This is a genomic window from Haloarcula rubripromontorii, from assembly GCF_001280425.1.
Lineage (GTDB): Archaea > Halobacteriota > Halobacteria > Halobacteriales > Haloarculaceae > Haloarcula > Haloarcula rubripromontorii.
Map to the genome: position 1 here is coordinate 664,952 of NZ_LIUF01000001.1, position 52,622 is coordinate 717,573.

64 protein-coding genes (2 of these 64 running past the window's edge) are annotated in these 52,622 nt (G+C 65.1%); 25 read left to right on the forward strand and 39 right to left on the reverse strand.

What is annotated here, in order from left to right:
- The 4 genes from AMS69_RS03410 to AMS69_RS03425 form a co-directional block, all read left to right on the forward strand.
- A protein-coding gene (locus tag AMS69_RS03410; protein ID WP_053966683.1) for a LolA family protein crosses the window boundary here: on the forward strand, positions 1 to 134 show its final stretch. Its footprint begins 1,051 nt before the window's first position; the window shows 134 of its 1,185 coding nt (coding positions 1,052-1,185); its start codon lies off the left edge, out of view; it ends in the stop codon at positions 132 to 134.
- A gap of 363 nt (positions 135 to 497) precedes the next feature.
- Positions 498 to 869, forward strand: a complete 372-nt coding sequence (locus tag AMS69_RS03415) for an ArsR/SmtB family transcription factor (protein WP_044952077.1) — start codon at positions 498 to 500, stop codon at positions 867 to 869.
- A 1-nt stretch (position 870) separates the two neighbouring features.
- Complete coding sequence (locus AMS69_RS03420; RefSeq protein WP_053966684.1) at positions 871 to 1,182, forward strand: DUF7521 family protein; 312 nt, start codon at positions 871 to 873, stop codon at positions 1,180 to 1,182.
- A gap of 66 nt (positions 1,183 to 1,248) precedes the next feature.
- Complete coding sequence (locus tag AMS69_RS03425) at positions 1,249 to 1,698, forward strand: hypothetical protein (protein WP_053966685.1); 450 nt, start codon at positions 1,249 to 1,251, stop codon at positions 1,696 to 1,698.
- Here AMS69_RS03425 and AMS69_RS03430 read toward each other — a convergent pair whose 3' ends face one another.
- On the reverse strand, positions 1,699 to 1,899 hold the full coding sequence (locus AMS69_RS03430; RefSeq protein ID WP_053966686.1) for a hypothetical protein: 201 nt from the start codon (positions 1,897 to 1,899) through the stop codon (positions 1,699 to 1,701).
- Positions 1,900 to 1,963: 64 nt separating this feature from the next.
- Positions 1,964 to 2,470 carry a hypothetical protein gene (locus AMS69_RS03435; RefSeq protein WP_053966687.1) on the reverse strand — a complete coding sequence of 169 codons (507 nt, stop codon included), beginning with the start codon at positions 2,468 to 2,470 and terminating at the stop codon, positions 1,964 to 1,966.
- Positions 2,471 to 2,686: 216 nt separating this feature from the next.
- On the opposite strand from AMS69_RS03435, the gene AMS69_RS03440 reads away from it, so the two are divergent.
- A complete protein-coding gene (locus AMS69_RS03440; RefSeq protein WP_053966688.1) occupies positions 2,687 to 3,547 on the forward strand; it encodes a hypothetical protein in 861 nt (286 codons plus the stop codon).
- Here AMS69_RS03440 and AMS69_RS03445 read toward each other — a convergent pair.
- Positions 3,544 to 4,812, reverse strand: coding sequence for an HAD family hydrolase (locus AMS69_RS03445; RefSeq protein WP_080508792.1), 1,269 nt, complete (start codon positions 4,810 to 4,812; stop codon positions 3,544 to 3,546). The two genes, AMS69_RS03440 and AMS69_RS03445, sit on opposite strands and share 4 nt — an antisense overlap.
- 140 nt (positions 4,813 to 4,952) lie before the next feature.
- Positions 4,953 to 5,096, reverse strand: a complete 144-nt coding sequence (locus AMS69_RS20485; protein WP_170082702.1) for a hypothetical protein — start codon at positions 5,094 to 5,096, stop codon at positions 4,953 to 4,955.
- 134 nt (positions 5,097 to 5,230) lie between these two features.
- Here AMS69_RS20485 and mutL point away from each other — a divergent pair, with 134 nt between their 5' ends.
- The 4 genes from mutL to ygfZ all read left to right on the forward strand — a co-directional run bounded on the left by mutL (position 5,231) and on the right by ygfZ (position 10,826).
- On the forward strand, positions 5,231 to 7,384 hold the full coding sequence (mutL, locus tag AMS69_RS03450) for a DNA mismatch repair endonuclease MutL (protein ID WP_053966689.1): 2,154 nt from the start codon (positions 5,231 to 5,233) through the stop codon (positions 7,382 to 7,384).
- A gap of 80 nt (positions 7,385 to 7,464) precedes the next feature.
- A complete protein-coding gene (locus tag AMS69_RS03455; RefSeq protein WP_053966690.1) occupies positions 7,465 to 8,409 on the forward strand; it encodes a sugar kinase in 945 nt (314 codons plus the stop codon).
- Positions 8,410 to 8,460: 51 nt separating this feature from the next.
- Positions 8,461 to 9,702: a carboxypeptidase regulatory-like domain-containing protein gene (locus AMS69_RS03460; protein WP_202904510.1), complete on the forward strand. Its 1,242-nt coding sequence runs from the start codon at positions 8,461 to 8,463 to the stop codon at positions 9,700 to 9,702.
- A gap of 38 nt (positions 9,703 to 9,740) precedes the next feature.
- Complete coding sequence (gene ygfZ / locus AMS69_RS03465; protein ID WP_053966691.1) at positions 9,741 to 10,826, forward strand: CAF17-like 4Fe-4S cluster assembly/insertion protein YgfZ; 1,086 nt, start codon at positions 9,741 to 9,743, stop codon at positions 10,824 to 10,826.
- A 6-nt stretch (positions 10,827 to 10,832) separates the two neighbouring features.
- Here the strand turns inward: ygfZ and AMS69_RS03470 are convergent, their stop codons facing one another.
- The 5 genes from AMS69_RS03470 to AMS69_RS03490 all read right to left on the reverse strand — a co-directional run bounded on the left by AMS69_RS03470 (position 10,833) and on the right by AMS69_RS03490 (position 13,833).
- Positions 10,833 to 11,435, reverse strand: a complete 603-nt coding sequence (locus tag AMS69_RS03470; protein ID WP_053966692.1) for an IMPACT family protein — start codon at positions 11,433 to 11,435, stop codon at positions 10,833 to 10,835.
- A 66-nt stretch (positions 11,436 to 11,501) separates the two neighbouring features.
- On the reverse strand, positions 11,502 to 11,837 hold the full coding sequence (locus AMS69_RS03475; RefSeq protein WP_053966693.1) for a 2Fe-2S iron-sulfur cluster binding domain-containing protein: 336 nt from the start codon (positions 11,835 to 11,837) through the stop codon (positions 11,502 to 11,504).
- Positions 11,837 to 12,340, reverse strand: a complete 504-nt coding sequence (locus AMS69_RS03480) for an ACT domain-containing protein (protein WP_053966694.1) — start codon at positions 12,338 to 12,340, stop codon at positions 11,837 to 11,839. The genes AMS69_RS03475 and AMS69_RS03480 overlap by 1 nt, the downstream gene beginning before the upstream one ends.
- A gap of 75 nt (positions 12,341 to 12,415) precedes the next feature.
- Entirely contained in the window at positions 12,416 to 13,003 is a 588-nt protein-coding gene (hisB, locus tag AMS69_RS03485; protein ID WP_053966695.1) for an imidazoleglycerol-phosphate dehydratase HisB, read from the reverse strand.
- Between the two features lie 68 nt (positions 13,004 to 13,071).
- Complete coding sequence (locus AMS69_RS03490; protein ID WP_053966696.1) at positions 13,072 to 13,833, reverse strand: alpha/beta fold hydrolase; 762 nt, start codon at positions 13,831 to 13,833, stop codon at positions 13,072 to 13,074.
- 82 nt (positions 13,834 to 13,915) lie between these two features.
- Between AMS69_RS03490 and AMS69_RS03495 the strand changes: the two genes are divergently transcribed.
- Entirely contained in the window at positions 13,916 to 15,778 is a 1,863-nt protein-coding gene (locus AMS69_RS03495) for a cation:proton antiporter domain-containing protein (RefSeq protein WP_053966697.1), read from the forward strand.
- An 18-nt stretch (positions 15,779 to 15,796) separates the two neighbouring features.
- Here the strand turns inward: AMS69_RS03495 and AMS69_RS03500 are convergent, their stop codons facing one another.
- The 4 genes from AMS69_RS03500 to AMS69_RS03515 form a co-directional block, all read right to left on the reverse strand.
- On the reverse strand, positions 15,797 to 15,988 hold the full coding sequence (locus AMS69_RS03500; protein WP_053966698.1) for a DUF7511 domain-containing protein: 192 nt from the start codon (positions 15,986 to 15,988) through the stop codon (positions 15,797 to 15,799).
- 336 nt (positions 15,989 to 16,324) lie between these two features.
- On the reverse strand, positions 16,325 to 19,108 hold the full coding sequence (gene alaS, locus AMS69_RS03505) for an alanine--tRNA ligase (RefSeq protein WP_053966699.1): 2,784 nt from the start codon (positions 19,106 to 19,108) through the stop codon (positions 16,325 to 16,327).
- A 65-nt stretch (positions 19,109 to 19,173) separates the two neighbouring features.
- Complete coding sequence (locus AMS69_RS03510) at positions 19,174 to 19,806, reverse strand: archaellin/type IV pilin N-terminal domain-containing protein (RefSeq protein ID WP_053966700.1); 633 nt, start codon at positions 19,804 to 19,806, stop codon at positions 19,174 to 19,176.
- Between the two features lie 92 nt (positions 19,807 to 19,898).
- Positions 19,899 to 20,876 (reverse strand): replication factor C small subunit, encoded by a 978-nt coding sequence (locus tag AMS69_RS03515; RefSeq protein ID WP_053966701.1) that lies wholly within the window; start codon positions 20,874 to 20,876, stop codon positions 19,899 to 19,901.
- A gap of 186 nt (positions 20,877 to 21,062) precedes the next feature.
- Between AMS69_RS03515 and samp2 the strand changes: the two genes are divergently transcribed.
- Positions 21,063 to 21,263, forward strand: coding sequence for a ubiquitin-like small modifier protein SAMP2 (gene samp2, locus AMS69_RS03520; RefSeq protein WP_053966702.1), 201 nt, complete (start codon positions 21,063 to 21,065; stop codon positions 21,261 to 21,263).
- Between the two features lie 29 nt (positions 21,264 to 21,292).
- Positions 21,293 to 21,676, forward strand: coding sequence for a GNAT family N-acetyltransferase (locus AMS69_RS03525; protein WP_053966703.1), 384 nt, complete (start codon positions 21,293 to 21,295; stop codon positions 21,674 to 21,676).
- An 11-nt stretch (positions 21,677 to 21,687) separates the two neighbouring features.
- Here the strand turns inward: AMS69_RS03525 and AMS69_RS03530 are convergent, their stop codons facing one another.
- The 5 genes from AMS69_RS03530 to larB all read right to left on the reverse strand — a co-directional run bounded on the left by AMS69_RS03530 (position 21,688) and on the right by larB (position 25,074).
- On the reverse strand, positions 21,688 to 22,140 hold the full coding sequence (locus AMS69_RS03530) for a pyridoxamine 5'-phosphate oxidase family protein (RefSeq protein WP_053966704.1): 453 nt from the start codon (positions 22,138 to 22,140) through the stop codon (positions 21,688 to 21,690).
- A 24-nt stretch (positions 22,141 to 22,164) separates the two neighbouring features.
- Entirely contained in the window at positions 22,165 to 23,562 is a 1,398-nt protein-coding gene (locus AMS69_RS03535; RefSeq protein ID WP_053966705.1) for a phosphoglucomutase, read from the reverse strand.
- Positions 23,563 to 23,745: 183 nt separating this feature from the next.
- Positions 23,746 to 24,030, reverse strand: a complete 285-nt coding sequence (locus AMS69_RS03540) for a GIY-YIG nuclease family protein (RefSeq protein WP_053966706.1) — start codon at positions 24,028 to 24,030, stop codon at positions 23,746 to 23,748.
- A gap of 27 nt (positions 24,031 to 24,057) precedes the next feature.
- Positions 24,058 to 24,207, reverse strand: a complete 150-nt coding sequence (locus AMS69_RS21240) for a DUF7563 family protein (protein ID WP_420182198.1) — start codon at positions 24,205 to 24,207, stop codon at positions 24,058 to 24,060.
- Between the two features lie 102 nt (positions 24,208 to 24,309).
- The gene (larB, locus tag AMS69_RS03545; RefSeq protein ID WP_053966707.1) at positions 24,310 to 25,074 is read right to left on the reverse strand and encodes a nickel pincer cofactor biosynthesis protein LarB; all 765 of its coding nucleotides are present in this window, start codon (positions 25,072 to 25,074) and stop codon (positions 24,310 to 24,312) included.
- 288 nt (positions 25,075 to 25,362) lie between these two features.
- On the opposite strand from larB, the gene AMS69_RS03550 reads away from it, so the two are divergent.
- Complete coding sequence (locus AMS69_RS03550) at positions 25,363 to 25,530, forward strand: hypothetical protein (protein WP_004517708.1); 168 nt, start codon at positions 25,363 to 25,365, stop codon at positions 25,528 to 25,530.
- 48 nt (positions 25,531 to 25,578) lie between these two features.
- Here the strand turns inward: AMS69_RS03550 and rpiA are convergent, their stop codons facing one another.
- Positions 25,579 to 26,265, reverse strand: coding sequence for a ribose-5-phosphate isomerase RpiA (rpiA, locus tag AMS69_RS03555; RefSeq protein WP_053966708.1), 687 nt, complete (start codon positions 26,263 to 26,265; stop codon positions 25,579 to 25,581).
- A 58-nt stretch (positions 26,266 to 26,323) separates the two neighbouring features.
- Between rpiA and AMS69_RS03560 the strand changes: the two genes are divergently transcribed.
- Both AMS69_RS03560 and glmM read left to right on the forward strand, forming a co-directional pair.
- A complete protein-coding gene (locus tag AMS69_RS03560; protein WP_238378339.1) occupies positions 26,324 to 26,500 on the forward strand; it encodes a hypothetical protein in 177 nt (58 codons plus the stop codon).
- 63 nt (positions 26,501 to 26,563) lie between these two features.
- Complete coding sequence (gene glmM, locus AMS69_RS03565; protein ID WP_053966710.1) at positions 26,564 to 27,880, forward strand: phosphoglucosamine mutase; 1,317 nt, start codon at positions 26,564 to 26,566, stop codon at positions 27,878 to 27,880.
- 106 nt (positions 27,881 to 27,986) lie between these two features.
- Here glmM and AMS69_RS21245 read toward each other — a convergent pair whose 3' ends face one another.
- The 8 genes from AMS69_RS21245 to AMS69_RS03600 all read right to left on the reverse strand — a co-directional run bounded on the left by AMS69_RS21245 (position 27,987) and on the right by AMS69_RS03600 (position 35,672).
- Positions 27,987 to 28,145, reverse strand: a complete 159-nt coding sequence (locus tag AMS69_RS21245) for a DUF7563 family protein (RefSeq protein ID WP_044952319.1) — start codon at positions 28,143 to 28,145, stop codon at positions 27,987 to 27,989.
- Positions 28,146 to 28,351: 206 nt separating this feature from the next.
- Positions 28,352 to 28,936 (reverse strand): DUF7090 family protein, encoded by a 585-nt coding sequence (locus AMS69_RS03570; RefSeq protein WP_053966711.1) that lies wholly within the window; start codon positions 28,934 to 28,936, stop codon positions 28,352 to 28,354.
- Positions 28,937 to 28,982: 46 nt separating this feature from the next.
- Positions 28,983 to 29,420, reverse strand: coding sequence for a DUF2391 family protein (locus AMS69_RS03575; RefSeq protein ID WP_053966712.1), 438 nt, complete (start codon positions 29,418 to 29,420; stop codon positions 28,983 to 28,985).
- 262 nt (positions 29,421 to 29,682) lie between these two features.
- A complete protein-coding gene (upp, locus tag AMS69_RS03580; RefSeq protein WP_053966713.1) occupies positions 29,683 to 30,360 on the reverse strand; it encodes a uracil phosphoribosyltransferase in 678 nt (225 codons plus the stop codon).
- A gap of 113 nt (positions 30,361 to 30,473) precedes the next feature.
- Entirely contained in the window at positions 30,474 to 33,185 is a 2,712-nt protein-coding gene (locus AMS69_RS03585) for a TRAP transporter permease (protein ID WP_053966714.1), read from the reverse strand.
- Entirely contained in the window at positions 33,182 to 33,670 is a 489-nt protein-coding gene (locus AMS69_RS03590) for a DUF1850 domain-containing protein (protein WP_053966715.1), read from the reverse strand. The genes AMS69_RS03585 and AMS69_RS03590 overlap by 4 nt, the downstream gene beginning before the upstream one ends.
- Before the next feature lie 61 nt (positions 33,671 to 33,731).
- Positions 33,732 to 34,778: a TAXI family TRAP transporter solute-binding subunit gene (locus AMS69_RS03595; RefSeq protein WP_053966716.1), complete on the reverse strand. Its 1,047-nt coding sequence runs from the start codon at positions 34,776 to 34,778 to the stop codon at positions 33,732 to 33,734.
- A gap of 201 nt (positions 34,779 to 34,979) precedes the next feature.
- Positions 34,980 to 35,672 carry a type 1 glutamine amidotransferase domain-containing protein gene (locus AMS69_RS03600; protein WP_053966717.1) on the reverse strand — a complete coding sequence of 231 codons (693 nt, stop codon included), beginning with the start codon at positions 35,670 to 35,672 and terminating at the stop codon, positions 34,980 to 34,982.
- Positions 35,673 to 35,922: 250 nt separating this feature from the next.
- Between AMS69_RS03600 and AMS69_RS03605 the strand changes: the two genes are divergently transcribed.
- Complete coding sequence (locus tag AMS69_RS03605; protein ID WP_053966718.1) at positions 35,923 to 36,621, forward strand: DUF5828 family protein; 699 nt, start codon at positions 35,923 to 35,925, stop codon at positions 36,619 to 36,621.
- Between the two features lie 79 nt (positions 36,622 to 36,700).
- Here the strand turns inward: AMS69_RS03605 and AMS69_RS03610 are convergent, their stop codons facing one another.
- Positions 36,701 to 36,982, reverse strand: coding sequence for a hypothetical protein (locus AMS69_RS03610; protein WP_053966719.1), 282 nt, complete (start codon positions 36,980 to 36,982; stop codon positions 36,701 to 36,703).
- Positions 36,983 to 37,109: 127 nt separating this feature from the next.
- Between AMS69_RS03610 and AMS69_RS03615 the strand changes: the two genes are divergently transcribed.
- On the forward strand, positions 37,110 to 38,309 hold the full coding sequence (locus AMS69_RS03615) for an inorganic phosphate transporter (RefSeq protein WP_053966720.1): 1,200 nt from the start codon (positions 37,110 to 37,112) through the stop codon (positions 38,307 to 38,309).
- A 5-nt stretch (positions 38,310 to 38,314) separates the two neighbouring features.
- Here AMS69_RS03615 and AMS69_RS03620 read toward each other — a convergent pair whose 3' ends face one another.
- Positions 38,315 to 38,530 carry a hypothetical protein gene (locus tag AMS69_RS03620; protein ID WP_053966721.1) on the reverse strand — a complete coding sequence of 72 codons (216 nt, stop codon included), beginning with the start codon at positions 38,528 to 38,530 and terminating at the stop codon, positions 38,315 to 38,317.
- Between the two features lie 176 nt (positions 38,531 to 38,706).
- Between AMS69_RS03620 and AMS69_RS03625 the strand changes: the two genes are divergently transcribed.
- Both AMS69_RS03625 and AMS69_RS03630 read left to right on the forward strand, forming a co-directional pair.
- Positions 38,707 to 39,390 (forward strand): hypothetical protein, encoded by a 684-nt coding sequence (locus tag AMS69_RS03625; protein ID WP_053966722.1) that lies wholly within the window; start codon positions 38,707 to 38,709, stop codon positions 39,388 to 39,390.
- Complete coding sequence (locus tag AMS69_RS03630; RefSeq protein ID WP_053966723.1) at positions 39,387 to 39,983, forward strand: DUF6517 family protein; 597 nt, start codon at positions 39,387 to 39,389, stop codon at positions 39,981 to 39,983. The genes AMS69_RS03625 and AMS69_RS03630 overlap by 4 nt, the downstream gene beginning before the upstream one ends.
- Positions 39,984 to 40,025: 42 nt before the next feature.
- Here the strand turns inward: AMS69_RS03630 and AMS69_RS03635 are convergent, their stop codons facing one another.
- The 3 genes from AMS69_RS03635 to AMS69_RS03645 form a co-directional block, all read right to left on the reverse strand.
- Positions 40,026 to 41,921: a carbon starvation CstA family protein gene (locus AMS69_RS03635; RefSeq protein ID WP_053966724.1), complete on the reverse strand. Its 1,896-nt coding sequence runs from the start codon at positions 41,919 to 41,921 to the stop codon at positions 40,026 to 40,028.
- A gap of 172 nt (positions 41,922 to 42,093) precedes the next feature.
- Positions 42,094 to 43,068, reverse strand: coding sequence for an ArsA family ATPase (locus AMS69_RS03640; RefSeq protein WP_053966725.1), 975 nt, complete (start codon positions 43,066 to 43,068; stop codon positions 42,094 to 42,096).
- The gene (locus tag AMS69_RS03645; RefSeq protein ID WP_004959670.1) at positions 43,068 to 43,364 is read right to left on the reverse strand and encodes a hypothetical protein; all 297 of its coding nucleotides are present in this window, start codon (positions 43,362 to 43,364) and stop codon (positions 43,068 to 43,070) included. Before AMS69_RS03645 ends, AMS69_RS03640 begins: the two co-directional genes overlap by 1 nt.
- 145 nt (positions 43,365 to 43,509) lie before the next feature.
- Between AMS69_RS03645 and AMS69_RS03650 the strand changes: the two genes are divergently transcribed.
- Complete coding sequence (locus AMS69_RS03650; protein ID WP_053966726.1) at positions 43,510 to 44,784, forward strand: CobW family GTP-binding protein; 1,275 nt, start codon at positions 43,510 to 43,512, stop codon at positions 44,782 to 44,784.
- Here AMS69_RS03650 and AMS69_RS03655 read toward each other — a convergent pair.
- The 3 genes from AMS69_RS03655 to AMS69_RS03665 form a co-directional block, all read right to left on the reverse strand.
- Positions 44,781 to 44,987 carry a hypothetical protein gene (locus AMS69_RS03655; protein ID WP_053966727.1) on the reverse strand — a complete coding sequence of 69 codons (207 nt, stop codon included), beginning with the start codon at positions 44,985 to 44,987 and terminating at the stop codon, positions 44,781 to 44,783. The genes AMS69_RS03650 and AMS69_RS03655 overlap by 4 nt on opposite strands.
- Before the next feature lie 100 nt (positions 44,988 to 45,087).
- On the reverse strand, positions 45,088 to 45,501 hold the full coding sequence (locus tag AMS69_RS03660) for an SRPBCC family protein (RefSeq protein ID WP_053966728.1): 414 nt from the start codon (positions 45,499 to 45,501) through the stop codon (positions 45,088 to 45,090).
- Between the two features lie 30 nt (positions 45,502 to 45,531).
- The gene (locus AMS69_RS03665) at positions 45,532 to 45,846 is read right to left on the reverse strand and encodes a hypothetical protein (protein WP_053966729.1); all 315 of its coding nucleotides are present in this window, start codon (positions 45,844 to 45,846) and stop codon (positions 45,532 to 45,534) included.
- A gap of 59 nt (positions 45,847 to 45,905) precedes the next feature.
- On the opposite strand from AMS69_RS03665, the gene AMS69_RS03670 reads away from it, so the two are divergent.
- Complete coding sequence (locus AMS69_RS03670; RefSeq protein WP_053966730.1) at positions 45,906 to 46,118, forward strand: hypothetical protein; 213 nt, start codon at positions 45,906 to 45,908, stop codon at positions 46,116 to 46,118.
- Between the two features lie 28 nt (positions 46,119 to 46,146).
- On the opposite strand, the gene AMS69_RS03675 is transcribed toward AMS69_RS03670, so the two are convergent.
- Positions 46,147 to 46,518, reverse strand: coding sequence for a cupin domain-containing protein (locus tag AMS69_RS03675; RefSeq protein WP_053966731.1), 372 nt, complete (start codon positions 46,516 to 46,518; stop codon positions 46,147 to 46,149).
- 50 nt (positions 46,519 to 46,568) lie between these two features.
- Positions 46,569 to 47,954: a hemolysin family protein gene (locus AMS69_RS03680; protein ID WP_053966732.1), complete on the reverse strand. Its 1,386-nt coding sequence runs from the start codon at positions 47,952 to 47,954 to the stop codon at positions 46,569 to 46,571.
- 98 nt (positions 47,955 to 48,052) lie between these two features.
- Between AMS69_RS03680 and AMS69_RS03685 the strand changes: the two genes are divergently transcribed.
- From AMS69_RS03685 to AMS69_RS03695, 3 genes are read left to right on the forward strand one after another with little or no spacing between them, the layout of a single operon-like run.
- Positions 48,053 to 48,331, forward strand: a complete 279-nt coding sequence (locus tag AMS69_RS03685; protein ID WP_053966733.1) for a glutathione S-transferase N-terminal domain-containing protein — start codon at positions 48,053 to 48,055, stop codon at positions 48,329 to 48,331.
- Positions 48,331 to 48,840, forward strand: a complete 510-nt coding sequence (locus tag AMS69_RS03690; protein ID WP_053966734.1) for a redoxin domain-containing protein — start codon at positions 48,331 to 48,333, stop codon at positions 48,838 to 48,840. Before AMS69_RS03685 ends, AMS69_RS03690 begins: the two co-directional genes overlap by 1 nt.
- Positions 48,841 to 48,842: 2 nt before the next feature.
- Positions 48,843 to 49,427 carry an L-threonylcarbamoyladenylate synthase gene (locus tag AMS69_RS03695; protein ID WP_053966735.1) on the forward strand — a complete coding sequence of 195 codons (585 nt, stop codon included), beginning with the start codon at positions 48,843 to 48,845 and terminating at the stop codon, positions 49,425 to 49,427.
- A gap of 30 nt (positions 49,428 to 49,457) precedes the next feature.
- On the opposite strand, the gene AMS69_RS03700 is transcribed toward AMS69_RS03695, so the two are convergent.
- A complete protein-coding gene (locus AMS69_RS03700) occupies positions 49,458 to 50,120 on the reverse strand; it encodes a CRISPR-associated protein Cas4 (RefSeq protein WP_053966736.1) in 663 nt (220 codons plus the stop codon).
- A 116-nt stretch (positions 50,121 to 50,236) separates the two neighbouring features.
- Positions 50,237 to 50,857, reverse strand: coding sequence for a hypothetical protein (locus AMS69_RS03705; RefSeq protein ID WP_053966737.1), 621 nt, complete (start codon positions 50,855 to 50,857; stop codon positions 50,237 to 50,239).
- Positions 50,858 to 51,001: 144 nt separating this feature from the next.
- Between AMS69_RS03705 and AMS69_RS03710 the strand changes: the two genes are divergently transcribed.
- Positions 51,002 to 52,622, forward strand: the 5' portion of a protein-coding gene (locus AMS69_RS03710) for a (Fe-S)-binding protein (RefSeq protein WP_053966738.1). It continues 470 nt past the right edge of the window; 1,621 of the gene's 2,091 nt are visible here — the first part of the coding sequence; it begins with the start codon at positions 51,002 to 51,004; its stop codon lies off the right edge, out of view.

A 52,622-nucleotide genomic window follows, 5' to 3' on the forward strand; every position in this document is an offset into this window, starting at 1 on the left:
AGATTAGCTACGGGCTGACAACATCGGTGTCGTGGAACTGTGAGCGCTACCGGTACACGATTCGTGGTGAGGGGGTGGCCGCCGACCGACTCGTCACGGTCGGCCAGTCAATCGGCTGTCCCAGCAGTGGGTGAAAGACCCACGCTGTCATATCAAGCCGCCGTTTTCTGGGTCAGAAGTTCGACTACACGTTATATTATGGAACCACGCCTCACTACAAGTGCAGCGGCCCTAACAACACCGTGCCACCAACGCCCTCCGGCGATAGCCGCTGTCTGTCCACCACACTGCCTAGGGTTCCCCGGGGTGCCACCCTGGGGAGGAATGTGGGCCACGCCGCCCGTGAACTGGTCCCCTCCCTCGCCCCACCTTCGCCCGAAGGAACTGCCCTGGTCGCGTCGGTCTCCGCTGACGCTGTGCCCTTCTCTGACGCGGCTGACTTCTGACTCGGAAACTGACGGGACCTTTTATTCAGGGACGGGACGTTGGGCCAGTACGTGAGTGAGGACCCGGCCGTGGGCGACATCCTCGACCTGCTCAGTGACGAGTATGCCCGGGACATCCTCGCAGCAACGAGTGTCAAACCCATGTCCGCGAAACAGCTCGCCGACCAGTGTGAGATGTCACAACCGACCGTGTACAGACGGGTCGAGTGGCTTCAGGAGTACGGCCTCATCGAGGAACAGACCCAGATAGAGACGGGCGGCAACGACTACAGCGTCTTCGCTGCTACGCTCTCAGAGTTCTCACTGGCGCTTGCTGACGGTGACTTCGAAACCGAAATCGAGCGGACCGAACCCCCGGCGTTCCCGGGACAGGACGAACAGGACACCGCAGATCGATTCACAAAAATGTGGGAGAATCTCTGATATGGTCGCCATCGAGACACTGATGAACTGGCTCATCACCGCCCTTGCGTTTGGCTCGACAGTACTGGGTGGGTACGTCGGCTATCAGGCCTACCGGGGGTATCGACGGCACAACAGCCGCGCGATGCAGTACCTCTCGGTCGGGCTGTTCTGCCTCACGGCGGTGGCCTTCGTCGTCGCGTTCGTCGGCTCAGTCTTCCTTCGCCAGGGCCTGCTTCCCAGCCAGTTCCAGCAGCCGCTGACGCTCGTCACTCGCGCCTTCCAGTTCGTTGGTGTGCTCTTTATCGCGTACTCGCTTCACTATCGGGAGTGAGGCTCCGAGTGGTCTGCCCGGTCTGACGACGAACATCTCAAGTCCGTCCGGTCAGAAGCTGTACTCATGGCGCAAACGTCGGAGGAACGACCGACGGTCCGCATCGACGGGGCCGACCCACTACTGGTCCCCTGGGACGTGGCACCCGCACAGCTCCCGTTCGAGGTCATCCGTGGGCCGGTCGCGTTCGAGTGTGCCTCCGGCGACCGGATCGAACGGAAGTACACCGGCGTCGCCGTGTTCGACCTGCTGGAGGCGGCGGCGATGCCGGGCGATACAACCCACGTCCAGTTCGAATCGGCGAACGGCGATCTGGCGTGTATCCCACTCGTCGATCTTAACAGCGCAGTACTCGCGCTGGGCGACGGCCCCGGAACTGATCCGGAGCGACCGCGGTTCGTCTCGCCCCGCGTGCTCGGTCCGCGTACCGTGAAGAACGTCTGCCGGCTGCGGCCGCGTACGCTCGCTGCCGATGCCGACCGCGAGGCCTACGAGCGGCTGCCCCTGGACGAGTGACTACTCGAGCAGGCCGATGTCCTTCGCGAGTCGGTCGGCGAGTTCCTCCAGTACGTCGGGGTCGACTTCGGCGACTGGCTCACCGTCGTGGAGTTGCTCGTTGTGGCGTGCGACGGCGTCCTCGACGTCCTCGAACGAGACCGATGTCCGCGTCCCGCACTCCTCGCACACGACCGGGATTTCGGGCTGGTCGGCTGTCATTGGCGGCAGTTCAGTTCCCTCCCCGATAAACGGACCGGAGCGGTCGCCAGAGACGCACCCACACTCACTCCAGAACGCTTTTCGGCCGTTTGAGATAGAACGCCTGCTCAGTGACGCGTTCGTACACGGTATACAGCGTCTCGACGGCGGCCGGGTCGGGGTCGAACCGCAGATGCGGGGCCATATGGTATGCCTTGCAACTGGTCAAGAAGAAGTACAGCGTCCGGTGGTGAGCCGGTGTCGCGTCCACAACACCCATTGACTGCTCGCCCAGGTCACCCGAAAAATCGTTGAGCAGGGCCGCAATATCATCGTGCAACTGCTCATCCGGTCGGGTGAGCGGCGCACCGAGTGTCTGCTGCAGGAATTCGCTGGTCGCCCGCAGGAACGGGTTCGAGTCCATACCCGTCGGGTCCACAGCACTGAACGCGTCGTACAGGTCAAGCAGCGCCGTCAGCTCGTCGGCGGTCAGCGCAATCGGTTTGACGGGGTCGCCCTGCGGGAGCGAGTAGTCCGGGAAGGAGTACGACCCCGGGTCCGGGACCTGCCCGAACACGTTATCGAGACTCATGGTAGCAGTTCGGCCGGGAGACGCCTAACTGTTGGGTAGAGGGCGAGACACCAGAGCGGCCCCACCAGAACGCATATGCTATCGTGTGCAGACATCTGAGCCGATGCCCTCCACCAGTCGCACGACTACTGCACAGCAACGGCTCGGCCCGGGAGCACTACGTGTGCCACGGTCAGTGTCAAACGAGCATTCGTGTCCAGCGAGGGCACGCGACTGATGCCGACGTTTACCGCCCGACTGGCCGACGGCTGGAAGAGAACAGGCGAGAACATGTCGCTCATCCTAGTTCCAATACTGCTTGGGGTCATGCAGACGGACAGTATCCGGCAAATACTCGCCTACGACGGGGTTCACATCGGCGTCAAGTTCGGTGTCCCTGCGTCCGTTGTGACTATCTGGCAGTTCGTGAGTCTACCCGGCAGCGGTGTCACGGCAAATACTGGCCTCCCACTGTCGGCCGCGTTTGCGATGATAATCATACCGGGTGTGATATTGCTACGTGCCGGGCTGAGTGCGGGGTACTTCGGGACAATCGCCGCAGAACTCCTCGATCGTCACGAGGGCTTTGCGATGAGTGCGCTGACCTACTTTGTCCCGTTTCTGGTGATAACTGCCCTCCCGTACGTTGTTCTCGTCCCACTGGCACTGGGGCTGTTTGGCTTCGGGAGCCTCGGTGACGAGGGCGCTGTACTCCTTTTGATTCCAGCGTTCATCGCCGCCGGGTACCTGTTCTGGGCCACGCCGTATTTGATTGTCCTGCGCCGGACTGGGCTGGTGGCAGCGGCCAGGGGATCGTACAAACTGGCCGTCGACGGTGGGGCGTATCTCTCCTACACAATCGGCTACGTGGCGTTCGTTTTCTTCGCCTCAGTGATTACGACCGCTGTCGTGGTCAACGTTCCCGCGGTCGGCATCCCTTTCGGAATCCTGGCTGGGGGATTTGTAGGACTGACCCTCAACATCACGACGATGCGGTTCGTCGCTGACATCGACCCGGAATCGCCGTGCGCTGGCGAATGGCCGGCCCAGCACCGCAGCGATGGGGCTGCCGTTAGCAAGGAAGAAGCTGCACCTTAGCCCCCCTGCTCGTCCAGTTGCTCGATGAGGCTGATCCCGTAGACAGTCCGCAGGACCGTGCTGGCGTCGCCGGCCTCGTACACCAGATCGTCGCGCGAACTGACGTGATCGAGTACGTCGGGCGAGGAATGTGCGGGGGCGGCGGCGATACCGGCGTCGTTGTCGTCGATCCAGCGCATCACCCGCAGGTCGCTCTTGCTGTCGCCCATCACGAGCGCGAACGGGTCGTCGATGCCGAGCACGTCGAAGGCCTCCTCGACGCCGGCGGACTTGTCCAGTTCGAGGCTCACGAGTTCGGCCGCATCGCCCTCGTAATAGCCGAGGTCGACGCGTTCGAGGACCTCGCGGAACGCCGCAGGCGCGTCGTCGATGTCGGCATCGGTCGACAGGTCGCCCGCCTCCAAGACGTCGAGAATCTCCGGGTCACGGCTGAAGTAGGCCCGTGCGTACGCTGCCGGGTCCGACACGTCAGCATCGACCTGCCCCGCGATAGCGTCCCCGACCAGCCCACAGAGGTACCGCAGGGACTCGTCGATGATTTCCACGGCGTTGTCGCTGCCGACCTCGGCGTTGGGCTTGAGCGTGACGTTGAACTCGTTGCCCTGGAGGTGACAGCGCTTGCCGACGGCCTCGGGAGCCTCAGAGAGGACACGGCGGCGGACCGACTCGAACACGTCCACGACCGTGCCGTCGAGGCGTTCATACAGGAGTCGCTTCGTGTCCGCGCCGTGTTTGGGCGTGAACACGCCGTTGCCGGACTCGTAGACGATGCTCATCCCCCCGGAGGAGACGAGGTCGTTGCCAAGGCCCTGTATCATGAACCCCTTGACGTTCTCTAAGGTCTGGCCGGTGCAGACGACGATGGGGACGCCTGCTTCGTGGAACTGTGTCAGGAGGTACAGCGTGTCGCGTGGGATTTCGTTGTCGGTGTCGCCAGCCGACCGGAGCGTCTCGTCGACGTCCAGCACGAGGACGTTCACCGACCGGTCGTACTTCGAATAGAGGTCGAGCGCGGTGAAGGCCTCGTCGCGGGTCAGCCGGGCCGCGATTTCCGCGTAGGTCTCGCCGGTCCCGGAGAATTCCTCGGTGATGTCGGCCTTGAGATCGTCGAGGCGGTCACTGGCTGTCTCCCACTGTTCCAGCGCGACGGTCGAACTGAGCGGGGGGAACAGGTCGACGAACTCCTGATAGCCCCGCAACGTTGTCGTGTCTACGCTCTTGTAGAGGCGGTATAGTTGGTCGTATTGTTCCATGTCGAGATCCACAGGATAGTGGCGACTGACGGCGAGCGTACTTTAGCTATCGGGTTTGCGATACCCACACATGACCAAATTGCGTGTTTGCGGGTCTCGGACACGGCAAAAAAGGGCTGGTTTGCCAACACCGCTGCCGAGGAGAACCCCTGCTATGCCTCGTCGCCGCCGTCGGTCAGCACCTCGGTGTCAGATGCCTCCTCGTTGAGGAAGGACGGGAGTTCCTCCTCGTCCTCATCAGTTGCCTCGTCGTCCGCCGTCGCTTCGGTCCAGGAGCGTTCTGTGTGGTGGCACATGGGTCGTCACCATCCGACGGTCAGGACTGGTTTGTGTTAACTATTTTCATGATTGGACTGATAGGCGCGGCGAAGGCAGACAGTATCAAGTCACTTCGCCCGTTAGCCGGTGACAATCACATGCGGAGGCACGTATGACCGATATCCAGCGACTCGACGACCAGACCGTCGAACGCATCGCGGCCGGCGAGGTGGTCGAGCGGCCGGCCTCCGTCGTCAAGGAACTGGTCGAGAACGCCATCGACGCCGACGCGAACCGGGTCGAGGTGGTCGTCGAAGCCGGGGGGACCGACGGGATTCGCGTCACGGACGACGGCGTCGGGATGGACCGCGAGGCTGTCGAGACAGCCGTCGAGCAACACACCACCTCGAAGATCCGCGATATCGCGGATCTGGAGGGCGGCGTGGGAACGCTGGGGTTCCGCGGCGAGGCGCTCCACGCTATCGGCGCAGTGTCCCGACTGACGATCCGGACCCGGCCACGCGGGGGCGACGTAGGCACCGAACTGGTGCTTGAAGGCGGCGACGTTACCTCAGTCGGCCCCGCCGGCTGTCCGGAGGGGACGACGATAGCGGTCGAGGACCTCTTCTACAACGTACCGGCCCGCCGGAAGTACCTCAAACAGGAGTCGACGGAGTTCGCCCACGTCAACACCGTCGTCGCCAGTTACGCGCTGGCGAACCCGGACGTGGCCGTCTCGCTGACCCACGGCGACCGCGAAACGTTCTCGACGACCGGCCAAGGTAACTTGCGCGAGACAGTGATGGCTGTCTACGGCCGGGAAGTGGCCGAGTCGATGATTTCGGTCGGTGCGGGTTCGGGAGCGAACGGGGGTGGCGACGAGACGGACAGTTTCCCCAACGGGCCACTCGACGGCGTGCACGGCCTCGTGTCACACCCCGAGACGAACCGCGCCGGCCGCGAGTACCTCTCGACGTACGTCAACGGTCGCTACGTCAGGGCCGGCACCGTTCGTGACGCCGTCATCGATGCCTACGGGACCCAGATCGCGCCGGACCGCTACCCCTTCGCCGTCCTCTTTCTGGACGTGCCCGCGGGTGACGTGGACGTGAACGTCCATCCCCGGAAAATGGAGGTCCGATTCGCCGACGACGAGGGTGTCCGCGAGCAGGTCCGGACCGCTGTCGAGGACGCGCTGTTACGAGAAGGACTGCTGCGCTCGACAGCGCCGCGTGGCCGGTCAGCACCCGAGCAGACGGAGATAACGCCGGAGTCGGACGGAGCGAGCAGTGGCGAGCGCCAGCCGTCGCGTCCGGACGGCCGGGACACCGCGGACGAAACAGCACCGTCAGCGCGGACGGACAGCACAACAGCGGAGAGCAGTGCTGATACGACGGGACGGGTGTCGGATGCTGAGTCCACAGAGCAGTCTGACGGTGCCCAGTCGGAGACAGGGGGTCAGCAGGCCGCCGACACGACCGCAGCAGATCAGTCAGTCGATACGAAACGCCCCTCTGTGGCCGAGGCGAACGAAGATGCGTCGGGCAACTCCGAGAAGCGGCAAGCAGAGGGTAGCGTTTCGAGTGGAGATAGCACCGGTGCGCGCCGCGAATCGTCCACAGCGGGTCGGACGGAGACGGAGCGCGGGGACCGGAAGTTCACCGGCGGACAGGAGCAGGCACGCCTCGGCGACGACCCGGAGGCGACCCACGAATCGCTGCCTTCGATGCGGATTCTCGGGCAGTTAGCCGACACCTACGTCGTCGCGGAGACGGACGACGGCCTCGTACTGGTCGACCAGCACGCGGCAGACGAGCGGGTCAACTACGAACGGCTCAAGGCCAAATTCGAGGGCGAGACCACGACGCAGGCACTCGCTACCCCAGTCGAACTCGAACTGACCGCCCGTGAAGCGGAGGTGTTCGACCGGCGCAGCGACGCGCTTGCGAGTCTGGGGTTCCACACGGCGCGGACGGGTGAACGGAGCGTCGAGGTCCGAACCCTCCCGGGCGTCATCGCCGATGCGGCCGGTCCGGACATCGTCAGGGATGTACTGGGCGCGTTTGTCGCCGGCGACGACGAAGCGGCGGCGACGGTCGAGGCTGCGGCCGACGAACTGCTCGGCGACCTGGCGTGTTACCCCTCGGTGACCGGGAACACGTCGCTGACCGAGGGGTCGGTCAGGGAGCTACTCGCCGCCCTGGACGACTGTGAGAACCCCTATGCGTGTCCCCACGGGCGGCCGACGGTCATTCACATCGACCGGCAGGAACTCGAAGACCGGTTCGAGCGTGATTACCCGGGCCACGGCGGGCGGCGGCGATAGCGACGGACTCCGGTCTGATCCCCGCCACAGCAGTCGATACAGCCGATTAAACTAAACCTTCGTCTCCCGATGCAAGCGGTATGTCACTCGTAACGTTCGGCGAGACTGCTCTCAGATTTGCACCGCCAGACGGACAGCGGTTCGAAACGGCCCGCGAGGCGTCGATTCGCGTCGACGGGACAGCAAGCGGGGTTGCGGCGACGGCCGGCCGGCTCGGGGCCGACGCACGCTGGCTCTCGAAGGTCCCAGACACGCCGCTCGGGCGACGCGTCGTCGCGGAACTCCACGAATTCGGTCTGGAGACAGACATTGTCTGGGCAGACCCGGACGCCGGACGGCAAGGGCTCACGTTCCACGAGGACGCCGACCCGCCCCGTGCCGAGCGGCTGCTACAGGACCGCGGCGACACCGCGATGGCGACACTGACACCCGGCGAGTTGCCGATGGGCGAGATACAGAACGCAGACGTAGTGTTCACCACGGGCGCAACCCTCTCACTGTCCGACACAGCCGCCGACACGACGGGGGCGTTGCTCAGAGCGGCCGCAGGGATGCGAGCATTCGATCTCGATTTCCATCCCGGGCTATGGGACGCCGAGGATGCCCGCGACGCACTTGCGGACTTGCTGCCGGCCGTCGATACCCTCTTTGCCGCCGAAGAGCAGGTGTCTGCGGTGTTTGACACGACGGGGAGTCCGCGCGAAGTCGTGCACACGCTCGCAACAGAGTACGATCTCACCCGGGTGATTCTCACACGGAGCGAGTACGGTGCGGTGGCCTACCACGACGGCGTCATTCACGAGCAGGATGCCATCGAGACATCTGCGGTAGACGAATCAGGACAACACGAGGCCTTCATCGGCGCGACGCTCCAGCAACTGGCCGCCGGTGCTGACACGGACGAGGCGCTGCTCCACGGCGTCGCGGCGGCAGCACTCTCCCGAACACTGTCCGGGCCGTTGACGCCGCTCGAGCCGTCCGAAGTTGAGCGGGTCGTCGGTTCACAGCAGTCGAGACGGCCGTAGGGAGTCCCTACCGGCAGTACTGATTTACGTCCACCCATTTATTAATCAGGTATGCGCTGTCACCGTACCGTGTTACCAACTGTATTGCTGGCACTGCTGGTCGGGGCCGGTGTGGTGGCGGGAACAGCTGCCGGACAGTCACAGGTGACCCTCACCGTCACCGTCGTCGACGGGGACGGCGACCCGCTCAGCGGTATCGACCTCTCGGCGACGTGGGACGACGGCGCGGGCGGGCCGGCCAACGAGACGACGCGGGCAAACGGGCAGGCACTTATCGATGTCCCCGAGGGGGCGGATGTCATGCTACAGATAGATGACGACGAGTACGTCAGAAACGTCCCTTACGTCGTCGAAGATGCCGAGGCGGAGTCCGTCGAAGTAGTAGTCTCGGAGTCGGCGACAGCCACAGTCAGCGCGGTGACGGCGGACGGCCAGCCGGCCGAGAACGCCCGCATCCGGCTGTATCGGGACGGGAACTACGTGGTCGACAGGAACGCGGGCAGCGACGGGGCCATCACGACACAGCCCGTCGAGGAAGGCGAATACAGCGTCATCGTCACCAAGCCGGGGTTCTACCGCAACCTGACGACCGTGCCAGTCTCCGGCGAGACGACGGCGACGGTCCGGATTAGCGAGGGGTCGGTCCTGCTGCAAGCCGAGGTCGTCGACGACCACTTCAACGACTCCAGACCGATCCGGGACGCGACCGTTCGGGTCGAATCTGACAACGGATTCGATGGCACCGTGCCGACGCTCTCCGACGGGACGGCGTCGGTCAGCGTGCCGGTCAACGACCGCTACGACGTCACCGTGACGAAAGAGGGCTACGAGACGGTCGAGCGACGCGTCAGGGTGGCTGAAGACGAAACCTCAGTCGATGTGGACATCCGGCGCACCCCGGAGATTACGCTCACGCCTGACAACAGGCAGGTCATCGTCGACGCGAACGTCCGGTTCACAGTCACCGACGAGTACGACGCACCAGTGGCGAACGCGACCGTAACCCGGAACGGGACCGAGGTCGGGGAGACGGACGCGGACGGGGAGATAACCGCGACCGTCCCGACGGCCGGTACCGTCACGTTCACCGCGACAGCCGGGGACCTCACCACGACGACGAACGTGACTGCGTTCAGGCCGGGCGAGGAGACGACGACGGGCGGGGCGGCCACGACGCCGGAACGGACGGCCACGGCGACCGAAACGTCGGACGGGAGCGGCCCGGGCTTTACCGTCGCCCTGACGCTCGTCGCGGTGCTCGTGGTGACCGCCCTCGCACACCGGCGACGCTAACGGGACGTTTTTCCCCGCGAAGGCCGCATACCCGTGCAATGACTGTTCTCGAGTCCGTTCACGAGGCCCACGGAGCGACGTTCAGGGAGGTTGGTGGCCGGCGCGTTGTCGACAACTACGGGCGACCGGAGCGGACCCACCGCGCGGTTCGGAACGTCGTCGGAGCGATAGAGTACGGCTACGGTGTGATCGTCGTCACCGGCGAGGACCGCGTCGACTACGTCGACAACGCCGTCTCGAACCGCGTCCCGGACGAGGACGGCGCGGGCTGTTACGCGCTCTTGCTCGACCCCGACGGCCGCGTCGACACGGACATGTACGTGTACAACGCCGGCGAGCGCCTGCTCGTGTTCACGCCGCCACAGGAGGCCGACGATCTGGCCGCGGAGTGGGCGGACAAGACCTTCATTCAGGACGTCGAGTTCGAGGTAGCGACCGACGACTTCGCCGTCTTCGGCGTCCACGGGCCGAAAGCGACCGAGAAAATCGCCAGTGTCCTCCACCAGACCGGGACGCCCGAGGACGTACTGACCTTCGAGCGGGGCGAACTCGGCGACGCCGGCGTCTCCGTCGTCCGGACGGACAACCTCGCTGGCGAGGAGAGCTACGATGTGGTCTGTAGCGCCGACGACGCCGAACCCGTCTTCGACACGCTGGTCAACCGCGGACTCAACGCTGTCCCCTTCGGCTACCGGACCTGGGAGACGCTCACACTGGAGGCCGGGACGCCGCTGTTCGACAGCGAAGTCAAGGGCGCGCTCCCGAACGACCTGGGCCTGCGCAACGCCCTTGACTTCGAGAAGGGGTGTTACGTCGGTCAGGAGGTCGTCTCCCGTATCGAGAACCGCGGTCACCCGACCCAGCGCCTGGTCGGTCTCGCCGTCGAGGCCGTGCCGGACCCCGGAGCGGCAGTGTTCGCCGGCGACGAGCACGTCGGCGACGTGACCCGCGCCGCGCAGAGTCCGATGCGGGAAGCCCCGATTGCGCTGGCAAATCTTAGCTGGGAGCGGCCCGAGGCATCGCTGACCGTCCGCGTCGACGGCGACCCGGTCGCCACACAGCAGGTCGAGCTACCCTTTATCGACGGGTCGGCACAGTCGGCACGGTTGCCGACCTACGAGTAGCGAGGCTTACTCCAGTTCGATAGCGGCCCGCCCGCTGGTCGCGCTCCGAATCCGGTCCCGCAGGGCGCTGCCCTCTGCGGTTGGGACTCGAACGTCGAAGACGACTTCGGCTTCGTAGGCGGCCTCGAACTCGACGCCCGCCGATTCGAGCAGGCTCCGGACGCTGCCCGAATCGTCGTAGGCGACGGTCACGGTGAACCGCTCGTGGGGTACTTCCTCGACGACGCCCGCGTCGTCGACGCCTTCCTTCACCGCTCTGGAGTAGGCGCTGGCGAGGCCGCCCACGCCGAGGTTCGTCCCGCCGTAGTAGCGCGTGACGACGGCGACGACGTTCTCGACCTCGCGTTGCTGGAGGACGTTCAGCGCGGGGTCGCCGGCGCTGCCGCTCGGTTCACCGTCGTCGCTGGCGTACTCCCTGAACGGGTCCGACCGGACGCGATAGGCGGGGACGTTGTGGGTCGCGTCGGCGTACTCCTCGCCGACGGCGTCGACAAACGCTTCGGCCTCGTCGACGGTCGTCGCGGGGGCGACGTGGCCGATGAACTCCGAGCCCCGGACCTCGAAACGCGCCTCGCCGCGGTCCGGAACGGTCCGATAGCTGTCCGTCACAGACCGGAATACACCGGGCGGCGGAATAGCATTTGTCGTTGCGCCGTCCGTGGGCACGGCATCGGATCAGTCCGTGCCGTCGCCGGCCTGTCGTGACCCCCAGACCCGCTTGTCCAGCAGTTTGACCTGCATCCCGTCCCGGACCTGCAGCTGACAGGAGAGTCGGGGGTAGCCAAACCGGTCGGCGAGGTCGTCGTGCCAGTGGTCGGCGTCGGGCGGTTCGGCGAGGCGGACGCCGCAGGTGGCACAGATGCCGCGGCCGCCGCAGTTGACCCGCTCGGCGTAGCGGCCATGTGGCGAGAGGTCGGCGTCGAGGAGTACGTCCCGGAGGACCGCGCCGGCTTCTGCGGTGAGTTCGTGGGTCTCGCCGGTTGGCGTCTCGACGGTGAGCGTCGCCGGCATCAGGCCAGTTCGATAGTCCGGACGAACGCTAGCCGGCGGATTTCGTTGATGAGGTCACCGGGCAGTTCCTCGTCGGTGATGACGTACAGTTTCGGCTCGTCGGTGAACTCGGGGTCTTCGCTGAGGACCTGCCGGATGGAAATGCCGCGGTTGGCGATAGCCGACGTGACCGTCGACACGATGCCGGACTCGTCGGCGGCCCGGACAGTGACGGTCACCGCGTGCAGGTCCAGCACCGGTGCGAGGTCGAGCAGGCTCGGCACGGAGGAGATGTTGCGGAAGATGCGCCGCAGGTCGTCGTCGTCGAGAATCGCGTCCGTCGTGGCGTTGACGACACGACGGTCGACATCGGCCTCGCGGGCGATGCCCGTGTTCGGGATCTCGATGCCGCCCGAGACAACGCGGCCGTCCGCATTGACGGAGAACCCTCGTTCCAGCAGCAAACGGATGACATCCTGCTGGCCGGGAGAGTCCTCGAATTTCTGCATAATCTCGTCGAACATACGGAGTGGTGGACGCGGGGCCACTAATCGGTGCCGCCAGCAGTCGAAACAGCGACGGTTTCGCACCGCCGTCAACTATAGCTCGCCTTTCGTACTCGCCACGTCGGACCGGCGCTCGTCGATTCGGGTTGCGTCGTCGAGCGCCCGTGCCAGCCCCTTGAACAGCGCCTCTATCTCGTGGTGAGCGTTCTCGCCCTCGACGCCACAGTGTAGCGTCAGCCCGGCGTTCATCGACAGCGAGCGACAGAAATGCCTGGCCATGTGGCTGGTCATCCCACCGACAGAATCCTGTGAGAACGCACCGTCGAACGCGAAGTACGGCCGGCCGGAGATGTCGACGACGACGCTCGCGACGGCCTCATCGAGCGGGACCTTGCGGTCGGCGAACCGGCGGATACCGCGCTTGTCGTCCAGCGCTTCGGTGAACGCCTCGCCGAGCGTGATGGCCACGTCCTCGACGGTGTGGTGGTCGTCGATCTCCAGATCGCCGTCACACTGCACGGTCAGGTCGAACAATCCATGCGTCGAGAACGAATCAAGCATGTGGTCGAAGAAGCCGATGCCGGTGTCGATGGTGCTGTCCCCGTCGCCGTCGACATCGAGCGTGACCTCGATGTCCGTCTCGGCCGTGGTCCGCGTGACGGCTGCCGTCCGGTCAGTCATACTTCACACGTATCAGGCCGCGTATTTGTGGATTGCGTCCAGCGGCGGACAGAAGCGCCGGGGCAGTCTCACTCGGCGTGCTCGTCAAGCAGCGCCAGCAGTCGGTCGGTCACCGCCGGCGCGTGCTCAACGAAACAGCAGTGGCGGCCCTCGACGGCCTCCCCAGTCCCACGGGGGAGATCCGCCGCCAGCGACTCCGCGGCCTCAGGTTCGACGACAGGGTCGTCTACCCCGTAGTACACTTCGGCGGGCTGGGTAATCTCGTACAGCGGCGGCGCGTCGAAGGCCGTCATTGCGTCGGCCTGCGCGTCGCGAGCCACGCCAGTAGCGTCCTCGTCGGCCCGCCAGTCCGCAATCCGTTCGAGCAAGTCCGGGTCGTGGTCACGGAACGCCGGCGAGAACGCACCGTCAAGCGACGACGGGGCATCCAGCGCGAGCGAGTCGAGCGCGTCCCGGTCAATCGCATCGCCGGACCCGGCCGTACAGTACAGCGTCAGCGAGCGGGCGCGGCTGTACTGGTGGGCGTACTTGAGCGCGACCATCCCACCGAGGCCGGCCCCGACGAGGTGAGCGCTCCCGACGCCGTGGTCAGCCAGCACAGCTTCGAGGTCGGCGGCCAGCGTTCCGACGTCGTACGGTCCCGCGGGCGCGTCCGACCGACCGGTCCCGCGGAGGTCCCACACCACCGTCTCGTAGGGGCCGGCGACGGCGTCGTAGTGCCAGCCCCAGAGCCACGCCCCGTACCCCACGTCGTTGATAAACACGACGGTCGGGCCGTCGCCGTCGGCTTCATAATAGAGAGCCACGTCGCGGTTGCGTGCGGTCGACATTGGCCGTCGATTCCCGCGCCGGCAGTGTGTCTCTTTCGGTGAATAGGTCTATACTGCTGGCTGTCGAAGGGCCGCCAGTCCAGTGTCCGGAGCAGCATCACTTATCGGCGCCGTCGTGTTGGTCGTGAGTCTCGGTGTCGCCGCACAGCTGGTCGCCGACTGGCTCCAGATCCCGAGCGTCGCATTCCTGCTGGTCGCTGGCGTCCTCGTCGGCCCGCAGGCGCTCGACCTTGTCGACCCCGCGATATTCGGACAGGCCGGGCTACAGGCTATCGTCGGTCTCAGCGTCGGTATCATCGTCTTCGAAGGGGCGTTCCACCTCACTGTCGAACGCGTCCGCGAAGCGTCCAGAGAGGCGCTGGGACTGGTGACGGTCGGCGCATTCGTCTCGCTCGTCGGAACCGCCGTCGCTGTCAGGCTCGTGTTCGGGACGACGTGGCCGGTCGCCGTCCTCGTCGGGAGCCTGCTTATCGCCACCGGGCCGACGGTCATCACGCCGATTATGCAGGTGGTCCCTGTCAGGGACCGGGTCGCTGCGGCCCTAGAGACTGAAGGCATCATCAACGATGTGACCGCCGCCATCCTCGCGGTGGCGACGTTCGAGTTCGTCATCGCCAGCCAGTCCTCGCCGCTGGTCGTCGTCGAGGCGTTCGTCGCCCGGCTGGCCGTCGGCCACGTCGTCGGCATCGCCGTCGGCGGCGGCATCACACTTCTGCTCCAGCGGTGGCACCTGTCCGCGGACAATGCCCTCCAGAACGCCCGGGTGGTGGTTCTGACCGCGGCGCTGCTGGCATACGCGCTGGGGAGTATGTGGCTTTCTGAGGCCGGTATCGCAGCCGCCGCCGTTGCCGGGATTGTACTCGGGAATGCCGACATCCCCCACAAAGAGGAGATTGCCGAGTTCAAGGGCGGGATTACGCTGTTTGTCCTCTCGTTCGTGTTCATCGTGCTGGCGGCGCAGCTCTCACTCGGCGACCTGCGTACGCTCGGTGTTGGCGGGCTGATCGTCGTTATCGTCGTCGCTGCGCTCGTCCGTCCGCTCGGCGTGTTTCTGTCGACGCTGGGCGGCCGGCTGACCGTTCGCGAGCGGCTGTTCGTCGGTGCGATGGGACCGCGCGGTATCGTTCCGGCCAGCGTCGCCACGCTGTTTGCCATCGAACTGCGGCCCGAGAACCCGGATGCCGCGACGGTTCTCGTCGGGACTGTCTTTCTCGTTATTTTCGCGACCGTCATGTTTCAAGGCGGGCTGGCCCGTCACTTCGCGCAAGCGCTTGACATCCTCCCCATGCAAACACTCATCGTCGGGAGCGGGCGTGTCGGTCGAGAACTGGCAGTCCGCTACGAATCACGCGGTGAGGAGGTCGTCCTCATCGACAGCGACGAGGGCACAGTCGAACGGACCCGAGCCGACGGCCACCGCGTCGTTCACGGGGATGCGACGAATGCGACCGTCCTCGAAGACGCAGGGGCGAGCCGGGCGTCCGTCGTCGTCGCTGCGACTGCAGACGACGACGTGAACCTGCTCGTGGCACAGCTGGCGACGACGCGGTTCGACGTCGACACCGTGGTCGCCAGAGCGAACCAGCCGGACAACGTCGAGGCCTTCGAGGACCTCGACGTCGAGACTATCTCAGCCGGCTTCGCCGTCGCTGACGCAATCGACGACGCGGTCGAGCGGCCGTCCCTCGCTCACTGGCTGTCGGACTCCGGGCGAACGGGGGACGTACTGGAAGTCGAACTCAGCAACGACTCGCTGGTCGACCGGACGGTGGAAGAAACCGCAGAGTGGCTCCCGGACGGCTGTCTGGTTGCAATGGTGAGCCGTAACGGAACAGACAGAGTCCCAGACAGCGATTTCCGCCTCGCAAGCGGTGATCATCTGACGCTCGTTTGTGAGACCAACGAAGCGATGCAGGACGCCAGAAGACTGTGTCAGAGCGGATAGCCGTGCGGCGCGTCCCGCTCAGCGCAGTTCATCGAGCGAGACGGCCGCTGCTCGGTCCGCAGTGACCCACTCGGTCACGGACTGCTGGCGGTCCGAGGGGAAGATAGTCAGCTCCGAGGGGTTCTCAGGGTCGTCGTACAGGCAGTCCAGTTCGAACTCCGGCGCTTCATTCAGGTCGGTGTCCGACGGGGGCGTCGTGGTAGCACTCATGAGTCAAGGAGTGTGAGTATCACTGCAGTTTTCACACAGTTCATCGGGAGCGCTGCCGTTAGCAGTCCCACACCGTCGACACGTCCGTTGGGACCGAACGTATTCGGTGTGAGACTGGATGTGTGAGATGTCACGTTTTCCGCTCATATCTGCTATAGATAGGCAGTTACTAAAAATACTTTTGGAAATCCACCCAGATATACCTAATATAACTAAATGTAATTGTACCCGTCTCGCGTATTCGAATCGTTCGGGCAGAACATCCGTCCGCAATCGGACAGCTGTCCGACGGACGGAGCGGGCGACAAAACCGGCACCGGAAAAAACGAGAACGGGTCAGGCGTTCGCGACAGTTCGCAGGATGTCCGGCGCGTCGTCCAGCGCGTCGTCCAGCGCGTCCGCGTCGGGACCGCCACCCTGAGCGAAGTCCGGGGGGCCGCCGCCGCCGCCGCCGACGCGGCCGGCGAGTTCGCCGACGACCTCCCCGGCGTCGACATCGACGCCGTCGGGGACAGAGACGACGAACTGTGCGCCGTCGAGGCCCGATCCAAGCACCGCGATGTTGCCCTGCTCGACGACGGCGTTTGCCTGCGCTCGGAGTTCGTCCATGTCAGCGTCGATCCGCTGAACGACGGCAGTCGCCTCGCCCACGTCGACTTCCTCGCTGTCGCCGCCACCGCTGGCGCGGGCCTCCGCGAGCTGTTCTTTGAGCTGTTCGATTTCCTTGCCGCGGGCCTTCCACTCGTCGAAGAACCGCTCTGCGGTCTCCGGGACGGCATCGGGCGCGACGTCCAGCACGTCGGCGGCCTCGGTGAGCGCGTCCTCGGTGCGCTGGGTGGCCTCGATGGCGGCGTTGCCCGCCGCGAAGGTCAGCCGGATGACGCCGTCCTGAATTCGCTCGGTGTTCAGGAGCTTGACGGCCCCGATGTCGCCGGTGCGGGCGACGTGGGTGCCGCCACAGGCCTGCACGTCGTCGCCGACGGTGATGAGCCGGATCTGCTCGCCGGCCGGGATACCGCCCTGATAGAGGTCGAAGCCGTACCGTTCCTCGGCCTCGTTGCGGTCGGGCCACTCCTGTTTGACGGCGATATTATCCTGCACGATGTCGTTTGCGAGCCGCTCTATCTCCTTGACCTCCTCGCGGCTCACCGACTCGTAGTGGCGGATGTCGATACGGGCAGAGTCGGTCCCCTTCTGGGCCCCGGCCTGCCTGACGTGTTCGCCGAGCACTTGCCGGGCGCTGTGGATGACGATGTGGGTCGCCGTGTGGTGTTGCATCAGGCGCTGACGACGGGTGGCGTCGACCTGCCCGCGGACGAACTCGCCCTTTCCGGGGTCGTCGTCGCAGGTATGGACGATGACGTCGCCGTACTGCTGGACATCGGTCACCTCGGCGGAGACGTCGTCGGTCGACAGTGTCCCCTCGTCCGGCGGTTGGCCGCCACCTTCCGGGTAGAACATCGTCTGGTCGAGCACCACGTCGTAGGTGTCGTCGTCGCGGTCGAACACCTCAAGCACGACCGCCTCGAACTCGGTCCGCTGCTGGTCCTCGTAGTAGAGCCGGTCGGTCTCGGGCAGTTCTTCGAGTCGCTCCGCGTAGGGCGTCTCGGATTCCTCGGTCGCCGCGTCGCCGCCGCCGTGGCGCTGGGCGACGACCGCGTAGAAGTCATCGGGCACGTCGACCGCGACGCCCTTCTCGGCGGCGATTTCCTCGACCATGTCCGGCTGGATGCCGTGGGAGTCGTACAGTTCGACCAGCTCTTCGGTCGGTATCGGCTCGCCCTTCTCGGCGTACTCCTCGGCCAGCTGCCGGACGCGCCGGCCACCGCGGTCCAGCGTCTCGCGGTACTTCTCGACCTCGGTGCGGACGATGTCGCGGATGGTGTCGCGGTTCTCGTAGTCGAGGCGCTCGGCCTGCATATCGACGAGTTCGTCCAGTGGCGCGTCGACGCCGACGCCGTCGACCAGCCGCTTCGTCCGGCGCAGCACCATCCGCGCGAGGTAGCCCGTCCCGACGTTCGAGGGGACGATGCCGTCGCCGAGCATATACGCGAGCGTCCGGCAGTGGTCGGCGATGGCGTAGATGTCCTCAAGCGGGGCCATCAGCTCGCGCAGTTCCTCGACGTCGACGCCGACCTCGGCGGCGATGGTGTCGCGCTCTGCCTCGATGTCCTCGGCCTCGTCGATGTCCATCCGGCCTGCGAGCTTCGCGGCCTCGTGGACGATACGCTCCTCCTCGTCGGTGAGTTTGATGCCGGCGTTGTCCTTGAGGAAGGCTATCATGTCGGGGTAGACCGCCTCGTACACCGTCGGTGTCCCCTGGCTCATCCAGGTCCACCGCTCCAGCCCGTAGCCGGTGTCGACGATGTAGGTGTCCATCGGCGAGTAGCGGTTGCCGTCTTTCATCTCGTACTCGCCGTCGGGGTCCTGCTCCATCGACATGAACACGAGCGTGGCGAGTTCGGCCCCGCGGTAGATGACCTCGATGGCCGGGCCGGCGTTGCCGCCGCCGACCCATGGGTCCTCGATGTAGACGATTTCGTCCAGGTTCGCGCCCATCTCCTCGAACAGTTCGTCACAGAGCTGGACCGTTTCGTCTTTCCAGTACACCTCGCCCTCGTAGGCGTACTGCTCGGGGTCCTCAATGTCCTCGCGGGCGTTGAACGCGTGGTGGGCCATCATCTCGAAGGCCATCGTGTGCCGGCCCGTTTTCCCGACGTTGTCGATGTCCTGCATCCGGATGCAGGGCTGGCTGATACACAGCGGGTTCGCCGGCGGCGGCGTCGTCCCGGAGGTGACAAGCGGCTGGAAGTCGTAAATCGACGCCTGCGTCAACAGCACGTCGTCGCGCCAGCGGTTCGCCGCCACCGGGTACGGGTCGATGCGCTCGTGGTCGCGCTCCTCGAAGAAAGAGAGGAACGCCTCGCGCATCTCCGTCAGCGAGTGGGACTCGTCGAAGCCAGGGTTGTCGATGAAGTCGTACTCCGCACACGGCGGCTCGCCGCAGGTCTCACGCTCGATGCGGGACCAGAACATGTCGCCACAGGAGGCACACTCCTGGCGGTGGAAGCCCTCCTCCTCGAAGTAGTCGAGTTGGTAGGCCTCGTCGAGGTCGCTCATTGGTGTTCAGTTGGCCCACGTTCGCCTAAAACTGTTCCGAAGGGGCCGGCAGTGTCCCCAGTCTGTCAGAGCGTGACTGAGGATTCCCCGGATAAGGTCTTCGGCACGACTACTTCCTCGGTTGTCATCCCGCCCGCCGGCGAAGTAATACGTAGCGTCGCAGTCTCACCTTCGGGCAGCGGTTCGCCGAACGTGGTAGCACCATTGATTTCCTGACTCTCGCCGAGATCAAGAGAGATCGTGAATCGGTCCTCAACGTCGTTTAACACCGGCTGAGAGCCGTCGTTGTCTTGAACCGTCGAGACGACAAACCGGCCATCAGGTTCACCCTGTGCACCGCCGGCCGCGAGCTGGTAGTACGACCCGCTCGGACCGATCCACTGAACGGTCGTCTTGTCCAGGTCCACGTTCCCCGCACCCGGTGCCCGCTTGACCGTGATGTTCACCACGCCGACCTCACTGTTGCTGGTGAAGTGGTCACCGGTCATGCCGACGACCTGGATGCGGTTGGTCGTCGAGTCGCTGGACTGCTGGCCCGTCGCCTGCGCGGAACTCTGCAGGAACCCGGCAGTGTTGATGAGTACGCCAGCGGCGATTGCCGCGACCAGCACCATCGCGATAAACACGATCAGGGTGCCGATCCCGACCTGTCCGCGGTCCTCGCCCGTCCCCTCCGTAGATGGTCGTAAACGTTGCATTTCAGTTGTTGATACTCTTATGTAGCTTTCATAATAAACTTCACCGACCAGTTATCAGGTGTGAAAAATTGGAGACTCTCGGTACGAGACCCTTACTCGCCCTGCGCAAGCGAGGCCAGCATCGCTTCGAGTTGGACGCGCTCGTTCGCGCCGCGGGTGATCCGATAATCAGTTTCGCCGATGCGTTCGAGTACCCGGACGGCTGCGTCGTCGTCGATGTCGAACTCCCAGATAGAGCGGTGCAGTTGGTCGATGATGTCGCCGCCCGCGATACCCTCCTCTGTCAGTAGTCTATCAAGGGTTGCCCGCGAGGCAGTGAAGTCGCCGTCCAGCGCCGACTGGACCATCTCCCGGATCTCCTCGGGCCGGGCCGTCGAGGTGATGGCGTACACCGCCGACTCGTCGACCGTGTCGCCGCTGACCGAGGCGGCCTGCAGGCCGTTGATGGCCTTGCGCATGTCCCCGTCGGCGGCGTAGACGAGCGCGTCGAGTCCGTCTTCGGTCAGTTCGATGTCCTCTTGGGCGGCGATATTTCGGATTTCCTCAGCCACGGCGTCATCGGCCAGCGGCGAGAAGCGGAAGACGGCACATCGCGACTGAATTGGGTCGATGATCTGGCTGGAGTAGTTACACGAGAGAATGAAGCGAACGTTGTTCGAGAACTGCTCCATCGTCCGGCGCAGCGCCGACTGGGCGTCGCTTGTCAGGGCGTCGGCCTCGTCGAGAAAAATGATACGGTACTCGACGCCGCCGAAGCTCGTCCGGGCGAAGTTCTTGATGCGGTCCCGGACCACGTCGATACCGCGCTCGTCGGAGGCGTTCAGTTCGAGGAAGTGCTCGCGCCAGTCGTCGCCGTACAGCTCACGGGCGATAGCCGTCGCACACGTCGTCTTGCCCGTCCCTGCCGGCCCGGAAAACAGCATGTGGCTCAGGTCGTTACGCGAGACGTAGCTCTTGAGCCGCCCAACGATGTTCTCGTGGCCCATCACGTCGTCGAGCGTCTGCGGGCGGTACTTCTCGATCCAGACCTCCTCGCGTCCCGCCCGCGACTCGGACTCGGCCTCACTCATGGGCGAATCGAGGCGTGGCCCGGTCTTAACTCTTACAAACTAAGCCCTGCCGAGTGAACGACCGCCTCCGCGAGAGTTCTCGCGCTTTCGTGGAAGCGAAAGAGCGCCGTGCGCTTATTGTGGTCGGCAATCTCGAAGGTAGCGAGAGTCGACAGTCTCAGGTGTGTCGGCCAAGTACGGCCGGGCATGCACGTCACCGTCGAGATTGCCGGCGAAGACACCCACGAACTTGAGGTGGACGCGGACGCGACATACGGCGACCTGCTCGCACCGGTCGACCTGAACCCCCACGAGGTGTCGGTTCTCGTCGACGGCGAACACGTGCCGACTGACCAGCCCGTCACGGCCGACCACGTTCGGGTCGTGCGTCTCATCAAAGGCGGATAAGGCGTTGAACAGTAGCTTCCAGCACAGCGATGCACGTCCGTACAGCACACCCCGACGAAGTGCCCGCCGTGATGAACGTCCTCGACGGGGCAGTCCTCTCAATCGCCGTGGAAACCGTGCGAGCGGGTGCTGAAGACGGCGGGACACTCGTCGCAACGTCCGGTGACAGCGAGACGGATGGGCGCGTTCTCGGCGCACTCGTAGTTGATGGGACCCATATCGAAGCCATTGCCGTCCGGCGGCGTCGGCGCGGACAGGGTATCGGAACGGCGCTCGTCGAGGCAGCGCTCGACCGGCGGGGCCGGGTTACCGCCGAGTTCGACGCGGACGTGCGACCGTTCTACGAGCAACTCGAGTTCGACATAGAGCCTCTCGACAGCGAATCCGACCGATTTCGCGGGGTCCGCGAGTAGCCCCGTCGGAATCAGTTCTGCCGGCCTGTCAGTTCTTCAATAGCCAGTTCGTACAGCGTCACGTCCATCTCGTCGGTCGGCTCGTCGAACACCCGAATGGGCGCGTAGCGCTCGTTTATTTCGACGGCCTCGTAGGCTGGGTCGCCGTCGGGAATGGCCGTTATCGGTCCCCGGGCGACAATGCTCCAGCCGGTCCACGACTCCGCGTCCGGCGTCGCCGCCGTCTCGGTAACGACATACGTCGCCGTTTCAGTGGCGTCGAGGTACGCCGACTTCTCGCTCTCGCTCGTCTCGCCCAGACGGAAGTACAGCGATCCGCCCTCGTAATGGTGAAACACCGGGAAGGCGTACGCGTCGTCGCCGTCTGCCAGCGCGAGCACGCCGCTCTCGCTCGCGGTGAGACGGTCGCGGACGGCGTCGTCGGGCATCCCCTTTGTGTAGGCGAACGCGATATCGGTGTCCATAGGCCGACGACGCACGCTGTGGGCTTAAACGAGGGGTTCGACCAGCTCCCGACCGGCATCGAGCAGTTCGTCGACGCGGGCGTCGCTGCCGGCCTCAGCGTAGACACGGAGCTTCGGCTCTGTGCCCGAGGGCCGGACTAGCACCCACGTCCCGTCTTCGAGCCGAATCTTGAACCCGTCGACAGTGTTGATACCGTCGACAGCGGCCCCTGCCAGCGCGTCTGGAAGTGCGGTTTCGAGGTCGTCGAGGACGGCCTCCTTCCGGTCGTCGGGGCAGTCAACGCTGATGCGGTCCTGGTGGATTTCGCCGTGTTCGTCCAGCAGTCGGTCGACACGAGCGTCAAGTGGTTCCTCGCGCTCGGCGGCAGCGGCGACCAGCGCCACCAGCACGCCGTCCTTGTTCCGCAGGTGGTCCGGCAGGCCGAAACCGCCCGATTCCTCGCCGCCGAACAGCGCGTCGTGGTCGGCCATCGCCTCGGCGACCCACTTGAAGCCGACAGCGACCTCGTGGACGGCCTGCCCGTGGGCCTCGGCGACGCGATCGACGATGCTCGACGTGGAGACCGTCCGGACCACGTCGCCGGCGGCGTCTTCGAGCAGGAAGTCGTACATCGCGGCGAAGAACAGATTGGGGTCGAGGTAGCCCCGCTCCGGCGTGACGACGCCGATGCGGTCGGCGTCGCCGTCGTTGATAATCCCCAGTGCGGCGTCGCCGTCACAGACGTGTTCGACGAGTCCCTCGGCGTTCTCCGCCGACGGTTCGGGTGAGCCACCGCCGAACTCGGGGTCTTGCTCGCAGTTGAGCCGGGTCACGTCAGCGCCGGCAGCTTCGAGCAGGGCGTCGGTAACGCCGCGGCCGCTGCCGTACAGCGCGTCGTAGGCGACCGGCAGGCCGTCGAGGTCGGTGTCGACGTAGTCCAGCGCGTGCTCGTGGAACGGAGTGATGAGGTCGTCCTCCGTTCGCTCACCCCACTCGGCTTCGGGGAGCGGGTCGAGGACGGCGAGGTTCTCCTCGAAGGCAGCCGTCCAGTCGGGCAGCGCCGGCGAGCCGTCGCCGGGGATGAACTTCACGCCGTTGTACTCCGGCGGGTTGTGGCTGGCCGTGATCTGAAGTGCCCCGGCCAGATCGCGGTCTTTCACCGTCCAGGCAAGGATTGGTGTCGGCGTGTCTCGGTCCGGCAAGAGCACGTCGAACCCGTTGGCGCGCAGGACGTGTGCGAGTTCGTCGGCGAACCCGGGCGAGGTCTCGCGGGCGTCGTATCCGATGGCGACGGTCCCGGTCTCCCCGCGCTCGGCGAGCGTCGTGGCGACGGCCTGGCCGACCATCCGGACCCGCGGCTCCGTGAACACGTCCAGCGTCGCCCGCCAGCCGTCCGTCCCGAAGGCGATTGCACCTGCGTCGGCATCCGCGTCGTTGTCCATAGCCCGCGGTTCTCGGCCCCCCGACAAAAAGTCACGCCTCATCGGCGAGCTGTCACGTTGCGGTCCCGGGCGGACGGGTTCAGGTACCAGCACCCGGGACGGTCGAGCGAACCGAGGACGGCTTCGAGTACGGCACCCGGGACGGCGACGCCGGTCGACGAGTCGAACCGTCGTGGCGGCCGCTCAGATATCGAAGTCCGCTTCGGCGTCGCTGGATTCGACGAGTCGTTCCTTCTCCGCTCTGGAGTACTGCTTGATCTCGTATTCACGGCTCATTGCGTCGGACTGTGAGTCAAACGACTCGACGTGGATCAGTTCGACCGGCGTTCGGCCGCGCGTGTACTTCGCGCCGTCGCCGGCGTCGTGCTCGCGGACGCGGCGTTCCACATCGGTCGTGTAGCCGGTGTAAAACGTGTTGTCGCTACAACGGAGGACGTACACGTGGTAAGGGCTCCGCGCGGTAGTCATCGCACGATGCTGGTGGCCCAGTGGGCCTCACACTTGTTGGGCGCGCTCTCTCGATACCTCGGCAATGCCAGCGTTTGCCGAGCAGTTGGGACACGCCCGGATGTGTCCGCGTTCATCCGCGAACACTCGGGCGAACTGGTCTGAGACGTGCGCGCCGCAATGATCACATTCAGGCATCGTGTTCGTCGGCGACACCACCGCCGACGTATACGCGTACGCGCGTTACTCTCATAGCTCTTTACCCAAATACTTGGGTATGCCCGCGGTCGGAGAGGGTTGCTAGTCCCGTGCATCGTCGAGCTGTCTGGCGATTAGGCCGGCTTGCGTGCCGGCGGTGAAGCCGGCGTCGATGTTCACGACGGAGAGGGCGGTACAGGACTGGAGCAACCCAGAAAGAGCCGCCTCACCCTCGCCGCCGTGGCCGTAGCCGGTCGAGACAGGTAAACCGATGATTGGCACGTCGACGAGACCGGCGACAACCGTCGGAAGCGCACCTTCGCGGCCCGCCGCGATGATGAGAACATCCTGGTCTCGGAGGCCATCGACCGCGTCTATCGTCCGAGCAAGGCTCGCAACGCCGACATCGTCGATACGGGTCACGGTGGCCCCCATCTCCTCGGCGATGAGCGCGGCCTCACCGGCCGGCACAGCGTCAGACGTCCCGGCAGTGACGATACCCACTGACGCGTCCAGCGACGGGCGTTCGAACGCCGGCGTTGTCGCCACCAGCCAGTTCGAGCGGTCGTCCCAGCGAACTGTCGCGTCCGGGGCGGTCTCGTCCAGTCGCTCCCGGACGGTCGTTGCAGTTGCTGCGTCGAGCCGCGTCACGATAGCCCGCTCCGTCGTCTCGATGGCTGTCGCCGCCAGCTCCGCCACTTCCGTCGGCGTTTTCCCGTCCGCGAGGACAGCTTCGGGGACGCCGGCACGGTTCTCCCGGGCGGCGTCGAACCGACCGGCCCCACTGGTCGCGTAGCCCGCAAGCGCCGCCTCGGCTTCTGCCGGGGAGAGGTCGCCCGCCGCAACCGAATCGAGTATCTCGCGCATAGGACCCATTCGGGGATACGACCACTCCTATCCGTCGGTCCAGGTCGGCGTCTCGGCACAATCAGGGTCGAACCTGTGGGAGCGCGCGTGAGCGACGCTCGGCCGGCGTAACGCGACAATAGCCGTCTGGAGCAGGTCAAAAGGCGTATTCTGACGGAGTTAGTCGGACACAATTGTGGATTTATAAGGGGTTATGTGTCGTATAATGCCTCAAACTGCCGGTAATAGGGTCGAGAGCGAACTAATTGGAGAAAGTATATAAGTAACCCCCGTCGATACCTCGTCTGTATGGCAGACCTAATCGTCAAAGCCGCCGTTAAGGAAGAGCTCAACGACATGAACGTAGCGTCCGACTTCTACGACGCACTCGACGAGGAAGTCGAAGAGCTGCTTCAGGACGCAGCCCGACGAGCCGACGAGAACGACCGGAAGACGGTCCAGCCGCGCGACCTGTAAGGTCGTTTCAAGCAGCGTATTTTTTTGCGACCAGCTGACCAGCGGCAGCTACTCCGAGAGCGGTCGGACGGTGACGCCGTCAGTGGTGCCAACGTGAATCTCATCAGCCATATCGACGAACAGTCCGTGCTCGACAACACCGGGGAGCGCGGCGAGGTCGCCGGCGAGCGCGGCAGGGTCGTCGACAGCTCCGAAGTCACAGTCGAGCACGAGGTTCCCGTTATCGGTGACGACGGGGCCGTCCTTACGTTCTGCACGTCGAAGCGACGGGTCACCGCCCAGGTCTGCAACCGCCGTGGCGACCGTCGAGCGAGCCATCGGAAGCACTTCCACGGGAACGGGATGTGAGAGCACGTCCGCCTCCTTCGTCGGATCGGCGACGACGAGAAAGCGGTCAGCGCTCGCATCAACTATCTTCTCCCGGGCGTGCGCTGCGCCGCCACCTTTGATGAGGTTGCCGCCGGCCACCTCGTCGGCCCCGTCGATGGCGAGGTCGACCGATACGTCGTCGAGGTCCGCCAGTGGGATGCCACAGTCCCGGGCCAGCTGGCGGGACTGGAACGACGTGGGGACGCCCGCGACGTCGAGTCCGGCGTCGACCGCCCGCCCGATGGCGCGGATGGCGTGGGCCGCCGTCGACCCGGTCCCCAGCCCGACCACCATGCCGTCCTCGACCGCTTCGGCCGCCGATTCGCCCGCTGCTCGTTTCGCCGCGTCGGAGCCGCCCTGTTTCATGTGCGGTGGGTCGACAGACGCGGACAAAACGTTTGTTCTCCCGACTCCAAGCGCCCGCATGGCCGACTGCACGTACTGTGGCTGTCGGGTCGAGGCCCACGACCCTGTCTACGTCAGCGAGTCTCCCGAGGGAGAGCCGACGGGCCGATTTTGCAACTACGGCTGTCTGGCGGCCCACATCGACGCGGCAGACCTGACGACCGGCACGGTCTGCGAGTGGTCACCGGGGCAGTAGCGGCCCGCGACGGCCGTCCGATGCCGGATGGATTTTAGGGGCGGCCCGACCCAGAGAGCAGTAATGACACAGTTCGGAACGAGCGGCATTCGCGGCCCCGTCGGCGAGACGGTGACGGCCGAGTTGGCGCTGTCGGTGGGACGGGCGCTCGGCGTCGACTGCGAGCGGGTGGTCGTGGGCCGTGACCCGCGGGCGAGCGGCGAGTACCTGCAGGCGGCACTCGTGGCCGGCCTCCGAGAGAGCGGCGTCGACGCGGTCGACCTCGGCACCGCGGCGACGCCAACCATCGGCCGAGCGGTGGCCTGGCAGGACGCCGACGCCGGCGTCGCGGTGACAGCGAGTCACAACCCGCCGGAAGACAACGGAATCAAGCTCTGGCAACCCAGCGGCCAGGCGTTCGATGCAGACCTGCGAGCGACCATCGAACGGCGGCTAGACGAGAACGCGTTTGCGCCGGCAACGTGGGACGAGAGCGGCGACCACGAGTCGTGGGACGCCGGCCAGCGCCACGTCGACGCGCTGGTCGCCGAAGTCGGCGAGCAAGATCTCGACAGTCACGTCGTCGTCGACCTCGGTAACGGTGCGGGCCGGGTCAGCGTCGACGCTCTCACAGAGCTTGGCTGTGCCGTCGAGACGCTCAACGGCCAGCCGGACGGCGCGTTCCCCGGTCGCCCCTCGGAGCCGAAAGCCGAACACTGTGAGTCGCTGACGACGCTGGTGGCCGAGTCCGACGCAGATCTCGGTATCGCCCACGACGGTGACGCTGACCGGATGCGGGCGGTGGCGGCCGACGGGACCTTCCTTTCGGGCGACGTGTTGCTGGCCGTGTTCGCCCGTACCGCGGCGTCACCGGGCGAGCGGGTCGCCGTGCCGGTCGATACGAGTCTCGCCGTAGAGGACCACCTCAGCGATATCGACGTCTCCGTCGAGTACACCCCGGTCGGAGACGTGTACGTCGCCGAGGCTGCAAGTGCTGAGGGGGTCGCCTTCGGCGGCGAGCCAAGCGGTGCGTGGATCTGGCCTGAGCGAACGCTGTGTCCGGACGGTCCGCTGGCGGCCTGTACCGCCGCCGCACTGGACAGCGAACGCCCGCTGGGCGACCGCGCCGTCGACGTGCCGGAGTACCCCATCCGCCGGGACAGCGTCGAAACTGACGAGAAAGAAGCGGTGATGGACCGCGTTCGTGAGACAGTGACCGAGACCTACGACGACGTGACGACGCTCGACGGCGTCCGCGTCGACCTCGGCGACGCGTGGTTCCTCCTGCGGGCCAGCGGTACACAGCCGCTCGTTCGGATTACCGCCGAAGCCCGTAACCCGGACCGTGCTGATGCGGTGTTCGAGGAGGCACGCACACGCCTCACGGACGCGCTGGTATAGAAGGTGAGACGAAAAGATCCGAAAACAGCAGTTGGTAGCGAGTGCAGCCGGCGAGGAAAACGTCCCCGCAACCGTCAGGTCACAGGGCGGCAGTTCCTGACCGGTTCTATCCGCGACGTGTGGACCGGGCCTCACGGACGTCTGCCCCGTCGCGAATCTTGTCTTCGCACTGCGGACAGACCCTGGGCTTTTCGACCCCGTTCGGCGTGAACACACGCGCGTAGTCAGCCGTTACAAAATTACCGCAGTTCTGGCATTCCGGCATACAACCCTGTATGTGGGTTATACCCTCTTAATTGTTATTGGTTTGGTAAGAGTTCGCATACGGGGCGTTGGCGTCGCTACCGGGGGAAAACACCGTTTCGTTCGAAAGAAGGGAACGTCAGCAGAGAGCGCAATGGGGGCGCTAGTGTCGATTGGCTGTTACAACGACATCCAAGGAGCGGTGGATTTGGGGCGGAGTGTGGGCGGTTAGTCCTCGAAGGAACTCGTGATGGTGCCGTCCTCGGAGAGTTCGATGACGCCGTCGAAGAGGTCCCGGAACGCCGCGACCGTCTCCTCGTCGTGAACCTCGTCGGCGAGGTGGAACATCCCGACAGCGTCGTACTCGTCTAGCAGGTCGAGGATGTCCTCAACGGCTGACAGCGCGCCCGCCTCGTCGGCGTAGTAGATGAGTTCCGTCAGCGAGTCGAAGGTCACGCGGAGTTTCCCGTCGTGGTCCTGCAGGAACGTCTCGGTCTCCGAGACGATGCCGGACAGGTCATCCGGCGCGGAGACGTACCGAACGCCCTCGGAGCGGCGGCGGGTGTAGCCCCGTTCGACCGACAGCGTATCGAGGATAGTCGCCTTCGACTCGTCGACCTCGTAGTACTCCAGTTTCTGCTTGACCTCCCGGGCGGTGGTCCGGGTCGAGATGACGAGCATCGAGTCCGTGTCGGTCGCAAGGAAGTCCGTGTCCAGTCGGTCCGTCTCGCCGGTACTCGGGTGCAGGAGCAGTATCCCTGTGCCACCCGGAACAGTCTCCGGCGCGTTGTCGATAGCCAGCGTATACTCCATATGCACATCAACGAGAGTGGAACCCAATTAAGTGTGCGGGTCACGGTCAGAATACGCTGTCCGCCGTCGCAGCCCCGACGACGCTGAAGATAGCACCGACGGTGATGGCTTTCAGCGTCGTCAGGGTGACGGCCATCGGCGTCGGGTCCGGCAGAATCCCACCGTTGACCAGGAACGTGTCCGGCGCAGTAAACGCCACCGCAAGAATTGCGACGGAGCCAAACGCCACAATCATCAGCGAGACGAACCGGACCGGGATGCCGGCCACCTCCGCCTCAGTGTCCACGTCACGGTCGGCGTCGGCCTTGTACAGCGCCCCGTAACCGATAGCGAACACGATACCGACGACGAGTACCGCGTGATACCAGGACATATTCTCGGCCAGCACCCACACTTCCTCGGTCACGACGAACGGTCCCGCGAGCAGGAACCCGCCGACGAGTTGCTGGGCGGTGTCCGCGACCCGGTATCGGCGTCGGCCCATACCGGGTTGCTGTCCCGTCAACACGAAAGTCTCCCGGTCCGCGACTGTCCAAAGGACCGACACCCGGCCGTCGCGGGGTGGGTCACAGCTGACGGTCTCGTTTCAATTGGAAGAGAAATACGCCACCGTCTCCGGGTTTCCAAGTGAAGCAGGGGGGTGGAGTAGCTGTGAGGGGGCGGAAAATCGCGACATCATCGGCTGATTCAGGCAGCGAATAAAAACGTTTCGTCCACGACCGACGGGTCGAGCGGGCGGCGACGGCTTACGTCGTCCGGAAGGCCCGGTCACCGGCGTCGCCGAGCCCCGGGACGATGAACCCGTCCTCGTCGAGTTCATCGTCGATAGCGACGCTGATGATGTCGGCGTCCGGCTGGGCCTCCGAGACGCGGACGATTCCCTCGGGCGCGGAGACTGCGGCCAGAACGAGCAGGTTCTCCGGCTCCGTCTTCTCCGAGGTGATGTAGTCCAGTACCGTGGCCATCGTCGACCCGGTCGCAAGCATCGGGTCCGCGATGATGACGGTGTCGTCTTCGGTGATTTCGGGCAGTTTGACGTACTCGACGGAGATTGGGAACTCGCCGTCGTCGTTCATCCCGGCTTCCTCGTCACGGCTGGCTGAGATAACGCCCTGTCTGGCGCGGGGGAAGGCTTTGAGCAGTCCCTCGACGAACGGCGTCGCCGCGCGGAGGACGTTGACGATAACCACGTCGTCGAGTCCTTTGACGCGTTCGCCCATCGTCGTGGTCAGCGGCGTCTGGACTTCCGTGTATTCGGTCTCCATCCGACCGTCGATGATCTCGTAGCCACAGATACGGCCGAGGCGGACCAGTCCCTTCCGGAACGCGACCTGTTCGGTCTCGACGTTTCGTATCCGAGTCAGTTCGTCTCGCGCCAGCGCGTGCGTGACGACAGAGGCGTCGCCGCGCTGTTCGATTGGCATATCGTGCCCGTTGACCCCCGATGGGTTAAACGGTTCTCACTCACACTTCCGGCTGTAACTATTGTAAGATGTTCGCGGTGTCGAAGTTCGGTACAGACTGACAGCCAACAGTATCAGGCCGGCTCGGGCGTGCCCGCCTGCGTCGCGGGGTCGCCGCCGCGCTGGCGGTTCTTGGCCATGAGGAAGAGGAACAACGCGAGGCCGACGCCGCGGAGTACGATGTCGAGCAACACCGTCATCTCGCCACCGGCGATGCCGACCAGGCCGAGGATGTCGTACGCTCCCGACACCGCGAGGCCGGGGGCCATCAGAAGCAGCGAACTGAACGCGAACGCCCCGCGTTCGCCACGGGAGACCGGTGCGTACGCGAACCCGATGACTGTCGCGGCCAGCGCGACAACGCCGAGGAAGACGCCGATCACGGGTATCAGTATCTCGGGAATCGCGTAGCCGACATCGAGGAAGTCCGCAGCCCCGACGACCCGGTATTTGTCCCCGACATCAAGACTGGCGGCGTCAGGGTTGCGCCGGAGCAGGATGATGCCCGGCGTGACGATAAACGCGAACGGGACGATTGCCTTGTTGAGCGACAGCGAGAACGCCTCGATACCGGTTTCGAAGGCGTCGGACTTCGCAACGCCGGAGGCGGCGTAGGCGGCCACCGCGACCGGCGGCGTGATGTCGGCGATGACGCCGAAATAGAGGATGAACAGGTGCGCCGCAAGCAGCGGGACGCCGAACTCGGTCAGCGCCGGTGCGAGCAGGGAGACGAGGATGATGTAGGTCACCGTCGTCGGCATCCCCATCCCGAGGATAATCGAGGAGAACGCGGTGACGAGCAACAGCAGGACCAGCGAGCCGCCGGCGACGGCCGTGATGAGCGAGACAAGGTTCGGGCCGAGACCGGAGACGCTGATGACACCCGGAATGATGCCGGCGGCGGCGACGGCGATGACGACCGGGACCGCGGTTCTGGCCCCGCTCTCCATCGACTTCCCGACGAAGACACCGAGCCTGTACAGCCCGTTCGAGGCCAGGTCCGGGCGGCCAACGGCGTCAGCGGTCGTTTCGGCGGTGTCATCGACGGCATTGTCGAACGACAGCAGCGGCGAGTCGAGTCGCGGTTTGGTGACAAGCGTGAGAACGCCGGAGAGGATTGTCAGCGTCCCGAGTTCGCCGACTGTGGCCGAGAACGCGGCCATAACCGACTGGCTCCCGGTTCCGTCGCCGGCCAGCGTCCCTATGACGCCGGCCCCGAACAGGAACTGCGACAGCAGCGTCGCGCCGAACAGCACGCCGAGAATCGCTCCGAGTCTGGCACGCGTCTCGTCGCCGTAGGCCGCGACGAGCGTGATGAGCGCCCCGATTGCGATGAGCGTAAACCACGCCGAGCGGGCGACAGATAGCCGCTCGATGATGAGGTAGTACAGCAGCAGTCCGAGCGGGACGAGGTAGAACCAGCCGCTACGGAAATGGCTCCGAAGGTCGACCAGTTCGGAGGAGTCGAGGCCGCCGATGTTCTCCTTGACCGCCTCGAAGTGGACCATCACCCAGACGCCGAAGAAGAAGACGATGGCGGGGATCGTCGCGACGACGATGACATCGGCGAACGGCGTCGCTGTGTACTGGACGATGAGGAATGCGGCGGCCCCCATCACCGGCGGGAGGATCTGACCGCCCGAGGAGGCAGACGCCTCGACACCGCCGGAGAACTCCGGCGAGTAGCCCGACCGCTTCATCAGCGGGATGGTGAACGCGCCGGTCGTCACCGTGTTCGCAATGGAGGACCCGGAGATGGTTCCCATAAAGCCGCTTGCGAGAATGGACGCCTTCGCCGGGCCACCCTTCCGAGTGCCCGTCGCGCCGTACGCGAGGTCGATGAACCACTGCCCCGCGCCGGACATCTCCAGAAACGCGCCAAAGAGGATGAAGATGTAGATGAACTGCACGGAGACGGTGACCGGAATTCCGAACACCCCGTTTTCCGTGTTGTACCAGAGGTTCTGGATGATAGAGGGCCAGGACAGTTCCGGGATGGAGAGTACGCCGACGTAGGCGGCGTCCTGTGGAATGAGGACGCCGAACCGAGCGTAAACGATGAACACGGCGACGATGACCATCAGCCAGAGGCTGATGGCCCGGCGGGTCGCTTCGAGGACGAGCAAGACACCGACCACGCCCAGCACGAACGCGTAGGAGGTGTCAGCGAGCGGCCCGAGCAGGCCCGCTATCGGCTCCAAGAAGGTGAATACGTCTTGGATGGGACGGCCACGCTCAAGGCCAAGTGCGCGCATGCGCTGTATCTCATCGAAGTCAGTGATGAAATACGCAGCCGATAGCGCCGACAGGGCCATGAAGACGAAATCCGAGGGCGTCACACGGTCCATCTCGGCGTCGAGGAACGCCCAGGCAAGGGCGCTCCCGATAGCGTGAACGACGCGAGACAGCGGATGCTCCGGGCCGAGTTTCTCCTCGACTAGCGATCCGAGCGCGATACAGCGCCGGGAGAGCGGCCCATCGCCGGTGCTGCCGGGATACAGCAAGAACGTCAGAATGAGGCCGAAGGAGACGTGGACAGCGTTGATCTGGAGCAGTTGCAGTGACGCGAACACGACGTCACCGACGCCGGGAAGCGAAATCGAGAGGACGAACCCTTTCGCCGCGAGCCACATCTGAAACACCGAAAACGAGATGCCGATGAGCGCGACGAGGACAACCGCCCAGCCAGTGAGCGAGCGTTTCCGCTCGATCTCCTGCAGTACTTCATCGACTTCCTCGTCCGATACGGCCTCCCCGCCGTCGTCAGATCGTGTGTTGTCAGTCATGTGTTGAGCCGGTCTGTCGCGGCACCGAACGACGAGCGCTGGGCCACATAGAGGTGGACCGAGTGGCCGTTGGTGCGGGCTACCAAGTCGTAGGTTTCGCCTCCGACGTGAAGGTTATGTCCTGCAACATCACCGGGAGAGACTGTCACACGCGTGTAGTTCCCCGGCGGGTCAAAAACATACATTCCGTCTTGCCGCGTGACGTTGGCCCCGCTCGGGAGTCCCCAGCCGAACGATTCGAACTCCATGCGGGTCATCTCAAGATGGTCGCCACGGACTGTGTACTCGTCGTAGACGCGCGTTTTTTCGACGCTGTGCATGTACTCCAGCGCCACCGTCGTTCCGTCCTCGACCGGGACCGTCAGATACTGCTCACCGGTCTCAGTGTCTTCGACGACTAGTGCACGCCCGCCGGGAAGCGCCGCTACAGTCCCGATGAGGAGGAGGGCAACGAGCACCGTGATTGCAACATATCGTCGTCTCATTCCGGTTGCTGGATAGTCGAAGACGGGTAGTAAACAATACGGATGGTGTCAGTCAGCGGCGTTACGCGTCGAAGTAGGCCGCTGCGCCAGGGTGGAGTTCGATGGACATCCCGTCCTGTGCGGAGTCCTTGCTGATGAAGTCCGTCTTGATGGACAGGTCGTCGACGTTGTCGAAGATGGCGGCAGTGACGCTCTCGACCGTCTGTTCGGGCTGTTCAGCGTTCGTTGCGATCATCGCCTGGACGGCGATTGTTTCGACAGCCTCGTCGACGCCGGTGTAGGTGCCGGCAGGGATAGTGTCGTTAGCGAACCACGATGCGTCTTCCTTGGCCGCGTCGCGGTTGTCGCCGGAGATCGGGACAATGACGAGGTCGTTGGTGTTCGCGAGGTCCTCGATAGCGCCGACCGGCCAGCCGCCGACGACGAACGCGGCGTCGATGTCGCCGTTCCGGAGCTGGTCGGCGGCCTGGGAGAACGAGGCGTTCTGCTCGGTGAAATCGGAGATGCCAACGGACTCCAGAATCTGGAGGGCGTTGACCTGGGTCCCGCTCCCGAGGTCGCCGGTGTTGATCGTCGCCCCTTCGAGGTCGGAGAGCTGCGTAATGCCCGTGTCCGCGAGAGTGACGACCGTGATTGTCTCGGGGTACAGTGTCGCAACGCCCTGAAGATTCTCGACGGCGTTGTCCTGGAACGCATCGATCCCAGTGCCGTTTTTCGCGAACGACGCGATGTCGTTCTGAATGAGCGCGAAGTCAGCGTCACCGCTAGCGAGGCTGCCGACGTTCTCGACGCTCGCACCGGTCGACTGGACGTTCAGCGTGAAGTCCGTGTTCTCCTCGACGACCGTCTTGAACTCGTTCGAGAGCGGGAAGTAGGTCCCACCGGTGCCGCCGGCATGCCAGGAGAGGCGGGTCTCCATGTCGCCGCCGTCGCCGCCGTCACCGTCTGTCTCGGTCATGCCGCCGTCGCCGCCGTCGCCTTCGGTCTCGGTCATGCCGCCGTCGCCACCGTCGCCGCCATCGCCGCCACCGCCACAGCCAGCGAGTGCCGCGACGCCTGCAACGCCTGCTGTCTTGAGGAACCGCCTACGCGTGGAGTTGTTAGTCATACGTATGTCTACGTTGCACGGGGTATTCAAGAATGTTAGCTAGTATACAGTCGTTATTTGACTATATTGTGCGATAGCGTGTGACAGTGTTATTCGCTGGACGGGAGGCGGCTGAGAAAAGACGGCCAGTCGAGATATCCCATCTCACAGTAATTTCAGCGTTAATTATGTTTCAACAGATACCTGCCACGTCAGGAGCCGTTACGCGGACGTCTCGATGCCGAGTTCGTCGAGCAGCGTGCGGGCGGCTTCCGCCGAGGACGGCGGGCCACGAGCCGTGATGAGGTCACCGTCGACGGTGATGCTGGTGTCGGCGTCGAGTTCGGCGTCCCAGTCCGCGCCAGCCGCCTTCACCTCGTCTTCGACCCAGTACGGGAGCTTCCGGCCGTCGGGGAGCAGGTCGTTCTCGTCGACGATGCCCTCCTCCCAGGCGTTCGGGAAGCCGGTGACCGAACGGCCGTCGACGAGGAACTCGCCGTCGCTGTCGCGAGTAAAGGCCAGAATCCCGACCGTGTGACAGACGACGAGGGCCTTCCCGTCGTCGCCGGCGACGCTCTCGCGAAGCAGTTCACGGGCGTGCGTGTCTTGGGTGATATCCCACTCAGCGCCGTGACCACCGGGGAACACAACAGTGTCGTAGTCGTCGGCATCGGCCTGTGCCAGCGGAATCGGGTTGTTCAGGCGCTCGTCAGTCTCGTGGACCTCACGAACGTGTTCCGAGAGGTCTTCGCCGACTTCGTCGGGGTCGACGGAGCGTTCGTCAAGTACCGGCGGCTCGCCGGTCGGTGTCGCCACCGTGATATCCAGACCGGCGTCTGAGAGGGTCGTCAGTGGCTCGATACATTCTTCGCCCCAGTACCCGTATTCGCTTACGACGAATAGTGCGGATGACATCAGACTCCTATTCGCGTGCAATCCTTATAAGCGGCCGTTCGGTGTTGAGCGAAGCGAGCAGGCAGGTCGCTTCGCAGGTCTCTGGACGCACCGCGTTGTTGTCGAAGGGCGGCAATGACCGCGCCGGGCGAATATCGACCACACCGTTACAGCGGAAACGTTTAACCCCACTGAGCAGCAATTCGGTGTGTATAGATGGACAGCCCATTACAGCAGGTTCCGCGGCTGTCATAGACCGATCTATTATACCATGGCAGACATCGAAGAGAGCGTTTCAGGATTCAAGACGAAAGGTGGCTGGGTCGACATCGTCGAACACGGCGAGCGCATCACGCAAGCGCTGAAAGACATCGCTTCGAGCGAAGCCGTCGACGAAGACGCCCTCAGTGAGTTCGACGAGTGGCGACCGAAGAGCCACGAGCGACTTGACGAGGACGTCAACGAGAAAACCGCTGACCAGGCGAGTGTCGACGAGGGCAAGGGCGAACAGGCCGGCAAGGGACCGGACGAAGACCTCCAGACCGCCGGCGAGAAGCTCAGCGAGTCCTACGAGAACCTCGACGAACCGAACGAGGCGATGGAGCGCTGGAGCGAGTCCGTCGACTACGTGGCCCGCGCGGCCGACTCGGCCAGCCGGAAGGCCCTGCGGAAGGTGGAAGACACCGTCTACCGCAACGTGATGACACAGATCGCGCCATACTATTTCGACAACGACCTCATCAGCGCGAACCTTCGCCGCGTCGGCGACGAGGACCGCCCAGAGTACGTCTTCGAGGTCAACGTCAACGACGACGATCTGAAGATGCGCGTCTCGAACAAGCTCGCCGACTTCGAGCAGGCCGTCGACCGCTGGCACGTCGACACAGAGAAAGTCACCGAGGCTGTCGAGGCCGCGGAGGGCGTGGATGCGACGGAGCCGGGCGAGGAGACCGATGCGAAGACGAACTAAGCTCGCCGCCATGCGAGCGGCAGTGATTTTGCGTCCGGGAGACAGGACGGGCAAGGCGCGAGCGTAGCCGCACAGGCGCTTAGATAGCGTCGTCGGGGTCGTGGGCCTCGGCCATCCGCGTCGCTTCGGCCGCGTACTGCGCCTGCAGGTCCGGGTCGTCGACGGACCCGAGGTTGTCCGGGTCGGCGTCGACGGCGGCCGTGGTCTCCCGGACATCCGAAAAGGAAGTCAGCGCGCGCTCCTTGCGGAAGTACTGCTCGCCGTCGGGCGTCGCGTACGTGAGGATGATGAGGTTCTGCTCGTCGTCGGAGTAGGTTCGTTCGACCAGCCAGACGCGGACCGTCTTGTCAGTGGCGGACATACGGGACCGAACCACGCGCTGGCACCTGAACGTTTGGCCGTCCCGCCTGCGTCAGCGTCGGTAGTCACGGTCGTGACGGGTGCGCGAACGGTAGGCTCATTGCAGGCCGGGGCAAACGCCGTCACAGATGGTCGCGACGAGTACGATTGTGACGCTTGTTATCGCGTCAGCCGCAAGTCTGTTCATGGCCTGGGCCATCGGTGCTGGGTCGTCCGGGTCCACGCCGTTCGCGCCGGCCGTCGGCGCGAACGCGATTTCAGTGATGCGGGCCGGGTTTTTCGTGGGCATCCTCGGGCTGGCCGGCGCAGTCCTGCAGGGGGCCAACGTCACAGAAGCCGTCGGGAGCGAACTCGTGCTGTTCCCGAGTGGCGGCGGCCTGTCGGCTATCGCCGCTATCGTCGCGCTGCTGACCGCGGCAGTACTGGTCGCCGTCGGCATCTTCACCGGCTATCCCATCGCGACAGCGTTTACCGTCACCGGCGCGGTTGTCGGCGTCGGGCTGGCGATAGGGGGCCAGCCGGCGACGGCCAAGTACGTCGAAATCGTCTCGCTGTGGGTCCTGACGCCTTTCGTCGGCGGCGGTATCGCCTTCGGGACGGCGTGGTCGCTCCGGCACGAGGCCACCACCGAGGAGCGGCTCGTCCCGCTGCTGGCCGGGCTGGTCGGTGTGATTCTGGCGAACATCGAGTTTGTCCTCCTCGCGCCGGGTAGCGAGCAGACGTCGGTAGCCCGCGCCGTCGCACGGGCGGCCGGCACGCCGATACTGCCGTCGATGGTCGTCGTAACGCTCCTTATCGGCGTGCTCGCAGGGGGTCTGCTGTACCTCGACATCCGGGCGGATGCCGCCGCCGGACAGCGCCACTTCCTGCTGGTGATGGGTGGTCTCGTAGCCTTCTCCGCTGGCGGAAGCCAGGTCGGGCTGGCGCTGGGGCCGTTGGTGCCCCTGCTCGGCGATGGGCCGACGGCGGCTATCCCCATCACCGGCGTCCTGCTGTTCGGCGGCCTCGGCCTCCTCGTCGGCTCGTGGACGGGCGCGCCACGGATGATAAAGGCGCTGGCACAGGACTACTCTTCGCTCGGGCCACGGCGCTCTATCGGCGCGTTGATTCCGAGCTTCATCATCGCGCAGGCGGCCGTCTTCTTCGGCATTCCCGTGTCGTTCAACGAGATAATTGTCTCCGCTATCGTCGGCTCCGGCGCGGCCGCCGGCGGCGGCGAAGTCAGTCGGGAGAAGATGGGCAAGACGGTGCTGGCCTGGGTCGGGTCGCTGGCGCTGGCGTTCGCGCTGAGCTACGGGCTCTTCTGGATCATCGACACGGCGCTGTGAGCCGGTCAGCGGCCCCAGACGTAGCGACTCACAGCTTCGTTGATGCGGGTCGAGAGCCGCCCCATCCAGGCCTCGGGCGAGACGCGCTCGATGTCCCGCTGGTCGACCTCAATTCGGTCGTCACCGAAGGGGTCGTGAGGTTTCTCCCCCTCGGTTTCGTCGACAGCGTCAACGACGACGGTCATTGAGCAGCGACCGCAGGCTTCGGTATCTTTACCCATGATTGTTAGTGAGTAATTGAAACGCCAGCATCAAAAACCTGCCGCGGCGGTCGTGTGCGGCCCGTGAGCGACCGTCGACTGACCGACGGGCTTAAGACGCCGACACGGCATCGGCATGGTATGAGCTACCGCGGCATGGGATCGGTTCGAATTAAACGCCCACGCGACTCGGCACGATGAGCGAGAAATCCGAATCCGGGTCGGTCGACGAACCGCCGGAGTACGGTGCGGACGACTGGGAAGACCCCATCACCGGTGCGGTCCCGAAGTCGGAGCTGCCCGACGAAATCGTCGAGGAGGTCCCACACTGGACGGACGATCCGTATTTCGACCGGGTGAGCGACCGCCTGATGTACAACTACACGCTGGAGCGAGACCACCGGCTCCGGGGCGAGCGCTGGGACCTCTACGGCGAGATGCGGGTCCTCAATCAGAAGCAGTTCTTCCACCCGGCGCTGTCCTACGGCGACCACGAGTCCGAAGAGTACGTCTACGCCCGCCGCGTCGACCGGCCCACGGTCGGCGAGCTGAAGCGCCTGGTCGAACTGGGCCACGACCTGGCCGACGAGCGCGTGAACGCCAACGAGGAGCACTACCGAACCGACTTCACGTTCGTCCTCGTCGCCGACGAACTGCCCGAAGAAGTCCGGGCGTTCGTCGAGGGGCAGCGCGAGCGCACGCTGTTGAAGTTCGGCTATTACGGCCACTACGAGGTGAATCTGGGCGTCGTCGTTCCGGACGAGCAGGTGGCCGTCGCCGGCGAGGCCGCCGACGTGCTTGAGGCCTTCATCCTCTGGGAGGACGTGACCCAGCCCGAGGAAGGGGTGCTGTCGCGGATCGCCAAGCGGTTTTGGCAATGATGCCGACCCGGCGGGGCTTCGTCGTCGCCTGTACGGCCGCGCTGACCGGCTGTAGTGTCCTGCCCGAAGAGAGCGAGCCGATAGAGGCCAGCGCGGCCGCGCCGGCGGTACTCCCTGAATCCAGCGGCTACTCACTCGTTGTCGAGGACAGCTCCACCGTCGAAACGACGGTGACCGTCGACTTCTCCGGCGACGTGCAGTTGACCTCGCGCCAGGACGTGGTCGCGACGGTGTTCCGGCGCGTCTACGAATCGCCGAGCGGGGCGCTGTTTGGCCTCCTGACCGCCCCGGCCGTGCGGGTCGTCGACCAGCCTGAAGTCGTCCGTGACCCGCTGACGGCGGTCGAGGACGCCCGCGTCGTCTCGCTTGCGACCGACGCCGAGGTCGACGCCGTTTCGGAGTGGGCCGAACGCGGGTCGGCGACGCTTCTCGGGACCGAAACGACGCGGATGACAGCGACGGCGATGGTCGACGGCAGCGAGCGGACGCTCGTTCGGGCCCGGGTCCGTGCCGATGAAGACGCGGTGACCGGGATAGCAACTGCCCCAGATGGCAATGGGGCACCGTTCGGCGCGGTCACGCGGAGCGCGTAGCTGTCGCTGTCAGTGCAAGAAAACGGAAAAGCAGTCGCCGTGTCAGTCGTCGCCCGGCTCAACCGCGCCGGCGCGACCACGGTCACGGACCGTACTGATGTTGTCGTAGCCTTTCTTGACCAGCGCCAGCGCGAGACCGATGAGGACCAGCGCCAGCACCATCTGAACGGTCGAGGAGGCGATCGCCGCAGTGCCCTCGGCACCGCCCTGGATGAGGTTCTGGTAGAGGTTGCTGTAGAACGCCAGCCAGGACAGCCCCAGGATGGTGATAGTCGTCATAATCGCCATCGGCACGCCCGTGGAGTACAGCTGCTTGCTGTCGTCCCAGTTGGCGAGCCAGACGGTCGCAGTGAGCAGCGCCAGCGCGGCCAGCAGCTGGTTCGCGCCGCCGAACAGGGCCCACAGGGTGAGCCACTCGCCGGAGATGACCATCAGATAGGCCGGGATGGCCTGGACGAGCGGATTCGTGTAGCGGCCACGACCGATCTCGCCGAGGGTCGAACGGATGCCGCCGCCGACGTTGAAGCCGGAAGCCGTCTCGCCCGCCCGAAGCCCGACGATTTCCTCCATCATGTAGCGACCGAGTCGGACGGCCGTGTCAGTCGAGGTCAGCAGGAAGCTCACCAGCACGAGCGCCATGAACGGCGCGCCGAAGCTCTGTGGGACGCCGAGGCTGGTGAAGATGATGCCGCCACCCGTCGCAAAGTTCGGCAGCGCAGCACCGATGCCACCGGCGGGGTCGGCGAAGCCGGCCACGGCGAGCGTCGACAGCGCGACGGCGGCCAGCAGCCCCTCGCCGAGCATCCCGCCGTAGCCGATGAGGCGGGCGTCGGTCTCCTTGTTCAACTGCTTGGCTGTCGTCCCGGAGGACACCAGCGAGTGGAAACCACTGATGGTCCCGCAGGCGATGGTGATGAACAGCAGCGGGAACAGCGGCGCGAGGCCCGCGCCCTCGACACCCCAGAAGCCGTTGAACGCGCCCATCGAGTCCGCGATGACCAGCGAGCCGCTCTCGGTAGCAGCCGTGCCGAAGATCGTGCCGACGATGACGGCTACCAGCGAGCCGCCGACGCCGGCGTACAGCAGGAACGACGACAGGTAGTCACGCGGCTGGAGCAGCACCCACACCGGGAGCGCGCTCGCGATGCCCGCGTACACCATGATTATCGGCACCCACGCCGCACGGTTGGGGTTCATCGCCGTCGCAGAGGAGCCGGGTATCCACTGCCCGCTGCCGAGGTTCAGCACGTCCGCGAGAACGAGCGTGCCTGCGGGGTAGCTCGCGTCACCGACAGCCGGGAACAGCGCGAACGGGTACTGGATGCCCGCGTACACGCCGGCGAACACCAGGGCCACGAACACGACGGTCCCGGGAAGGAACGGCCCGTTCAGCTGGTAGAGGTACACCCCCAGCAGGAACGCCAGCGCGATGTAGACGAAGCTCGCGGTGGTCACCTGCGGGAACGCGTCGAACACGATGGCGACCACCAGCGCGAACACCGCGACGACGAGGATGATGGTGAGGAAGGCGAACCACAGCAGCATGTTCTTGCCTCCCTCCCCGATGTACTCACCGATGATGTAGCCGATGGACTTCCCCTCGTGTCTGAGTGAGCCAGACAGCGAGACGAAGTCGTGGACGCTGCCCATCAGCGGGTTGCCGATAGCAATCCACAGAAGTGCGGGAACCCACCCCCACACGGCGCCTGCTGTAATCGGTCCCACAATCGGTGCCCCACCCGCAATACTGGAGTAGTGGTGGCCGAGCAACACCGGCTTCTTCGACGGGACGTACTCCTGCCCGTCCTCGTATTTGTGCGCCGGTGTCTCGTTGTCGTCGTCGAGTTCGAGGAACCGTGCGAGGTACTTCGAATACCCCAGATACCCCACGCTGAACGTCAGCAGTACTGCCAGAACGATCCAGATTACCTGTGTCATGTGTATGCATGAATGGTAACCAACATCAAGCTATTAATAGTTATTATATATTTCTTATACTTCTCAAGTCCATCAGAATCCGCTCGGCCGCACTATATCAACCCGTAGACAAAACCTGTATCCGATTACTTATCGGTCATGCGCAGCCCGCACACGAGCGGCGGCCGATCGCTCAGACGAACGTCGGCGCTTCGGCGTTCGTCTCGACGTCGAGTTCGGCGGCGACGTCTTCGAGCAGGTCGCCTTTCACCTCCGCCGTGCGGGTCGTAATTTCCGCGACCAGCGGCGGGGCGAGCGTCTCGCGGACCTCGCGGAGCCGCTCGTTCTCGGTGGCGACGCGGTCCCGGAGATACCGGGCCCCGCGGCCGTTCTCGTCGGGGTCCGGCTCGGGCGTGAGCTTGTTCGCGACGAGGCCCCGGACCGAGAGGTCCCGCTCCCGCATCTCGTCGATGGCGCGTCGCGTCTCGTTGACCGAGAGTTGGTCAGGGTTGAGCACGAGGAAGAAGGCGGCGTCGGCCTGGAGCGCGCCGCCGGCGAACTCGAAGAACTCCTTGCGGTCCTGCAGGCGGGCCAGCACCGGGTCCCCGTCCATCACGCGCCGGGGCTCGTTGTTTCCGATGGCGGCCTTCTCGAAGAGGTCGATGCTCTTCTCGCGTTTGTGCATCAGGCGGTCTATCCACCCTTCGAGGAACTCCGGCAGGCCGAGCAAGCGGAGCGTGCTACCGGTCGGCGAGGTGTCGAAGACCACCCGGTCGTACGGGTCGGCGTTGCGCATCACGTCGACGAAGCGGTCGAACAGCGCCGACTCGTAGGCTCCGGGGGTCTGGTGGGCCATCTCCAGCTGCTGGTTTATCTCGTTGACCATCGCCGCCGACACCTGCTCCGAGAGGTCGTTGCGGATGCTGTCGAGGTGGCGCTGGCTCTCGGTCTCGGGGTCTATCTCCATCGCGTCGAGGCCGTCGATACCCTCGACGGGTTCCGGATCGTCGCTGAACGACTGGTCGAACACGTCGGTGACGGAGTGAGCCGGGTCCGTCGAGACCACCAGCGTGTCCAGCCCCGCCCGCGCGGACTTGACGCCGTAGGCACAGGAGACGGTGGTCTTGCCGACCCCGCCCTTGCCGCCGAAGAAGACGAACGGCTCCATCAGAAGTGGTACTGCTGGCCCTTGCGTTCGATGTACGACCCGCGGTCCCACAGCCGCCGCTCCCAGGCCTCGAAGGTATCTTCGAGGTAGGGCAGCAGTTCGGCGGTGTAGTACGACACCGGCGACGGGATGCCGAAGGCGTCGGGGAAACAGGCCAACATAAACGCGTCCTCGATGTCTTCGGCCTCCTTCTCGATTTTTTCGTAGGCCGGGTGCGTTATCATGCCGTGGTACAGTCCGCGCGCCCACTCCCGCAACGTCCGGCGAAAGCGCTCAATTCGGTCGGCCAGTTCCATCGTGGGTCATGTGTGCGAGAGGCACAGAGTAAAAGCTGTCGCAGTTACCCGTCGATAGTGCCAACGCGCCGGAGCGGGACAGCGGTCGTGTTCGGCCACCGGAAACGAGGCGCGACTTGAAGGGAGCCGGCCCACAACGGAGGGTATGCACGACACCATTCCCGTCACGATTCTCTCGGGGAGCCTCGGGGCCGGGAAGACGACGCTGCTGAACCACCTGCTGACAGAAGCCGGCGACCGCGATATCGCCGTCCTCGTCAACGACATGGGGACGGTCAACGTCGACGCCGAACTCATCGCGGAGGGGTCAGAACTGGACGTGGACGACGGCGTCGCGGAGCTGTCGAACGGCTGTATCTGCTGTGAACTGCAGGACGACCTCGAAACCGCGGTCGTCCGGCTGGCGAACGACCGGGACTTCGACGCGCTCGTCGTCGAGTCCTCCGGCATCTCCGAGCCGGCTCCTGTGGCGCGGCTGTTTACCACCGAGTCGCGAGTGGCCGCACTCTACCGGGTCGACACGCTCGTGACGGTGCTGGACACCAGGCTGTTCCTCGACGCCTTCGCCGGCGAGACGCCCGAGCGCCGAGGGGCCGTAGAGGCGAGCGCCGACGAGGACGGCGACGACGCGGCGGCCGCCGACGCCGACCGCCCGCTCTCGGATTTGATGGTCGAACAGGTCGAACTCTCGAACGTCGTCCTGTTGAACAAGGCGGACCTCTGTTCCGACGCGGAACTCGACGAGGCCGAGGAGCTGGTGCGGGCGCTCCAGCCCGACGCCGAGACGGTCCGCACGACCTTCTCACAGGTCGACCCCGACCGGCTGTTCGACCGCGGGCTGTTCGACCAGCACGAAATCAACGACCTGCCGGGCTGGAAGCGAGCGCTGGCCGAGGCCGGGCACAGCCACGGCGGGGACGGCCACGATGGCGAGGGCGATGTGGACGACACCGGCCACCACGACCACCACCACCCCGAGGATGTGTACGGCGTCACCTCCTTCACCTACCGCCGCCGCCGGCCGTTCCACCCCGAGCGGCTCGCCGAGGCGCTGCGGGACCTGCCGGCGAGCGTCGTCCGCTCGAAGGGGACCGTCTGGCTGGCGGGCACCGACTGCCGCGTCGTCGTCGGGCAGGCCGGCCCGTCGATACGGGCGGAGGCCCAGGGGCCCTGGATTGCGAGCCTCCCCGAAGTCGAGCAGGACATGTACCGCTCGAACCGGCCGAACCTAGACTGGCACGACGAGCACGGCGACCGCCGGACGGAACTGGTGTTCATCGGGACGGAGTACGACGAGGACGCCATCCGGGCGGCGCTCGACGACGCGCTGGTCACGGACGAGGAGTGGACGGACGGCGGGTCGCCGACGGGTCCGTTCCCGTCGGAACAGGGTGAGGAGACGGTGATTCGGAGCCCCTAGCAGGCACAGTCGCGGCCGGCCGCGCGCTCGAAGCGCATCTCCTCGCCGCAGTCCGGACAGACCGCCTCGCCCTCCAGGTCGACGTCTCTGATGCGAACGCCGCAGTCGTCACACCAGTACGCGCCCTTCGAGCCGTCGTCGGGGCGGGACTTCGTCTCCGACTCTGACGTGAGTGCGTCCTTGACGCTGTCGAGGATGCTCATGGTCGTATATGTAGGTTGTAGCTACTAAACGTGCCGTGGTTGTGCGCAGTCGTCTCACGGACAGCGACGAACGGGCCGGCGGGTGGCGCTGGCGGCCGGTTCAGCCCCCGGGCACGTCGGCCGCCAGTTCGTCAAGGGCCCGCTCCAGTTCGTTGCCGCGCTTCCAGGCGGCGATGCGGTCGGCGAAGGGAAGGGGCAGGTTCAGCGAGACGGTCGAACGCATCGTGAGACGGGAGCCGTTCTCCTCCGGCGTGACCGTGAGTTCGGTCTCCAGGTGGTCGAACGGGCCGACCTCACCCTCTACAGTGTACCGGAGCCCGTCGTCCCTTGATTCGAAGCGAAGCGGGACCGACATCCCCGGGCCGGCCGCGGTGACCACTGTCCCCGTGTCGGTCTCCTCGACGGCCGACACCGTGAACGTCCCCTCCGCCGCGACGACTGCCTCCGGGGAGAGGGTCCGGTGGACAGCCGGCGGCCGCGCCATCACGAACCGAGAGCGTTCGACCTCGCGCATACCAGTCCACATGCGCACCGGGGTGGTAAATCACAGGGCCAGCGGGACGGAGACGGCGAGCAACAGGACGGCGACGGCGACGCCGATGTAGAGCAGGCGCTGAAACCGGAGTTCCGGGGCTATCCGTACCCAGGGCGGCGGCGCGGTCCACACGAGCCGGTGGTACGCGACGGCGGCGACGACGACGGTCCCGGCTGTCGCAACCGCCAGCCCGGCCCACACCGGGAGCCCGTAGGCGAGGCCGTACAGCGGGCCGACCGAAAACAGCAGCAACACCGCCATCGCGGTGCAGACGAGAAACGGGACCGGGTCGACCGGGTCCCCGTCGCGGTTACGAGCGGGCATACGCTACGTTGGGACCGCCTGCCAAAGAGCTAAGGGGCGTCCCGTCCGTCTTCGTGGGCATGAGCGACGCGAACGGGTTCGAGGAAGGGGCGAGCGGGTCACAGGGCGACCCGCGGGTACTCATCGCGATGAACGTCGTGCTCTCGACGGCGTTTGCGGCCACTATCGTCTGGGGGTTGAGCGTCATCGGCGCGGCGCAACTGACGGCCATCAACGTCGCGACCGGCGCGATACTGCTGTTCGCGCTGACCTACGCCATCACAGTCCAGTAACAGCCGGCGAAGCGACCGCGAGCGCGGCTCACTCCTGCTCGTAGGGATGGACGTCGTCCACCGCAGGCGCGCCGACGACGAGTGTCCGTACGGGCTCAGTCGCCGATTCAGGGTTGTGCGCCCGCTGGGGACTGTCCGGTTCAACGACAAAGGCTTCGTCTTCGTCGACCTCGTATGTCCCTTCGGGCGTCTCGACGGCGAGCGTTCCCGAGAGGACGTAAAACAGTTCCTCCTGGTCGTCGTGGTAGTGGTACGCGAGCGGGATGTCCTCGCCGGGGGCGACCTCGTAACGATTTACCGCGGCGTTTTCCAAGCCGGCCGCGTCGCTGAGAGAACGCTGGACGCTGGGTCGGTCCGGTGTCGGTTCGATGTCGTCGACCGCGAGATGATGATATCCCATGTCATCCCTATCGATGTCGACCGACGTAAAACGACTGCTACCGCGAGGTCTCAGTCCGAGGCTTCCTCGGCGTCGACCGGCTCCGTCGCGTCGGTTTCGAGGCGGACGACGCGAGCTTTCATGATGCGCGTGTTCTCGACCTGTTCGACGCGGATCTCGACGCCATCGTAGGTGATGGTCTCGCCCTCCTCGACCAGTCGGCCCGCCCGGTTGAAGATGAAGCCGGCGATGGTCTCGAACTCCTCGCCCTCCGGGAGGTCTAAGTCCAGCGCCTCGTTGACCTCCTCGATGTTGACCTCGCCTTTGACCGTCACGGTGTCGTCGTCGACGTACTCGATTGGCTCTTCCTCCTCGCCTTCGAGTATCTCGCCGACGATCTCTTCGGTCAGGTCCTCCATCGTCACCAGTCCCTCGGTTGTCCCGAACTCGTCGATGACGATGACCATGTGCAGGCGCTCGGCCCGCATCTCGGTCAGCAGGTCGTCGACGTTCTTCGATTCGGGGACGTGCAGCGTCGGCTCGATGAGGTCCTCGAGTTCCATGTCGCGGGCCAGCGCCTCGCCGTAGTTGAGGTCCCGAACGAGGTCACGGATGTGGATGACGCCGATGACGTTGTCCAGACTTCCCTCGTAGACGGGGATGCGGGCGTGGCCGCTCTGGATACAGGTCTCCAGCGCTTCCTCGACGGAGGCCTCCTTGGCGACGGCGGTCATGTCCAATCGCGGCGTCATCACCTCTTTGGCGATGGTATCGTTGAACCGGAGCGTGCGCTGGAGCATCTCCCGTTCGTCCTCGTCGAGGACGCCCTCGCGCTCACCCGTCTCGATGATGTCCTGTATCTCTTCGCGGGTGACATAGGAGGTCTCGATTGCGGAGCGGCCCCCAGTGATTTTGTTGACGACGCGAGTGAGGTAGTCGAACAACAGAATGAGCGGGAGCAGCACCTTCTCGGCGGCCTTGAGCGGCTTGGAGATGCGCAGCGCCCACGATTCTGTGTTCTCGACCGCGTAGCTCTTTGGCGCGCTCTCGCCGAACAGCAGCACGATAGCGGTGATACCGAACGTCGCGACCGCGACAGCTTGCCCCTGAGAGAGATAGAGTGCCAGCAGCCCGGTCGCGATGGAAGACATCGCGATGTTGACGAGGTTGTTCCCGACGAGAATCGTCACGAGCAGGCGGTGCGGGTCCGCCTTGAGTTGCTTGAGCGTCCTCGCGCCCGGGACGCCGTCCTCAACGAGGGCCTCTGTCCGGTGTGCGGGCAGCGAGAACATAGCGATCTCCGAAGACGAGAAGAACGCCGACAAGATGATGAGGAAGACGATAACGGCGGTGCCACCGACTAGCACCACGGTTTGGGGTATCGTGACGCCGGCGTATTCGATAGCCTGCAACATCGCTGTAGACAGCTCAAACGGCGCAGGTGGATCCAGGGCCATCAACGGTCGAAGTTGTAATGGGCAGGGATTAAGGCTTGTCATGAAGGGGTCGCCAGCGAAGCCCTTACCCGGCTTTCACGCGTACCGTCCCACAGAGTATGACCGAGTCCGACATCACACTGTACCGGTTGCAGGCGTGCCCGTTCTGCGAGCGCGTCGTCCGGAAGCTGCACGAATACGGTCTCGACTACCAGTCGCGGTTCGTCGAGCCGATGCACTCCGACCGTGACGTAGTCAAGCGGCTGTCCGGCAAGCGGACCGTGCCCGCTATCGTCGACGAGAACACCGGGGTCACGATGTCCGAGAGCGCGAACATCGTGGCGTATCTGGAGCGAACATACGGCGAGGGCGAGGAGACCGCGGGAGGTGTGGCCTGATGGACCTCGACTTCGACGTCGTCGACCTCGACCCGGTCGACCACCCCGAAGCAGGCGACACCGCGCCGGATTTCACACGCCCGCTCGTCAACGACGAGTTCTGGGAAGACGAATCGCTCGCGTCGGTGTGTGCCGACAGCGACCGGGTCGTGCTCGTGTTCCACGCGATGGACGGGGCGTTCCCGGCGACGTACATCTGGAACGAGATCCGCGACCGCGCGTGGCACGAGCAGGCCACCGTCGTCGGCGTCTCCATCTCGACGCCCTACGAGCACAAGCAGTTGCTCGAAGAGCGGGAAATAGAGGGGGACTACCGGCTGTTCTCGGACCCAGCAAACGGCGTCGCACAGCAGTACGGTATCGACATGGACCTCGACGGAATGGCCGGTATCGAGGAGCCGCGCCCGTCCGTGTTCGTCCTCGATAGCGACCGGACCGTCGAGTACGCGTGGGTGGCCGAGAACTGGCCCGACTTCCCGGACTACGACGACGTCGAAGCCCAGCTCTGACGATGACGACAGTCGACGACGCCGCGGCAGCGGTTCGCGACGGAGAGCTTGTCATCTATCCCACAGAGACAGTGTACGGTCTCGGCGCAGACGCCCTCGACGCTGCTGCTGTCGAACGGCTGTTCGAGGCGAAGGGCCGCGAGCGCGACAAGCCGGTGTCGATGGCCGTCCCCGACATCGAGTCCGCACGCGAGTACACCGACCTGAGTGAGCGTGAGCTGGCGTTCATGCGCGAGTTCCTCCCCGGCCCGGTCACTGTCGTGGTCGAACGCCGCGACACGGTTCCGGACGTGCTGGTCGCCGGCCGGGACCGCGTCGGGGTCCGCATCCCCGACCACGACCTCGCGCTCGAACTCCTCGCCGAAACCGGGCCACTCACGGCAACGAGCGCCAATATTTCCGGGACCCCGAGCGCCCGCACCGTCGGCGACCTCGACGCTATCCGCGAGCGTGCTGCCGTCGTACTCGACGCCGGCGAGACCGACGGCGGGACCGGGTCGACGGTCGTAAACGTCGACAGCGGGACGATTCATCGCCGCGGCGCACGCGCCGACGCTGTCGAGTCGTGGCTCGATGACCGGGTGTGACACGCCGCGGTATCGAAGCGACGACTCGTCTTATCGTAGCATCGACCGTAGCGACCGCGTCTTCACCCCGCAGTCGTCGCTGAACTCACAGGGCTCGCATTTGGCGTCGTTTCGCACCCGCCCCGGCGGGCCGTCGATGCTGTCGGCAGTTCTGATTGCCCGGCGGTAGACCCCGGCTCGCCGCGCGTTCACCTCGATGCGTCGAATCACGCCGTACGCCGGATACTCCGCGTAGGCGGTGTCGATGTCGCGTTCGCGCTCCCAGGCGAGCGCCTTCGCGGCGGCGACAAGCCGCACGGTCTGTGGCTCCCAGACACCGTCTTCGGGCGGCCGACCGGCGAACACGAGCGACGGCGCGGGGCCGTCCTGCCCAGTGACGACCTTGTGTGCGATCCCGCGGGCGTCCTTCCCTTCGAGATACGCGTCGGTCGCTGTCGGGGCAACCAGCGCGTCCCAGTCAGCCAACCGCTCTCGAAGCCCTCGAAGCCGGTCGCGATACTCGTCCGGTCCCACTTCGATGGGGGCTGCCAGCAGGGTAGCATCGTCAGTTAGCAGCCGCTCGTACTCCCGGGCGAGCCGGCGGATTGACTCGATTTCGTCGGGAATCTCGCTCGCGCCGTCGCGGCGGCGGTAGTAGAGCTTCCGTGGGCAGTAGGCGGCCGTTTCCAGTTCCCTGAACGTGTGGGTCGGCATGGGGGTGCGTGGTCGTGTGCTCCCACAAGAAGGTTCGGCGCACCGCTGGGCGTTCAAACAGCGGCACAGTGAGGCAGCCTACCGCAACAGGAGCACCTACAGAAGATAGCAGCGGGTCACATCGACACGTCAGCGCCGGAATCGAGTGAATCGATGTCCTCGGTGGCCTCGTCGAGGCCGTCCTCGCGGAGGGCGGCGGCGTGCTGTGTCGACAGCCCGGCGTCGGTCAGCACGTCCTCGAACTCGCTCTGGAACCGGTGAGAGACACGGCGGGCGGCGTCCTGTGCGGCAACGACGCGCCGGTAGTGGGCGGCCCGGGACTCGTCGATATCGAACTCGGCCGCGAGTTCGGCGACCGAGGGGTCGTCGTCGGCGACGCGACGGCGGAACGCGGGCAGGTCAAACGGTGCCTCTGTGTCCTCCTCGCGGAGGAGATGCAGGTCCAGTCGTGCCGCGACCACGTCGGACTCGTCCGCGCCGATCTCGGCCGCGATAGTCGCGTCGTCGCTCCCCTCGTAGAACAGTCGGACCACTGTCACCAGGGCCTCGTCGGCGAGTTCGGTTCGGAACTCGTACTGCTCGCGCATCCGCGCGATGACGTCACCGAGTCGGTCCGCGACACCGGCCTCGTCAGTATCGGCCAGGGACCCTCTCGACGCTTCCTGAGACTCCGTCACAGCCCCCTCGTCGGAGACGTCCATGAAGATGTCACGGAGTTCTTCGGTCTTCTCGTCCATCGAACATGAAACTACTTCTCGGGAGTCATATATCTGTCGGATGTGCAACGTGACGTGAGGAAACTTTCAACAGGTCTCTAATTCTCGCAGGACTGCGACGGGGTCGTGGCAAGATTTAAGCGGACACAAATCGGGTGTTACCGTATGTCATCAATAATCCAAACAACCACGCGCCCGACGTTCTGGCGTATCGGCGACGTGGGGAAAGCGCTGTTCTACTATCTGGCAGCGCTCGCCATCATCGTCTTTCTGTACGGTGTGTACAATCGCGTCACCCGCTATGCGCAGGGCAGCGAGGACCCCTTCGAGCGACTGGATGACCTGCCCCAGCGGACGGTTGCAGCGGCGCAGTTGGCGCTGTCAAATCGGAAGCAGCTGGACCGCGACACCGTCGCTGGCGTGATGCACGCGTTCATCGTCTGGGGCTTTCTGACGCTACTCATCGGGACGACAATTCTGGGTATCGACATGGACCTCTACCGGCCGCTGACCGGTGAGTCCTTCTTTGTCGGCCAGTTCTATCTCTCTTATTCGTTCGTCATGGATGCCATGGGGCTACTGTTCGTCGTCGGCGTCGGCGTCGCGCTGTGGCGGCGTTACGGCCGCAAGCTCGACCGCCTCCACGACCGCCACACGTCCCGCGAGGACGACCTGTTTCTCGGCGCGCTGTTCGTGCTTGGCGTCGGCGGCTACCTCACTGAGGGTGTCCGGATTCTCGGGACCTCGACCGTTCGAGATGTCTCCTTCGAGACGGTGAGCTTCGTCGGCTGGTCGGTCAAGGAAGTACTCGTCATGGCCGGGATGACACCGGAGATGGCAGCGGGCGCGTACCCCTTTGTCTGGTGGAGCCACTCCCTCGTCGCGCTGTGGTTCGTCGCCTGGATCCCCTACGCGAAGCCGTTCCACATGCTCTCGTCGTTTGCCAACCTCGTCGCGCGCGACGAGAAGGCCGGGGTGCGACTGCCCGGCGTGCCGAGCGACGCGAGTCCAGACGAAATCGGCCCCAGCGACATCGACGACTTCTCCTGGAAGCAGTTGCTCGACCACGACGCCTGCACCAAATGTGGGCGATGTTCCTCGGTCTGTCCGGCCAAGGCGTCCGGTCGGCCGCTGGACCCGCGCAACGTCATCCTCGACCTGAAACGCTACCGTGAGGAGCGCGACGCCGGTGGTGAGGACGTACCCATCGTCGCCGACGGCGGCACCTCGGTCATCGACGCCCACACGATGGAGTCCTGCATGTCCTGTATGGCCTGCATGGACGCCTGTCCGGTCGACATCGAGCACGTCACCCAGTTCACCGAGATGAACCGCCGGCTGACCGAGGCCGGCGAGATGGACGAACACGTACAGGACGCGATGATGAACGTGTTCCAGCACGGCAACACCTTCGGCGACCCCGAGCGCGCCCGGCCGGACTGGACCGAGGACCTCGACTTCGAGGTGCCAGACGCTCGCGACGAACCGGTGGAGTACCTCTGGTACGTCGGCGATTACCCCAGCTACGACGAGCGCAACCAGAAAATAGCACGCGCGCTGGCCCGCGTCTTCGAGGCGGCCGGCGTCGACTACGGCATCCTCTACGAGGCCGAACAGACCGACGGCAACGACGTGCGCCGCGTCGGCGAGGAGGGCCTCTACGAGATGCTCGTCGAAGACAACGCCGAGGCGATGCTGGACTGTGAGTTCGAGTCTATCGTCACGACGGACCCCCACGCCTACAACACATTCATGAACGAGTACCCCGAGTTCGAGGCCTGTGAGT

Coding starts and splice junctions, on each gene's coding strand:
- AMS69_RS03640 (WP_053966725.1), bottom strand. CDS start 43,068: ATGGAGCCGTTCGTCTTCTTCGGCGGCAAGGGCGGGGTCGGCAAGACC.
- AMS69_RS03635 (WP_053966724.1), bottom strand. CDS start 41,921: ATGACACAGGTAATCTGGATCGTTCTGGCAGTACTGCTGACGTTCAGC.
- AMS69_RS20485 (WP_170082702.1), bottom strand. CDS start 5,096: ATGTGCCACCACACAGAACGCTCCTGGACCGAAGCGACGGCGGACGAC.
- AMS69_RS03500 (WP_053966698.1), bottom strand. CDS start 15,988: ATGAGTGCTACCACGACGCCCCCGTCGGACACCGACCTGAATGAAGCG.
- AMS69_RS03460 (WP_202904510.1), top strand. CDS start 8,461: ATGCGCTGTCACCGTACCGTGTTACCAACTGTATTGCTGGCACTGCTG.
- AMS69_RS03475 (WP_053966693.1), bottom strand. CDS start 11,837: ATGCCGGCGACGCTCACCGTCGAGACGCCAACCGGCGAGACCCACGAA.
- AMS69_RS03455 (WP_053966690.1), top strand. CDS start 7,465: ATGTCACTCGTAACGTTCGGCGAGACTGCTCTCAGATTTGCACCGCCA.
- AMS69_RS03430 (WP_053966686.1), bottom strand. CDS start 1,899: ATGACAGCCGACCAGCCCGAAATCCCGGTCGTGTGCGAGGAGTGCGGG.
- rpiA (WP_053966708.1), bottom strand. CDS start 26,265: ATGAAACAGGGCGGCTCCGACGCGGCGAAACGAGCAGCGGGCGAATCG.
- AMS69_RS03530 (WP_053966704.1), bottom strand. CDS start 22,140: ATGGACACCGATATCGCGTTCGCCTACACAAAGGGGATGCCCGACGAC.
- alaS (WP_053966699.1), bottom strand. CDS start 19,108: ATGAGCGACCTCGACGAGGCCTACCAACTCGACTACTTCGAGGAGGAG.
- AMS69_RS03585 (WP_053966714.1), bottom strand. CDS start 33,185: ATGACTGACAACACACGATCTGACGACGGCGGGGAGGCCGTATCGGAC.
- AMS69_RS03420 (WP_053966684.1), top strand. CDS start 871: ATGGTCGCCATCGAGACACTGATGAACTGGCTCATCACCGCCCTTGCG.
- AMS69_RS03675 (WP_053966731.1), bottom strand. CDS start 46,518: ATGGGATATCATCATCTCGCGGTCGACGACATCGAACCGACACCGGAC.
- AMS69_RS03480 (WP_053966694.1), bottom strand. CDS start 12,340: ATGTTCGACGAGATTATGCAGAAATTCGAGGACTCTCCCGGCCAGCAG.
- AMS69_RS03615 (WP_053966720.1), top strand. CDS start 37,110: ATGGTCGCGACGAGTACGATTGTGACGCTTGTTATCGCGTCAGCCGCA.
- AMS69_RS03650 (WP_053966726.1), top strand. CDS start 43,510: ATGCACGACACCATTCCCGTCACGATTCTCTCGGGGAGCCTCGGGGCC.
- AMS69_RS03685 (WP_053966733.1), top strand. CDS start 48,053: ATGACCGAGTCCGACATCACACTGTACCGGTTGCAGGCGTGCCCGTTC.
- AMS69_RS21245 (WP_044952319.1), bottom strand. CDS start 28,145: ATGCCGGAATGCCAGAACTGCGGTAATTTTGTAACGGCTGACTACGCG.
- AMS69_RS03600 (WP_053966717.1), bottom strand. CDS start 35,672: ATGTCATCCGCACTATTCGTCGTAAGCGAATACGGGTACTGGGGCGAA.
- AMS69_RS03510 (WP_053966700.1), bottom strand. CDS start 19,806: ATGCAACGTTTACGACCATCTACGGAGGGGACGGGCGAGGACCGCGGA.
- AMS69_RS03690 (WP_053966734.1), top strand. CDS start 48,331: ATGGACCTCGACTTCGACGTCGTCGACCTCGACCCGGTCGACCACCCC.
- AMS69_RS03695 (WP_053966735.1), top strand. CDS start 48,843: ATGACGACAGTCGACGACGCCGCGGCAGCGGTTCGCGACGGAGAGCTT.
- AMS69_RS03550 (WP_004517708.1), top strand. CDS start 25,363: ATGGCAGACCTAATCGTCAAAGCCGCCGTTAAGGAAGAGCTCAACGAC.
- AMS69_RS03660 (WP_053966728.1), bottom strand. CDS start 45,501: ATGCGCGAGGTCGAACGCTCTCGGTTCGTGATGGCGCGGCCGCCGGCT.
- AMS69_RS03610 (WP_053966719.1), bottom strand. CDS start 36,982: ATGTCCGCCACTGACAAGACGGTCCGCGTCTGGCTGGTCGAACGAACC.
- AMS69_RS03700 (WP_053966736.1), bottom strand. CDS start 50,120: ATGCCGACCCACACGTTCAGGGAACTGGAAACGGCCGCCTACTGCCCA.
- mutL (WP_053966689.1), top strand. CDS start 5,231: ATGACCGATATCCAGCGACTCGACGACCAGACCGTCGAACGCATCGCG.
- samp2 (WP_053966702.1), top strand. CDS start 21,063: ATGCACGTCACCGTCGAGATTGCCGGCGAAGACACCCACGAACTTGAG.
- AMS69_RS03525 (WP_053966703.1), top strand. CDS start 21,293: ATGCACGTCCGTACAGCACACCCCGACGAAGTGCCCGCCGTGATGAAC.
- AMS69_RS03595 (WP_053966716.1), bottom strand. CDS start 34,778: ATGACTAACAACTCCACGCGTAGGCGGTTCCTCAAGACAGCAGGCGTT.
- AMS69_RS03515 (WP_053966701.1), bottom strand. CDS start 20,876: ATGAGTGAGGCCGAGTCCGAGTCGCGGGCGGGACGCGAGGAGGTCTGG.
- AMS69_RS03575 (WP_053966712.1), bottom strand. CDS start 29,420: ATGGGCCGACGCCGATACCGGGTCGCGGACACCGCCCAGCAACTCGTC.
- AMS69_RS03620 (WP_053966721.1), bottom strand. CDS start 38,530: ATGGGTAAAGATACCGAAGCCTGCGGTCGCTGCTCAATGACCGTCGTC.
- AMS69_RS03680 (WP_053966732.1), bottom strand. CDS start 47,954: ATGGCCCTGGATCCACCTGCGCCGTTTGAGCTGTCTACAGCGATGTTG.
- AMS69_RS03630 (WP_053966723.1), top strand. CDS start 39,387: ATGATGCCGACCCGGCGGGGCTTCGTCGTCGCCTGTACGGCCGCGCTG.
- ygfZ (WP_053966691.1), top strand. CDS start 9,741: ATGACTGTTCTCGAGTCCGTTCACGAGGCCCACGGAGCGACGTTCAGG.
- AMS69_RS03665 (WP_053966729.1), bottom strand. CDS start 45,846: ATGCCCGCTCGTAACCGCGACGGGGACCCGGTCGACCCGGTCCCGTTT.
- AMS69_RS03560 (WP_238378339.1), top strand. CDS start 26,324: ATGGCCGACTGCACGTACTGTGGCTGTCGGGTCGAGGCCCACGACCCT.
- upp (WP_053966713.1), bottom strand. CDS start 30,360: ATGCCAATCGAACAGCGCGGCGACGCCTCTGTCGTCACGCACGCGCTG.
- AMS69_RS03440 (WP_053966688.1), top strand. CDS start 2,687: ATGCCGACGTTTACCGCCCGACTGGCCGACGGCTGGAAGAGAACAGGC.
- AMS69_RS03645 (WP_004959670.1), bottom strand. CDS start 43,364: ATGGAACTGGCCGACCGAATTGAGCGCTTTCGCCGGACGTTGCGGGAG.
- AMS69_RS03705 (WP_053966737.1), bottom strand. CDS start 50,857: ATGGACGAGAAGACCGAAGAACTCCGTGACATCTTCATGGACGTCTCC.
- AMS69_RS03425 (WP_053966685.1), top strand. CDS start 1,249: ATGGCGCAAACGTCGGAGGAACGACCGACGGTCCGCATCGACGGGGCC.
- AMS69_RS03655 (WP_053966727.1), bottom strand. CDS start 44,987: ATGAGCATCCTCGACAGCGTCAAGGACGCACTCACGTCAGAGTCGGAG.
- AMS69_RS03605 (WP_053966718.1), top strand. CDS start 35,923: ATGGCAGACATCGAAGAGAGCGTTTCAGGATTCAAGACGAAAGGTGGC.
- AMS69_RS21240 (WP_420182198.1), bottom strand. CDS start 24,207: ATGCCTGAATGTGATCATTGCGGCGCGCACGTCTCAGACCAGTTCGCC.
- AMS69_RS03590 (WP_053966715.1), bottom strand. CDS start 33,670: ATGAGACGACGATATGTTGCAATCACGGTGCTCGTTGCCCTCCTCCTC.
- AMS69_RS03670 (WP_053966730.1), top strand. CDS start 45,906: ATGAGCGACGCGAACGGGTTCGAGGAAGGGGCGAGCGGGTCACAGGGC.
- AMS69_RS03625 (WP_053966722.1), top strand. CDS start 38,707: ATGAGCGAGAAATCCGAATCCGGGTCGGTCGACGAACCGCCGGAGTAC.
- AMS69_RS03435 (WP_053966687.1), bottom strand. CDS start 2,470: ATGAGTCTCGATAACGTGTTCGGGCAGGTCCCGGACCCGGGGTCGTAC.
- AMS69_RS03570 (WP_053966711.1), bottom strand. CDS start 28,936: ATGGAGTATACGCTGGCTATCGACAACGCGCCGGAGACTGTTCCGGGT.
- AMS69_RS03540 (WP_053966706.1), bottom strand. CDS start 24,030: ATGACTACCGCGCGGAGCCCTTACCACGTGTACGTCCTCCGTTGTAGC.
- glmM (WP_053966710.1), top strand. CDS start 26,564: ATGACACAGTTCGGAACGAGCGGCATTCGCGGCCCCGTCGGCGAGACG.
- larB (WP_053966707.1), bottom strand. CDS start 25,074: ATGCGCGAGATACTCGATTCGGTTGCGGCGGGCGACCTCTCCCCGGCA.
- AMS69_RS03490 (WP_053966696.1), bottom strand. CDS start 13,833: ATGTCGACCGCACGCAACCGCGACGTGGCTCTCTATTATGAAGCCGAC.
- hisB (WP_053966695.1), bottom strand. CDS start 13,003: ATGACTGACCGGACGGCAGCCGTCACGCGGACCACGGCCGAGACGGAC.
- AMS69_RS03535 (WP_053966705.1), bottom strand. CDS start 23,562: ATGGACAACGACGCGGATGCCGACGCAGGTGCAATCGCCTTCGGGACG.